The sequence below is a fragment of the Mycoplasma sp. 2261 genome, from assembly GCF_053851575.1.
Genome location: NZ_JBSQAX010000009.1, coordinates 1 through 41,244, shown reverse-complemented (window position 1 = coordinate 41,244; position 41,244 = coordinate 1). Strand labels below are relative to the sequence as shown.

At 28.0% G+C, this 41,244-nt stretch carries 26 protein-coding genes and 6 tRNA genes; 24 read left to right on the top strand and 8 right to left on the bottom strand.

The annotated features are described in order from the left end of the window. Nucleotides 1-585: 585 nt before the first annotated feature. Nucleotides 586-1,134 carry a deoxycytidylate deaminase gene (locus ACWXVM_RS02580; RefSeq protein WP_444705162.1) on the bottom strand — a complete coding sequence of 183 codons (549 nt, stop codon included), beginning with the start codon at nucleotides 1,132-1,134 and terminating at the stop codon, nucleotides 586-588. A gap of 364 nt (nucleotides 1,135-1,498) precedes the next feature. On the opposite strand from ACWXVM_RS02580, the gene ACWXVM_RS02575 reads away from it, so the two are divergent. The 15 genes from ACWXVM_RS02575 (at nucleotide 1,499) to ACWXVM_RS02505 (ending at nucleotide 29,030) form a co-directional block, all read left to right on the top strand. Continuing rightward, the gene (locus tag ACWXVM_RS02575) at nucleotides 1,499-1,651 is read left to right on the top strand and encodes a hypothetical protein (protein WP_438340877.1); all 153 of its coding nucleotides are present in this window, start codon (nucleotides 1,499-1,501) and stop codon (nucleotides 1,649-1,651) included. A 392-nt stretch (nucleotides 1,652-2,043) separates the two neighbouring features. Next, complete coding sequence (locus ACWXVM_RS02570) at nucleotides 2,044-4,848, top strand: OppA family ABC transporter substrate-binding lipoprotein (protein ID WP_455994197.1); 2,805 nt, start codon at nucleotides 2,044-2,046, stop codon at nucleotides 4,846-4,848. A gap of 8 nt (nucleotides 4,849-4,856) precedes the next feature. Continuing rightward, a complete protein-coding gene (locus tag ACWXVM_RS02565; RefSeq protein ID WP_438340875.1) occupies nucleotides 4,857-5,990 on the top strand; it encodes an ABC transporter permease subunit in 1,134 nt (377 codons plus the stop codon). A 25-nt stretch (nucleotides 5,991-6,015) separates the two neighbouring features. Further along, entirely contained in the window at nucleotides 6,016-7,317 is a 1,302-nt protein-coding gene (locus ACWXVM_RS02560) for an ABC transporter permease subunit (protein ID WP_438340874.1), read from the top strand. Nucleotides 7,318-7,319: 2 nt separating this feature from the next. Further along, complete coding sequence (locus tag ACWXVM_RS02555) at nucleotides 7,320-8,450, top strand: oligopeptide/dipeptide ABC transporter ATP-binding protein (RefSeq protein WP_438340873.1); 1,131 nt, start codon at nucleotides 7,320-7,322, stop codon at nucleotides 8,448-8,450. Further along, entirely contained in the window at nucleotides 8,440-10,947 is a 2,508-nt protein-coding gene (locus ACWXVM_RS02550) for an ATP-binding cassette domain-containing protein (RefSeq protein ID WP_455994195.1), read from the top strand. Before ACWXVM_RS02555 ends, ACWXVM_RS02550 begins: the two co-directional genes overlap by 11 nt. A 212-nt stretch (nucleotides 10,948-11,159) precedes the next feature. Continuing rightward, nucleotides 11,160-11,549 (top strand): hypothetical protein, encoded by a 390-nt coding sequence (locus tag ACWXVM_RS02545; RefSeq protein ID WP_455994193.1) that lies wholly within the window; start codon nucleotides 11,160-11,162, stop codon nucleotides 11,547-11,549. Between the two features lie 45 nt (nucleotides 11,550-11,594). After that, nucleotides 11,595-12,323 (top strand): triose-phosphate isomerase, encoded by a 729-nt coding sequence (tpiA, locus tag ACWXVM_RS02540; RefSeq protein WP_438340870.1) that lies wholly within the window; start codon nucleotides 11,595-11,597, stop codon nucleotides 12,321-12,323. A gap of 382 nt (nucleotides 12,324-12,705) precedes the next feature. After that, nucleotides 12,706-13,809: a hypothetical protein gene (locus ACWXVM_RS02535; RefSeq protein ID WP_455994191.1), complete on the top strand. Its 1,104-nt coding sequence runs from the start codon at nucleotides 12,706-12,708 to the stop codon at nucleotides 13,807-13,809. Between the two features lie 137 nt (nucleotides 13,810-13,946). Then, nucleotides 13,947-16,460, top strand: coding sequence for a hypothetical protein (locus ACWXVM_RS02530; RefSeq protein ID WP_455994189.1), 2,514 nt, complete (start codon nucleotides 13,947-13,949; stop codon nucleotides 16,458-16,460). Nucleotides 16,461-16,818: 358 nt separating this feature from the next. After that, entirely contained in the window at nucleotides 16,819-17,748 is a 930-nt protein-coding gene (locus tag ACWXVM_RS02525) for a hypothetical protein (RefSeq protein ID WP_455994187.1), read from the top strand. A gap of 95 nt (nucleotides 17,749-17,843) precedes the next feature. Continuing rightward, nucleotides 17,844-20,429, top strand: coding sequence for a hypothetical protein (locus ACWXVM_RS02520; RefSeq protein ID WP_455994185.1), 2,586 nt, complete (start codon nucleotides 17,844-17,846; stop codon nucleotides 20,427-20,429). A gap of 180 nt (nucleotides 20,430-20,609) precedes the next feature. Further along, nucleotides 20,610-24,308 carry a hypothetical protein gene (locus ACWXVM_RS02515; protein WP_455994183.1) on the top strand — a complete coding sequence of 1,233 codons (3,699 nt, stop codon included), beginning with the start codon at nucleotides 20,610-20,612 and terminating at the stop codon, nucleotides 24,306-24,308. A 455-nt stretch (nucleotides 24,309-24,763) separates the two neighbouring features. Then, the gene (locus ACWXVM_RS02510; protein ID WP_455994181.1) at nucleotides 24,764-26,401 is read left to right on the top strand and encodes a DNA methyltransferase; all 1,638 of its coding nucleotides are present in this window, start codon (nucleotides 24,764-24,766) and stop codon (nucleotides 26,399-26,401) included. Then, complete coding sequence (locus tag ACWXVM_RS02505) at nucleotides 26,394-29,030, top strand: DEAD/DEAH box helicase family protein (protein ID WP_455994179.1); 2,637 nt, start codon at nucleotides 26,394-26,396, stop codon at nucleotides 29,028-29,030. The genes ACWXVM_RS02510 and ACWXVM_RS02505 overlap by 8 nt, the downstream gene beginning before the upstream one ends. Nucleotides 29,031-29,345: 315 nt before the next feature. On the opposite strand, the gene ACWXVM_RS02500 is transcribed toward ACWXVM_RS02505, so the two are convergent. From ACWXVM_RS02500 to truB, 3 genes are read right to left on the bottom strand one after another with little or no spacing between them, the layout of a single operon-like run. After that, nucleotides 29,346-30,194: an FAD synthase gene (locus ACWXVM_RS02500; RefSeq protein ID WP_455994177.1), complete on the bottom strand. Its 849-nt coding sequence runs from the start codon at nucleotides 30,192-30,194 to the stop codon at nucleotides 29,346-29,348. A gap of 53 nt (nucleotides 30,195-30,247) precedes the next feature. Beyond that, on the bottom strand, nucleotides 30,248-31,054 hold the full coding sequence (locus ACWXVM_RS02495) for a YcsE-related riboflavin metabolism phosphatase (RefSeq protein ID WP_455994175.1): 807 nt from the start codon (nucleotides 31,052-31,054) through the stop codon (nucleotides 30,248-30,250). A 9-nt stretch (nucleotides 31,055-31,063) separates the two neighbouring features. After that, nucleotides 31,064-31,915 carry a tRNA pseudouridine(55) synthase TruB gene (gene truB, locus ACWXVM_RS02490; RefSeq protein WP_455994173.1) on the bottom strand — a complete coding sequence of 284 codons (852 nt, stop codon included), beginning with the start codon at nucleotides 31,913-31,915 and terminating at the stop codon, nucleotides 31,064-31,066. 347 nt (nucleotides 31,916-32,262) lie between these two features. Between truB and ACWXVM_RS02485 the strand changes: the two genes are divergently transcribed. The 3 genes from ACWXVM_RS02485 (at nucleotide 32,263) to ACWXVM_RS02475 (ending at nucleotide 32,724) form a co-directional block, all read left to right on the top strand. Then, nucleotides 32,263-32,338, top strand: a tRNA-Thr gene (locus ACWXVM_RS02485). Nucleotides 32,339-32,343: 5 nt separating this feature from the next. Further along, nucleotides 32,344-32,427: transfer RNA gene (locus ACWXVM_RS02480), tRNA-Leu, on the top strand. A gap of 123 nt (nucleotides 32,428-32,550) precedes the next feature. After that, entirely contained in the window at nucleotides 32,551-32,724 is a 174-nt protein-coding gene (locus ACWXVM_RS02475) for a hypothetical protein (protein ID WP_455994171.1), read from the top strand. A gap of 108 nt (nucleotides 32,725-32,832) precedes the next feature. On the opposite strand, the gene ACWXVM_RS02470 is transcribed toward ACWXVM_RS02475, so the two are convergent. The 4 genes from ACWXVM_RS02470 to ACWXVM_RS02455 form a co-directional block, all read right to left on the bottom strand. Further along, nucleotides 32,833-32,908: transfer RNA gene (locus ACWXVM_RS02470), tRNA-Val, on the bottom strand. 3 nt (nucleotides 32,909-32,911) lie between these two features. Further along, nucleotides 32,912-32,987 (bottom strand) — tRNA-Glu (locus tag ACWXVM_RS02465). 4 nt (nucleotides 32,988-32,991) lie between these two features. Beyond that, nucleotides 32,992-33,066, bottom strand: a tRNA-Asn gene (locus ACWXVM_RS02460). A 108-nt stretch (nucleotides 33,067-33,174) separates the two neighbouring features. After that, nucleotides 33,175-33,250, bottom strand: a tRNA-Thr gene (locus tag ACWXVM_RS02455). 171 nt (nucleotides 33,251-33,421) lie between these two features. Here ACWXVM_RS02455 and ACWXVM_RS02450 point away from each other — a divergent pair. The 6 genes from ACWXVM_RS02450 (at nucleotide 33,422) to ACWXVM_RS02425 (ending at nucleotide 40,438) form a co-directional block, all read left to right on the top strand. Then, a complete protein-coding gene (locus ACWXVM_RS02450; RefSeq protein WP_438340860.1) occupies nucleotides 33,422-33,862 on the top strand; it encodes a division/cell wall cluster transcriptional repressor MraZ in 441 nt (146 codons plus the stop codon). Beyond that, nucleotides 33,856-34,770 (top strand): 16S rRNA (cytosine(1402)-N(4))-methyltransferase RsmH, encoded by a 915-nt coding sequence (rsmH, locus tag ACWXVM_RS02445; RefSeq protein ID WP_438340912.1) that lies wholly within the window; start codon nucleotides 33,856-33,858, stop codon nucleotides 34,768-34,770. The genes ACWXVM_RS02450 and rsmH overlap by 7 nt, the downstream gene beginning before the upstream one ends. A gap of 3 nt (nucleotides 34,771-34,773) precedes the next feature. Next, the gene (locus ACWXVM_RS02440; RefSeq protein ID WP_455994169.1) at nucleotides 34,774-35,835 is read left to right on the top strand and encodes a hypothetical protein; all 1,062 of its coding nucleotides are present in this window, start codon (nucleotides 34,774-34,776) and stop codon (nucleotides 35,833-35,835) included. Between the two features lie 67 nt (nucleotides 35,836-35,902). Then, nucleotides 35,903-37,036 carry a cell division protein FtsZ gene (gene ftsZ / locus ACWXVM_RS02435; RefSeq protein ID WP_455966233.1) on the top strand — a complete coding sequence of 378 codons (1,134 nt, stop codon included), beginning with the start codon at nucleotides 35,903-35,905 and terminating at the stop codon, nucleotides 37,034-37,036. Between the two features lie 267 nt (nucleotides 37,037-37,303). Beyond that, complete coding sequence (locus tag ACWXVM_RS02430; RefSeq protein WP_455994167.1) at nucleotides 37,304-37,483, top strand: hypothetical protein; 180 nt, start codon at nucleotides 37,304-37,306, stop codon at nucleotides 37,481-37,483. A 30-nt stretch (nucleotides 37,484-37,513) separates the two neighbouring features. Beyond that, nucleotides 37,514-40,438, top strand: coding sequence for a hypothetical protein (locus ACWXVM_RS02425; protein ID WP_455994165.1), 2,925 nt, complete (start codon nucleotides 37,514-37,516; stop codon nucleotides 40,436-40,438). Nucleotides 40,439-41,244 lie beyond the last annotated feature (806 nt).

Below are 41,244 nucleotides of genomic sequence, written 5' to 3'. Positions count from 1 at the left end.
CTAATAAATTGATTGGTTTAATAGTGATTCTATAGAAGTTATCTAAAACAAAAAAAGTCGATATTCAGTTTTCAGGGAACAAAAAAAGCTTGCTATAAATATAGGCAATTTTTTTTATATTTTTAGTTGTTTAATTTTTCCCCAAAAAGTGGGAATTTTTTTAATTTAATGATGACTTTATTCTTTTTTAACTTAAATTTTAGTGGTTTTTATAACCAAAACAAATTTAAATTGATTTTTTTTATGTTTGATTTAATAAAATATTCATCGATATTTATAAATCTAGCAACTCTTTTTGGCTCCCAATCATGTGGAGAAACTATAACAAAATAATTAAAATTATCAAGACTTGCTTGATAATTTTTCTTATTTATTTCATAAGAAATTATTTTGATTTTAAAGTAGATGAAAAAAATAAAATAATTTCTTATGAAATTCCTAAAATAGAGCTATTTTTTTCTAATTTTTTAATAAAAAATTGTTAATTCTTAGTCAAATTGCAACATTTTATAGTTTAAAAATATTTATCAAACTTGTGATATTAAATTTATTTTTAAGACCTAAAAATTTAAATTAAATAAAAAATTATTTCTTTATTTTAAAATCAATATCAAAATCATTTTTTATTTTTATAAATTCAACACCAAAGGTGCTAAATATTTTTAGGCTAGCTTTAAAATCATCTGCTTCCGGTTTATATTCACTAGCATAATAAACTTTCGATATTTTTGATTGGACAATTAATTTTGCACAGTTATAGCATGGCGAATGTGTAACATAAATTGCTGAACCTGGTTCAATTTTAGAATTAGTTAGATTAGCATTAATTATAGCATTTGCTTCAGCATGAACAACATATGTATATTTTGAATGTAGCACATCATCAGAACAACTTGGTCGATTCCATGGAAAAGCTAGGTCATTATCAACCTCGGTGTTATTAAAACTAGTTGGCATTCCATTGTAACCTAATGAAATGACATAATTATTTGGGCTTACAATACAGGCCCCTACTTTTGTTGTTGGGTCCTTAGATCTAAATGCACTTAATTTGGCTAAGGACATAAAATATATGTCTCATTTAATATTGTCTTTATGTTCGTTAAAAATAATATTTTTTGTCTTTGAATTCATAATAGTAAAATTTTATCACAATTTTAAAAAATCAGACTCCGCAGACCCTGATCTAAATTATTTAGTGAAATAAGCAAAAAAGCTCGGATAAGACATTAACTATGTTAATCCAATTCATTATGCTAAATAATTAGCTATAACAAGTTGAATTAAAAAAATTATATCAAAAATATCTAATATTGCTTTATTTTTTTATTTTATTTTTTATATTAATAAAACTGCTAAAACTAAGTCGATTTTTATAAATAAATTTAAAAAGTATTATATTTTTTTGCAAAAAAATTTTAAATGTTGTTAAAATAATTAATGTTAGGAAAAAATGATGGACATAAAAAAAATAAATGAAAATTATCAAATTTCTAGTATGTTCACAGCTATAATAGCTGCATTTTTTGCTATTGAAATTATTAATTTCAACAAGGGTATTATTAAGATGAATTCTATGAATTCGTGAAATAAAAATATTATTCTTGGAGGAATTTGTAATGCAACTTATACATTTAAATATCATAATTAATAAGATTAAAATTAAAAAGAATAATATAGATTTTTCATATTTCAACATTATTTACCGTCCTAAGATTATGGATTTTAGAGGTACATAATTACTCAATAAACATAAGAATTTTCTTAATAAAAAAGTATCTTTTAGCATTTTCTTAATAAAACCCAGATTTAAATAATTTCAATAAAAAAGTAATAAAAATCAATCAAAAATGTATTAAAAAAGTCACATTGAAAGACAAGAGAAAATGCGCCTCTTTAAGAGCAAAACCTAACAAAAGATTAAAAATAATTTATAATTATTTTGTAATTTTATATAAGTCATTTTATATAACTAGATAATAATTTTTTAAATACAATAACACCTTAATGACTTTTATGGAATTATAAAAAATGGAGATTAAAATGAAAAAAGCAAACAAAATATTATTAGCTTCTTTACCTTTACTTAGTGCTTCAGTACCCCTGCTTTTAGCAAGCTGCAGCAACAACTTACAAAGCGGTAAAGTTCATAAATACGTGTTTGAATATAACTCACCTTATACAGGACAAGCATTTGTATATGATGCTTCAAGATCATATGGTGGATATGTAAGTGTCGCAACGACACAACAAACTTCAGCTGGTTTGGTTCGCATTGAAAATATCGGAGAACCAGTTTTAACTAACAAAGTCAAAAAGGATCAAAGTGGTAAAATAATTGGAACTGCTCAATATATCACAACTCCAACTTGAACAAAAAAGGCATTAGCAATGGCTTCTGCTGTTGTTATAACAGACAAAAACGGTTCTATAACAACATTTGATTCCGATGATGCCGATATCATGACAGAGCCTAATGGCGAAAAAGACGGAGTTAAATATTACACTTCTGCTTCAGTAGAATTAAAATCGAATAATCAAAAATCTATCAACAGTTTTAACTTTGATAATAAATTAAAATCAGCTACTAAAGTTCAATTTATTATTCGAAAAGGCGTTTTTTGAGTTGACGAAACGGGTAAAAAGACGAAATATGAAGTTAATGCAAAAGATTTTTATTACTCGTGATTAAGAACACTTTCTGTCAGCCAATCATTCAGAGATAAAAATGGTGGTTCTGAGGAACTTGATAAAGAGGCTGCCAAAGTTTTATCAGATGCTTCTTCATCAGCCTTTACTGATAAAGAGGAGTATTCAAATGATTATTTATTCAGTCTTTTCGGTATTGATCATAAGAAGTTTTCTGTAGAAAAAGAATTTATACAAAAAGTAGGATTAGATGATGCTGTAACATTTGAAAAAATTTCTAATCATAATGATCCAGAATTTACAGAGTTCTTTAATAAGTTAATATTGAGAGATTATACCTTTCAACCAGCTCCTTCCCAATATATTGATGAAAAGAACCAAACAGAGCAATTGCCAGTATATAACTATAACGGTTTGCAAAATGGTGAAACCAAAAAATTTGAAGATAAGATTAAAAAATTAGATAAAAATTCTATAGTATATAAGGTTGGAGCCTATTGATATGGAGTAAGTTTAAAAAACACTTTATACAATGGCGCATATTATATATCGCCTCAAAAAGGACAGGAGTTAATTCTTAAGAAAAATAAGAATTACTATGATCAAAAATTTGTGAATAGCCCTGATACTATTGAGCAAATAGTGTTTATATATAATCAAAACGTTGCGGCAGAAACATTTGCAGACAGAATTTTTAATAAGTACAAAGAAGGTAGCGTTTCGCAAATTGCATTTAGTCAATTAAATAAAGCACAACAAGATGAAATTTTGAGAGATGGTAAGAAATTTGGATTGCGTTACATTCAAGTTGTAAATACAAATAGACCATTTTATAGAAACGTTGCACAACCATTTGTTAGAGCACTTCCTCAAGGGCAAAAAACTAATTTCTATGAATTCAATGATGCTTTTGCTAAATTAGTTTATGGGGCAACAAGAGACGAGCTATCAAAGGGTTTAAATGATCCAAGTGAATTTATATCTGGTCGTGGATTAATTTTTAGAACTTTAATAAATGCTGCAATTAATTGAGATGAGTTTGCTTCGCAAGCAACCAGTTCTCAGTCATCGGCATGAATAGCAAAAGTTGCAGATGGTTCACCAATTGGCGGTAATGACCAACAATCATCAAAATTCAGAACTCCAAATGATGTCAGAGACAGAATAAACTCTTTATTTGCTCTAAAGGCAGATAAGTCTGGAAAAATTGATTTTGGTACCACAATAGGCAAAGAAATAAGTCCTAGCGAAAATGAAGAAGTGTTATTTAAAAAGAACGGAACGAGATCACAAAAACTTGAATCTGCCGGTTTTGAAAAAATTAAAGAAGAACTAAATAAATTAATTGATAATTTTTATAAAGAATTTCCTGAATATAAAGACCAAGATATTGAGTTTAAATATGCCTTTCCATTTGTAAATATACCTAAGGGATATAAAACAGCATTTGAAAGTATTCAAGAAACATTTTCACAATTACATCCAAAATTAAAATTATCAATATATTACACTGATAATAAAGATGATCCTAGATTTGATAATTTTAGATCAAGAGGATCAAATGGATCAGAAACTGTTTCGTGATCATATGACTACGACTCAATCGGTTCAGGGTATGACGGCCTTTCATTTAGCGCAAACCTAGTTCCAACATTAACTTGAATAGCAGCAAATGATTCGGGTGATAAAAACAAATTAATAAGAGAAAATTATCCAAAAATTTATCAACTTGCAAAGGATATGGTTAAATATGCTAACGAGGATGGACCACATAAGTGAATTGGTTCAGTACCGTTTGCGGATCTTCATTTAGTTGAAAACAAATATAAGGGACAATACCTACCATATACTACCTCTGTTACCTTTGAAAAAAGAACTGAAAACGGGAAAGAACACTATTTTCTAAAAAGAGATAGCAATAATAAAGCAATCCCTTGAACATCACAGGATGGCAAGTATGGAACAGATGCTTATGCATGAACAGCAGCATTTTGATTACAATATATTGCAAAACATACTAATGAACAAGCAATTGAGTTAATGGAACAATTTACATCATTCTTTAATATTGGATTCACATATGCAATTTTTAAACAAAAGAACGAATTTGGTAGAGCATTAGTCGAGAAAAAATTTGTCGTACCTGATTCAACAAATCCTGGTGTCGATCTATATGTAGATTGAAAGATTAAAAACTAATTTATACAATGTTTAGATATATACGTCAAAGAATATTATTTGCACTCCTGACATTGTTTATTATAACTTTTGTTGTATATACACTTGTCAGCGCTTTTGGGCAAAGTCCGGTTAAAGCAATAGTTGAAAAACTATTTCAAAATCCTAAAAATAAGCTCTCAATTGAGCAACTTACATATGACAATGAAATAGCTTTTGGGCTTAGATATGAAGATGGTACGCCCATTCCTATCATCGTAAGATATTTCCGCTATATCGGAAATATCTTTCGTGGTGATTTTGGATTTATTATTAATAAAGAAAATAATCCAAATCCTTCTGAATATACTAACATACAATTATTATTTTTTACCCCATTAAAATATTCGATTAGAATTACTCTTCCTGCATTTATTATTAGCTCAATTAGCGGTATAACTATTGGTGTTTTTGCCGGTTATAAAAGGGGAAAATTATTTGACTCTGGCGCTAATTTATTTGTTCTATTATTTGTAGCAATTCCTTCATTTGTTTTAGCTCCGATATTAATTACCATTTCACTAAAAATTGGTATTCCAACCGTAGTTCCGAGAGACGCTCTTGAACCAACATTTGGTAAATTATTTGTATCATATCTACCGCCTGTGTTGATTATTACCTTAACTTCAATGGCTGTATATGTTAGTTATACAAGAAATCAAGTAATTACTGTATTAACATCTAATTATGTTTTAATAGCGAAAACCAAAGGATTGAAGGCTACTCAAATATTTTTTAAGTATGTATTAAGAAATATTTCGATTCCATTATTTAGCTTATTATTTGGCTCATTCCTTGGGCTATTGTCTGGTTCAATTATTATTGAAAGATACTGAGATGTTCCAGGAACAAGTACTGTTATTGCTAATTCATTTCCAACTGGAGAAATTAATATTATTATGTTTTCAACGATATTCTTTACTGGAATTGGATTAGCTGCTGAGATATTTGTAGATGTAATGTTTGCTGTATTAGATCCAAAAATTACATATTCTGCACAAAATAAGAAAAATTATTGGCTATTTTTTAAAGCATTTTTAGAAAGAAAGAAACTTGAAAAAGATCTATATGCAAAAAGGGCATTGAATCAACAAAACCATAATTCTATGTCTCAAAATCCATAATGAAAGGTAGGTTAGAACGTTAAATATGGAAGATAATTTACAATCTCAGATTAAAGAATTTAACAAAAAATACAAAATAAGTTCTGAACTATCTAGAAAGTTCGGTTTTGTTTCTGAAAGTGATAAGGTTCAAACCTCCTCAATAGCAGGGCGCCCTAAAAAAATGGCTATTGAAATTATAAAAAGATTCTTTTCAAACCCAATTGTTGTTGTTTCGCTAATTGTGTTTTTGTTTATATTACTGGCATCATTATTAATTCCATCAAGTCTAGTCACAAATTATACCCCCAACAAACCAATTAATGGTTATGATTTTATTAACTCGTTGCCGCCGGCATATTCACCTTTTGTAACTAAAGCTATAACACCCGACGATCAGATTTATAAATTCTATAATTATGTTGTTAGTCATGGAAAGGAATTAGGACAAGAAGTTGAATGAAATAATTGATTTGCATTCTTTACAAATTCAACAACCATTGACACTAATGATCAAGGTCAATTATTTATTCACTATAATGCTTATCATTTATTTAAAGCGTGAGTTCTGAATGGTTTAATTAACTCAAGACCTAACGGAGTTTTACTAACTGATGAATATGTAACTAAGGTTTTAATACCGCAAGTTCCTACATTAAAAACCATTTTAGGAACCTCTTCAACTGGTTATGATATATGAGTTACAACGTGATATGCAACATGGAGAGGGATTGAAATTGCTATTATTACCACAATAATTCAAGCTGTGTTTGGCATCACTTTAGGTGCGGTCCTTGGTTTTTATGCAGGTAAATTAATTGATACAATCATTATGAGAATAATTAATATTTTTAATGCTCCACCAACAATTATTTGGATTCTTATATTTGTTGGAATCTTTGGGACAAACCAAATTTCCTTGATTTTAGCTATGTCTATTGCTGGATGGCCATTGTTTGTGGGTTTAACAAGGTTATACATAATAACCGTTAAAAACGAAGAATATATAACAGCCTCAAAAGCAATAGGTGCTTCTGCCTCAAGACAAATATTTGTTCACGCCTTGCCTGCAATTATTGGGAAAATTGCTAACTCATTTGTTAAAAATGTTCCAAGTGTAATTTTATGAGTTGCATCATTGGCATTTCTTGGTTTCTTTAAATCTGGGAATGATACTAACTTAGGTCAGATCTTAATTGAATCGGCTTCAGAAGCTAGTGAAAACGTATGAGTAATCCTACTTCCGACATTAATATTATTATTACTATCATTATCGCTAAACTTTATGGCTCTCGGTATTCATGATGCCCTTGATCCTAGAGTAATAACTAAGGGAAAGAGAAAATAATTATGTCACAAATTAAAAAACAAACTACTCAAAAGCGATCATATTTATATTCTAGATTTCAATCGCAAGAAATAATGGAAGATGATAAATTGTTAGAAGTAAGAAATTTACATGTAAGTTTTCCAGCAGGCAGAAAAAAAACTATTCATATTGTTCGTGGTGTTGACTTGGATGTTAAGCGTGGGCAAATTGTAGGATTAGTTGGTGAATCAGGCTCTGGCAAATCAGTAACATCAAAAACGTTAATTAATGTTAATGAGAATGGAATTATAAGCGCTGATAAAATTCAAATTGGTGATTTGGAACTAAGCAACATTTTTAAAAAAGAAAAATATTGGCAAATTGTTCGAGGTCAAAAAATTGGATATATCCCTCAAGACCCCTTAACATCGCTAAACCCAACTCGCACCATTGGAAAACAATTATTAGATGCACTTAATAATAATACTGAGTGAAGTGCTAAAACATATACTGAAAAAAAATCCTATTTATTAGGTTTATTAAAAACATTTGGTTTAAGGGATGTCGAAAAGATTTTTAGTGCTTATCCTCATACACTGTCAGGTGGTATGAAACAAAGAATTGTTATTACTATGGTAGTTGCTCTTAAACCAGATTTAATTATTGCTGATGAGCCAACTACTGCTCTTGATCCTACTGTTCAGGCTAGTGTTCTCGCTTTATTTGAAGAAATTAGACAAAAAATGGGGATTTCCATTATTTTAATTAGCCATAACATTTCCGTTATTGCGAAATTCTGTGATTATATTTATGTTATGTATGCCGGAAGAATTGTTGAAAAAGGTTCGAAAGAAGAAATTTTTACACAACCCGCCCACCCATACACATGAGCTTTAATATCTGCTATTCCTGAATCAAAAGAGGAAAAATTGTATAACATTAAAGGAACGCCACCAGATATGGCTAACCTTCCTGTTGGTGACCCTTTTGCTCCTCGTAATGATTATGCTCTTGAAATTGATTTTATTAAAGAACCTCCTTTAATCCCAATAACTGAAACACACTCAGCCGCTACTTGATTATTAAGTCCTGAAGCACCGAAGGTTGAACTCACAAAAGATCTACAAAATCGTTTAGAATTATTTAAAAAGGCATTTCAAAATGAAAAATAAAGAAGAAAGAAAAGTTATATTATCAATTGATAATCTTAAAAAATATTTTGTTAGTCAAGGTATCATTAATAAAGCTGTTGATGGTGTATCTTTTGATCTTCATGAAGGAGAAATTGTTGGTCTTATTGGTGAGTCTGGTTCAGGGAAGACAACTGTTGGTAGAACAATATTGAGACTTTATGATGACTATAATGGATTTGTGCGACTAGAAGATAAAATAATTTCAGGTAAGCATATTAGCCTATCGCTTAAAAAATATTTACGTAAAAACGTTCAAATGATTTTTCAAGATCCTCATGCTTCTTTAAATAGTCAACAAAATATTTATACAATCCTAAGAGAACCGTTATTAGTCAACGGTATAATGAAAACTAAAATAAATGATATTTTCAAAGATTGGTTAGAAGTCAAAAAAACATTTAAATATACATTTCAAATTCAAGCCATGAAGCTAGAACTTCAAAATTATCAAGAAATTAATCGCCTTGCTAATCCTTTCTTTTCAAAATGAAAAAAGGCATTCGCTGATTTTAAATTAGATGAGGAATTGAGCCGTGAAGATAACTTTTCGTTGTTTTATGCCTACCTAGAAGAAAAACAAAAAATGGAAAGTTTGATTATTAATAATATGTATTCAAACGCTTCGTCGTTGATAAATTTCTATTATGAAATGCAATCTAAATACCGTCGCGAAGAATTATCTAAGGAAGAATTAGCATATCGAAAAGCACAAGAAGAATTTAAGAAAATTAGTAAATTAAGTTGTTTATCTTGTGAACAATATGATGATGTGAAGGAATTGGAATATCTTCTTACTAAGAAAAAACAACTAATAAAAGAGCATAAACATCAAATTTATATTTCTAAAAATACGTTTAGTAACTTCTGTGTAGAAAATAAAAATGAAAGAGGCTTAGTGAATATTGCACGACTAATGTCTACTGATTTAGATTTCTATTTGTATAATTTAAAAAATGAATATCTATTCAAAGCAAGAGTGATGACCTTAAATTCATTAAAAAAATGTTTAACGTTTTTACATTATGAAGATATAAAACAATTGGTTAAAGAGCTTGAAAGTTATGTTTTGAACTTTTATAATACACATCTAGAAAAAATTGAGTATTCAAAGATAATGTTAGCGCAAATTAAGCAAACATTAAAAGAAAATTTTAAGTTTGATTTTTCTAAATATACCGAAATTTCCAATAGAAATGAGCAAAACTTTCGCGATGAATTAGAACAATTAAATTCACAAATATCTACTTTAAAGCAAAGAATAGCGCTAAAACAAGTTCCACAATATTCACATCAAGAATTGTCACAAGCGCATAAAAAACTTAAAGAGGCCAAAGAACTGTATTTGCAAGGTCGCTCTAACTTCTTAGTAAGTTATAAGAAAATTATTGATGACTTGTATCAACAAATCCAAATTGAAAAGGCAGAGTATCAACGCTTAGTGGCTGATCAAACTATTTGCAATGATTTATACAAAAAACATAAATTTGAATTCATTAAATATGTTAAAAATCTTTATGATACTAAAATTAATTCTCTAACCGAGAAATATAACGTATTAAAAGAATCACTAAAAGCAAAACCTAATGACCTAAATATTTTTAAAACAAATAAAGATATCAAAAGGATTCTTGAAAAAATTCAGGCTATCAAAAAAGATAAAGATACTGTTGTTAAAATGTATAACTCTGATATTGCCTTGAAAGAGGATACATTAAAATCATTTAATATCGAAAGAGATTATTTAAGAAAAGACATTAAGCGTATTTATCTATTGCTTGGCATTGACTATAAATGAGTTGAATTAAATCTTAATAAGAAAAATAGTGAAAATGTTGACGTTCATCATACGAAATGGTCTAAAAGATTTAATCTTTATGATTATAAGTTTTCATTTCCATTTGCTAAATATTTAATTTCAGAATTATTGTATAAAATGATTATTTATCGTTCTCTTGAAGATGTTGGTTTATTAAAACAATTTGCATATCGCTATCCACATGAATTTAGTGGCGGACAATTACAACGTATTGTTATTGCTCGTGCATTGATTACTGAACCAAAAGTTATTGTTGCCGATGAACCAATTGCTTCTCTTGACATTTCTATTCAGGCGCAAGTTGTTAATTTATTAAAAGATTTATGTATTAGAAAAAATATTGGTTTAATATTTATTGCCCATGATTTGAGTATGATTGAATATGTTGCAGATAATGTGCAAATTATGCATTTAGGCAAGATTGTAGAAAGCGGTAAAACGGAAGCTATTTATAATAATCCTTTACACCCATATACAATTAATTTGTTTAAGGCAATTCCCAAAATATCAAATGCTAATGAAAAGTTTCAAAATGTTTCATTTAATATTGATTATATTTATGAGCAACAGTTTCCAAATATGCCAATTAATTATCAAGTTGATAAAGAACATTGAATATACGGAACAAAAGAACAAATTGCAAAATGAGTTAAAAAATAGTTTAACTAAACATTAGACGAATAATATTGTCTAATGTTTTTTATCTGTTTTAATTATAATTAATTAAGTATAATTAGTAATTAAAGAGAACAGATATGAAGAAAAAAAATTATAGAAAAAGTCAATATAGAAAATCTGGAAGTTATTGATCACGAAGCTGAACACTAGGTAATATTATTTATTTTTTTATTTCAATTTTTTTAATGATTTTAATGATATTATTAACAGGTTTTTTAAAAAAGCAGAGTTCTGTAAAAATAACATGGTCTAATGCAATTAGTGTTGGTTGTGTAACTGTTATGGGTATTGGCTTATTGGTCTTAATTTCTCGTAGCGGATTTGGTAAAGGATTGGCATCGCCGATATTAAGCTTTTATCATAATTATCGCATTAACATGCGCGCTAAGGCTAAATATTATTCTGGTATGAATCAATTTGAAAAAGATAAGATTTTAAATAGTGAAAGAAATGCTTATAATATCGAACAAGCAAAAAAAAGCAAGAACAAAAATATTTTAGGATCAACTAACTTGGCTTCATATCTCATTATCGGCATTTCCTCCCTTACACTAGTTATTGGTATGCTAGCAATACATTTATAAGAATTTTAATTAATAATAAATTAAAAAACAAAAGAAGGAATTTTTATGAAATATTTAATCGGAAATTTTAAGATGAATAAAACTTTTTTAGATGTCGAATCTTATATCGATGCTCTTGATTATCTCATAGATGAAAATAAAGCCAAATTAAATAACATTAAGATTGGCATTGCCCCTTCATTTGATAGCACATATATAGCTTATAATAATCCTCAGCGTAGTTATTTATTTGGATTGCAAAATATATTCCATGAATTAAATGGTGCTTATACTGGTGAAGTATCGCTTAATGTGGCAATTGAAGCAAATGTTGATTTTGTAATTATCGGGCATAGTGAAAGAAGATTATTATTTAGCGAAACTGATGAATTAATCAACCAAAAAATATTGCATCTTAAAAAAACTAATATTAAAACTATATTATGTATCGGGGAATCGATAAACGAATTCGAAACTGGCCGTACGTTTGATGTTTTACAAAAGCAAATCCAAAGCGCCCTAAAAGGCATTAGTGATTATAATAATTTAATTATTTCATATGAGCCTGTTTATTGTATTGGTAATGGAATTATTCCAAAGGTCGAACATATCCAAAATGTTGTAAATTTTATTCACAATGAATTAGATAAAAATGTTCCTGTTTTATATGGTGGCTCTGTTTGCTTTAATAGTATAGAAAGATTGGAACAAGTAAAGAATTTGAGCGGATATCTTGTTGGAAAGGGTTCGCTAAATGCAAATGACTTTGTATCGCTAGCATTAAAAATTAAATAAAATAACGACTTTTAGCATATAGATTTTATTTTCTTTTACTTAGAGCCATAAATTATGAAGCAAGACAATTTTAAGAAGCATAACTATTTATAAAATTAAAAAATGAAATTTAAAAAAATTAAAATTCAACTTATTTTAAGTTGTTTTTTAATTTTGTTGATGTATGAATCTCTTATAATATAAAGACATAAACTTATAAAAAATATGTTATTAAAATTGGTTACTATTAAAAATATTTAGGAAATATTATAATTTTTTTCTCGTGCTCTATACAATATAAGTGCATATATAAATTATTGTATTAATATAAAAAACATTGATTTTAGTCATAAAAACATAATGTTATATATGTCTTGATGAAATATTTTATAAAGGAATAATTATGATGAAAAGAAAAAAACTAGTGTTGGCATTGTGTTTAACATTGTCAGCTAGCTTAGTTATTGCTGGAGCAACAGCAATAACTTATACGTCGATTAAAAAAAGCAATCAAATAAGGCTTCAAAGAGATTTATTGATTGCCGAAAAAACAAAACTTGTTAATCAAAAGCAAGCGCAATTAGAATCTGCAAAAGATAAGTTAACAAAAGCGCAAGATAAACAAAAAGAATTGAGTAAGAAAATTAGCGATATTGAAAGAAATATTAAAAATATTCAATCTTCAAATCAAGATATCCAAGATAAGATAGACCAAGCTAGTTTAAATTTAGTTAGCAAGGAAGCAGAACTTAGCACTTCTAATAGTGCTTTAGCGATGGCGAGGACTAAGTTAGAAGATGCTAAACAAGAACAGAAAAAAATTCAATCTGATTTTAATAGCGCCAAAAAACTTTTTGATGAAAAATTAGAAAATTTTAATTTAAAAACAGCGCAATTAGAAGAAGTTAATAAGTTATTAAAAGAAGCAAAAACAAAGAAAGAATTAGCACAGAAGCAATTGGAAGATGCCAAAATTTTAAGTCAACAAAAATCAGGGGAATTAATTCAAAAGGAACAATCCTTACCACAATTAATGCAAGCTATTCAAGATGCTACTGACGAGAAGAAAAATGCTTCGGATAAGGCAAGTAAGGTTTCTACTGAGTATGAATCAAAAAAGAAAGATCTAGATAGCATAACAAGTGAATTAGATCAATTAAAAACGCAGCAAAATCAACTTTCTGATGAATATATGTTGGCTAAGCAAAAATTAGATGGATTATCAGAAGCAGTTACAAATAATGAAAAACGCATTGAAGAAGCTGCTAAAAAAATCCAAGAAACTGACAATACGATTACTCTAAAAACAGAAGAGGTAAATAATTTATCTAATGATATAGAAAAAATTAGAGAACCTCACAACATTGTTTTAATGCAACTAGATGAAGCAAAAAAACACTTGTCGATAAGTAATGAAGATTTAAAACAAAAGATTGAATCATTTAACAATGCTAATCAAGCCTTGATAGAAGCCCAACAAGAATTGCAAAATGCAAACAAGAGATAGTTGATGCAAAACAAAATCTAGATCAAAAAACAATAGAATTAGCCCAAAACGAAGAAGAAAAAAATAGACTTGAAAAAGAAAAAGAAGTTCTTGAAAATAATCAAAGCGATTTACGCCAAAAATTTGATGATCTGCAAATGCAAGAACAAGAGGCACAAGTTAAATTTGAAGAAAAGAAAGATGAGTTAGAACAAGTTTTAAAAGAATATGCACAAGTGGCTCAACAATTTGAACAAGCACAACAAAAAGTTGCCGAAATAGAGCAGCAAAGATTGGAAGCCTTGAAGAAAATAGAAGATGCTACAAATGCACCACAAACTAAACCAGTTGAAATTCAAGAATTAAAAAATAAAATAACCGAAATACAGCGTTCATTAGAAGAAATTAAAAATAAACAAGATCAAGACCAAAAAATATCGGATGATGCAAAGCAAAAATTTCCGCAATTAGATGCTAAATACCAGTCTAAACTGCAAGAAAAAACCGAGATTGAAGAACAATTGGCAGAAAAAAGAAATAATGAGAACGAAGCTAAAAGCGAACTAGATCAAAGAATTTTAGAATTAAGCCAAAAAGAAACTGCTAAGAGTGAAGCAATGCAAGCAAAGCAGGAAGCTGAGCAAAACAAAGATACATTAGCTCAGGAAATTCTAGTTTTAGAAGACGAATTAGTTCAATTAGAAGCTAAAATTACTAGTGCAAATACTGAATATGAAAAAGCCGAAAAAGAAGCCCAAGAGGCTAAAGTGGAATTTAATAAGGTAGAAAAAGAGAAAGATAGACTTTTTGGAATGCTTATTGATCTAAAGGCAAAGTATGATAATAGAAAAGTAAGTTATGAAGAATATCATAAACTCGATGTAGAAGCTCATAATTATCTTAGAAAAACTTTTAATCCCACAAGGACTAAATTAAGCAATAAAGAGCGAGAAAGAAATAATAAAAAGACTAACAAGGATAATTTAGAAAAACAAAAAGTCAAAACACAGGAATCTGTTAACGCTAAAAAACAAGAACTAGAAAATGCTAAAGCACAAATAGCAGAGAAGGACGAATTATTAAGACGTCTAGAAGCTGAATTAGAAAGCTATAACAATGCCAAAAGTGAGGCAAGTGCTAAGTATAATTCTGTTTTAGATACTTTGAAAACTACAGAAGAGAAAGCTAGAGTTACTCTCGCTGAAACAAATACACTTCAAGCGGAGGTTGAGGCTCTATTAAAGGCTCAAAATGATGCTGATACAGCTATTGAACAAGCTAAAAATGAAATTGATGCTAAAAATGAAGAAATAGAGCAAACTAATAAACTAATCGAGCAAGCTGAAAAAGATTTAGCTGATGCAAATGAAAATAAAGCAAAAGCGCAACAAACCTTGGATGAAGCTAATGTTAAGAAAACAGAAGCCGAAGCTGAAAAAGCCAAAATTGAACCAGAATTTAAATCAAAATCAGAAGAAAAGGCTCAAAAAGAGGAAGCATCTAGTGTAGCTGAAGGCGCTTACCAACAAATTAAGCAACAAAAGGATAGCTATTTCGAAAGATTAGAAGAATTAACAACCGAGATTGCTCAAACAAAAAGTAATATAAACCTACAAAAAAATATTATTTCCAAAGCTAAAGAAGCGCTTGAAGCAGCAAAAACTAGAAATGAAGAATCCACAAAAAGAGAAACTAGTGCATTAACTGATTTAACTCAAAAAACAAAGGAATTTGAGGAAAAACAATTAGCTAAAAATGAATCTGAAAAAAATAATCAAGACTTAGTTCAAAAGAAAAATGAAGCCCAGAAAACCTTTGATGAATCTGATCATAATTTCCAACAAAAAACAAGAAACTTGGAGCAAGCAACAAATGATTTAAAAACTGCACAACAAGAAAATGAGGAAGCTAAAAAAGAAAAACAAGCTGCGGAGGCTGATTTAGAAATTGCTAAAACTGATCTTTCTAACAAAAGAATGCAAGCACAAGAAAATGCAAGTAGAGCAAAAATGAAATTAGATGAAAAGACTAAGGAAGTTGATTCAAAAATCGAAGCAGTAAATCAAGTTAAAAGCATTGAATCTAAGGCAAAGGAAGCTAAAGATATTGCTGACCAAAAACATAATGAAGCAATTCAAAAATTTAATGATGCTAATAGCAATTTAAGTAATACAAATAAACAAATAAAAGAAATAAAAGAGGCTATAGCAAAAGCTAGCGAAACAATTGCCAACGCACCTCAAGCAATTGAAAATATAAGTAAAAACATTTCCCAACAAGAAAAAAATATTCAAGAAAAGCAAAACGCTGTAAATGTTGCATTGCAAGAAAAACAAGCCGTTCAATTCCCTAAGGAAATGAAGGAAAAACTGCTAGATGATGCAAATAAAAAAATAGAGAAACAACAAAATGATGTTGAATCTAAAACAAATTTAATAACTGAAATAAATAAAGAATTAGAAGATATTAAAAATCAAAAAGCAGAAGCCGAATCAAAAATCAATAATTTTGGTACTAAAATTCAGCAAGAACTAAAAAATAAAGAATTAGCACAAAAAGAATTAGATAAACTTACTAGTGAAGTTAGTCAAAAAATTCAGGATGTCGCAGAAAAAACCGAGAGTCTAGAAGTTGCTAAACAAGATTTACTAAAAGCCACCCAAACAAGATAAAAAATATTTTTAAGTAAAACAACCAATTTCATTTAGAAGTTTCTTGTTTTACTTTTTTATTTATCTTAAATATATGACATGTTAAAACATGCAAAATAAGAAAAAATACAAAATAAAACAAAAAATAGATAAGGCGATAATTAAATAATTTATTAGCACTAATCCTAAAAAAAGCGCAAGAAAAGCATAAAAAATGAGTATAAAGTACCATTTATTATCTGTTTTTTAGTATATGTCTTACTATATATATATATATATATTGTTTTGATTAAAAACCGATATTAGGCTAGTTTATTTTTATATTAAATAATTTATATATATACATTAAAATAAAGCATTTTTTATAGGTGGTATTGTAATGAGAAAAAAGAAAATTACCTTAGCATTGTGTTTATCATTATCGTCTGCTTTAGTTGTGGCAGCTGGTTCTGTTTTTGTTTATAGTATAAGCAAAAAACAAGATAGCTCTAATTTGCAATCTTTAAATAAAAAGGTTATTGAGCAGAAGGAAAGAGAATTATCTCTTGCTAAAAACATGCTGTTAAAGCTAAAAAATAAGAAAAAAATATTAAACAACAAAATTAATGAAATAAATAAAAATATCGAAAATTTTGAGGCTTTAAATGCGGAATCTCAGGATAAATTAAAGCAAATAGAAAATGAGACTATAAAAAAAGAAAAAGAAGTTTTAGAACATAGTCGAATTTTAGAAGAAATAAAAAAACAACTAGATAATCTAAAATCGCAGCACGAAAAAACCATATCGGATTTTAAAAAAGCAGAACAAGTTTTTGAAGAAAAAGCTAAGAAATTAGCATTAAAAACTAAGGAATTAGAGCAAGCTAAAAAGGACTTAGAGCAAACTAAGAATCAAAACAAGTTACTTCAAGAAGATTTAAACAGATTACAAGCTGATGTCCAAACAAAAATGAATGATTTAGAGTCACAAAAGCGTATAAAAGATAGCGCTAATCAAGTCATACAAACAGTAAAAGAAAATATAAAACAAGTTACTGAAGAACAAGATAAGGCCAATAAAAATCTTTCAGGAAAACAGCAAGAACTAGCAGCTTTAAAAGATGAGCTTGAAAAATTAAAGCAAAAACAAAAAGAAGCTCAATTAAATTATCAAGAAGTAGAAAATAAAATAGAATCTCTAAGCAAACAAATAAGCGATGTTGAAGCACTTATAGAGCAATTAACAAAAGAATTAGAAAAAAAGTCTAGTGAGGCAAGCATTAAACAAGAAGCAGTCGATGTTGCAACAAATGAATTGCAAGCGCATTAGAAAAACAAAAAGAAGCGATACAAAAATTAGAAGAAGCAAAGAAAAATTTACAACAAAGTGCAAATGAATTAGAACAAAAAGCTAAGAATTTAGATATGGCTAAGGAATCATTAGCTAGTGCATTAGAAAATCAACAAAAAGCCAAAGATGAATTTGAAAGTGCAAAAGCAAATGCTAAGTTAAAAGAATCTGATTTGACTCAAAAAAACAAGGAAAAACAAACAATTCAAAAAGAAATACAAGAAGCTAACCAAGAAAAAGATAAGCTGCAAGAGGAGGTTGATAGGCTAGCTGAAGAAGAAAATAAAGCAAGTAATGAATTGGAAAATAAAAAAGATTCTTTAGAAGAAATCAATAAACAACATGCACAATTAAGCGAAAAAATACAGCAAGAAGAATTAAAAAATCAGCAAATTAAGCAACAAGAAGAACAAAACCAGCAGCAATTAACTAAAGCCATTAAAAATATACAAGACAAAGAAGCAGAAAGAAAGACAAACAATTCTGAATTAGCACAAGCTCAAGCAGAACTAGAAAAAGAAAAGCAAAACTTAATGGAAGTTGAAAAAATAAAGAGCAAAACTAAATCAGAATTAGAGCAGGCTTCAAAAAATGTTGATACTATAACAAAAGAAAAATCAATGCTTGAGGCCGAATTACAAAGCACAAAAGAAAAAGCCAAAAATGCCAAAGATGATTTAGATAAGAAAACTGAAGAATTAAAATCGAAACAAAGCACAAAAGAAGAGGCCAATAAAGTTAAGGAAGAAGCTGAATCTAAAAAATCCAATATTGATGAAAAATATCGTCAATCGCTCTATGAACATCAAAGATTAGATTCTGAGATAAACAGTAAAACACATGAACTAAATCAAATAGAAGTTGAAATAAAAGAATTAGAACTAGATATTCAAGATGATGATAATGATGAATATGAAAGAGAACATTTAGAGACCCAACTAGCAGAAAGAAAAAATAGAGCAGCTCACCTTGAAAAGGAATTAGGATGACTCAAAAAGGAAGAAGAAAATGCTAGAAATGCCTTAGATGATAATAAAAAAGCCCAAGAACAAGCAGCCCAAGAACTAGCCCAAAAAGAAGAATTATTTAAAAAAGCAGAAGAAGAGTGGAAGCAAGCTGAATTATCAAAAGAGCAGGCAGATAAAGCTTATAAACAAGCTAATGAAGAAATAAAAACTAAAGAAGCACAAGTTTCGCAAAAAGAATCGCAATTAAGTGAGCTTCAAAAAACTAAAGAAGAATTAACAAATAAAAACAATGAAGTTAATGCTTCATTTAAAAGTGCTACAAGTAAGGTTCAAGATGTTGAATCTAAAATACAAAAATTAAAAACGAATGATCAAAAAATACAGCAAAATATTGAACAAGAAACACAAAAGAAACAAAAAATTGAAGAAGAAATAGAAAGTCTCAATCAGCAAAAAACTAATTCGCAACAAGAACTAGAAAAACTAAAAGAATCACTTGCACAAAAAACGAAGGAAATGGCTGAGGCAGAACGTGCTAAAAATGATGCTCAAACAATATTTGATGATGTAAAAAAACAAAAAGCAAAATTTGATGGTCAATTATCTTCCATTTCAGCAACAATTGCACAAAAAACTAGTGATTTAAATCAAAAATCAAATGAAATTTCTGAAGCAACGCAAGTATTAGAAGCGGCAAAAACTAAAAGTGAACAAGCTAAGAAAAAACATGATGATGCAAATGCAAAAGTGGAACAAAATAAAAGCAATGTGCAAACCAATCAACAAGAAGTAGATGCAGCAGAGCAAAAAAATCAACAAAGCCTTACAACTGAAAGCAATATTCAAAATAAACTAAGTAATTTAGAAGAAGAAATTAAGCAAAAAAGAGAATCATTAGAACAAAAAACCAATGAATTAGATGATGTCAAACAAAAAATGACAGCTGTAGCACAAAAGAAAAAAGATGCAGAAATGCTACTGCAAAAATTACTAGAAGATAAAAAACAAGCTGAAGAACTAAGAAAAGAAAAAAGAGAAAAATTAACTCAAGAAAATGATAAAGTTACCCAAAAAATAAAAGATGCTAAACAAAAAGATGATGAATTTAAGGAAGCTAAAGAAGCAAAGGCTGCTATTGATAATAAATTGCTCGAACTAGAAAATGAACTAATGAATAGAATGAAAGAATTAAAAAAAGCTAATGATGAAATTCCTCTCTTAAATGAGTTAATCAAAAAAGCTAAGGAAGATATTTCAAAAGTTCAACATCAAATTGAAGAGCAAAATAAGAACATTAGTTTACAAAAAAAGAACATTGAAGCTAAAACAAATAATAAAAATCTTCTTTTGCAAGAAACACAAGCATCGCAGTTTTCAAAAGAAATTATTAAAAAGCAATTAGATGAGGAGTCTAAAAATATTGCTAACTATGAAAAAACAACAAAAGGAAAAGAAAATTCCTTATCGATATTAGCACAGAAATTAAAAGACCTTAATAATCAAAAAACAAAGAATGAAAAAAACATAGATCAAATGGTTAATTCGATTAAGCAATTATCAAAAATCAAGGATGAGACACACCAAGAGTTAAATAAAATTAATAAGGAAGTTAATAAGAAAAATCAAGAAATTTTGCAAATAACAAATAAGCTGGATGAATTAAAAAAAGATTTGAATAAATTAAAAAGATAGCAATTTTTTTAAAACACGATAAAAAGAGGCGGCATACAGCCTCTTTTTATCATTATTTCATAATGATACATAAACACTGGTAGCAAGTTTGCAAAAAAAAAAAAAAAATGTTAATATTTTCTTGAAAAATCTTGGGCATTTTACAAAAGCTAATTTTATCAAAGAGAGGTATAAGAAATTATGAATAAAAATGTAGAAGAAAACAAAGTAAAAAGAAAAAAACGTAATGTTATTTTATTAACATCAGCTTTATTGGCAGCATCAATTACAACCGGAGCTATTGCAGCCTTTTATCTTACAAATAAAAATAAGCATGATAAAAAAAGCCTTTTGGCTTTGGAGATAAAAGACCAAAAAATTACTGCAAACTCAGCGATCTTTCATTTAAAAAATATTGATAAAAATGATGACACTAACCGTTCTTTTTCAGTTTTATTTTATGCTAAGAAAACTCCTTATAATGTACAAAGAAAGACTCATGTTATTAATAAAGAAGAAAAATCTATGTCATTTGGGATTAATAATGAAAAACCTTTATATCCAGATACTGATTATGAGTTTCAGATGATTTATAATGGTGAAACAGTTTTAATTCATCACTTTAAAACTTTGAAGCTAGAGGAAAAAGACAAGCAGGCAGAACTTGAAAAAGCAAATAAAGATCTAGAAGAAGCTAAAAAAGCTAGAGAAAAGGCATTACAAGATCTAGAGCAAGCTAAGAAAAACGCTTTATTAAAAAATAATGATGTTATTTCCAAAACCAACGAGCTAAGTGAAGCAAATAAGAAACTAGAAGAAGCCAAAAAATCTAAAGATGAATTGGAAAAACAATTACAAAGTATTAAGGAAAAAATTAAGGAATTTGAAAAAACAAAAAAAGCAGCCGAACAAAATAAACTACTAACAAATAATAATGTAATTTCCACCACTAAAGAAGTTGAGCGTTTAACCAAAGAACTTGAAGAAGCAAAAAAAGCCCTAGAAGAGGCAAAAAATAAAAAAGATAAGGCCAATTCAGATCATGATAGCGTTAATAAAGATGCTATTCTAAAATCTGATGATTTAGCTAAAAAAGCCAAAGAGTTAGATGAAGCAAAAAAAGCATTGCAAGATGCGATAAATGCCCAAAACAGTGCTAATTCTGAATTTGAACAACAAGAGGAAAATATCAATAAAAAAATTAAGGATCTTAATTCAAAAACAGATGAATATAATAGTTCATTAAGGGCTAAAAATGAATCTGAAAAAGAAATAAATCGTATGCAAAATGAAGTTGCAGAGATAAATAGAATTCTTAATACTCTTGATACTGACAAAACCCGAATCAATAATGAGTTAAACAACGCTAAGCAACAATTAGCTTTAGCAAATCAAAAACTTGCAGATATACAAAAAGAAGCAAATGATGCTAGACAAAAAGCCGAAGACCTTACCAACGAAAATATAAGACTAAATAATGAAGTACAACAAGCTAATGAATTGGAAAAAGAGAATATTAATGATATAGCTCGTATTTCTAAAGATTTGCAAGATGCAAATTCTGAATTGTCAAAGGTAAAAGAAACTCAAAACAGTATTGCTGAACAAATAAAAAAATCCAATTTTGATTATGAGCAAAAACAACAAAATTTAAATCAAAAAACCAAGGAATTAGAAGAAGCTAAAAAATCATTAGCACAAGCCACATCTGAAAACCGAGAAATTGAGTCTCAGCTAGAAGAGGCAATAAGAAACACTAAGCAAAAAAATGATGATTTAGTGCAGAAAAACAAAGCAAAAACCGACGCAGAAAATGATAGAAATAAATTTCAAAGGGAGCTAGATAGCGCATCAAAAAATGAGACTGATAAAGACCAATATGCTAATCAATTGAATAATGAGTATGAAATATTAAAGCAAGAACTAAAAAGGCTTCAAGGTCTAAAGGATAGCGCAACAAGCGAAGTCGATAGAAGAAATAGAGATCTTGAAAAAACAATTATAGATTTAGCACAAAAGCAAAAAGATATTGACCAAGCTAATAGGATGAAAGTAGAGCAAGAGGGCATTAAAGAAAATCATAATAAAAAACTTAATGAATTGAATCATGCTTATGAAAATTTAAAAACAATAATTGGTTTTGAAGATGATAAGCGTAACGAAGAAGAAAAAGAACTGGGAAAGATATTAAGAAATAAGAAATCATTGGAAGATAAAAAACAAAAGGCATATCAAGCTTATTTGCAAAAAAAGGCTGACGCAGAGCAAAAGGGAAAAGATTGAAATAATTCAAAAAGAGGTAGGGATGAATATTTTATTAGACAACATAAAGAATCTCTATATAATGAAGCTTTAAGAGAAGAAAAAGAAGCTAAAAGAAAATGGTTGGATGCTGAAGGCGAATATGATAAGCAAGAAAATAATGAAAATGCTATTCATAATAAAATTGCTGAAATTAATAAAAATACAACTATTTTAACTAGTTCTCTCAAGAAATATGAAGACCAGATAAATCAGCAACAACATCTAATTGGTGAAGCTTCGCAAAAAATTTCAGAAATTGAAGCTGATATTACCAAGAAAACAAATGATAAAAGGATGCTAGAAGAATCTAAATCTAACAATGAGCAGCTAAAATCTCAATCTGAACAGAAACAAAATACAGCAATAAAGTCCGTAAAGGATAAGGAAGAAGTAATTAAACAAAAACTTAGTCAATTAGGGGTTGCACGTGTTGGGGCAGAACAAGCACGCCAGGCTAAAAAAGATGCAGAGCATCGATTGCAAGAAGCTAAACAAGAACATGATGATAAAGATAAGCAACATCAGAGCGCTCAAAAATTATTGCAAGAAGCTAAAAACAAAGAGTCTTTCTTACAAGAAAAATTAAATGAATTAAAACAAAAGGTTAATAATGAGACAACTTTAGTATCTCAAAAGCAAGGTGCTGTTGATGATGCTAATAAGCAAGTCCAAAAAACGCTAAAAAGCAAGACGGATTTGGAAAAGAAATTGCAAAGTGCGAATGAAGAAGCTAGCATGAAACAAGAAGATGTCAATAAAAAAACAAAGGCTTTAGATGGTGCAAATGCTAAGCATCAAGAGTCGCAAAAAAATCATCAAGCGTTAATTCAAAAACAAACCGATATTCATAATAAATTGCAAGAGGCACTTAATAATATAACTCTGGCTAATCAAAAGTACCAACAAGAACTTAAAAACACAAATAATAAAAGTAAAGAAGTTGCTGATAAAAATAATGAATTAAAAAATAATGCTAAATTGATTGAACAAGCATCGCAAAATAAGGCGAAAACAGAGCAAGATCTTATAAATTTAAATACTAATTTAGAAGAAAAAAAGAAAGAATTGGAAGATAAAAATAATAGTTTAAGTGAATTAAATCAGGCAATACTTCATGCTAATAATCTTAAGGACAATGCTAAAAATAAGGTTAATTTACCTAATCAAGATGTAAAAAATAAAACTGATTTATTAGCTCAGAAGCAATTAGATTATGAAAATGCTAAGAAATCAAATAATGATTCTTTACTTGAAAAGAACAATATTCAAGGCCAAATAAAAGATGTTGATAAAGACTTTGAAAATAAAACTCATGATTTGCATCAAAAGCAAAAACAACTAGATAAAGCGATTTTAGATAATGAAGAAGCAATCCAAAAAAATAAGGAAGCAGATTCTATGATTAACACAACGAATAATAATCTTCAGAACGCTTTATTAGAGGATTTAAAATTAAATAAGAAGATTTCCCAATCAAATAAGGAAATTAAACAAAAAGAATCTATTTCAAATAGTAAAATCGAAGAACTTGATAGGGCTAAAAAAGAGGCTTCAAAAGCTAATGGATTGCTAGAATCTCTTAATATGAAACATTAATAATCATATATTTTTAGGTAGTATAGGAAATTTTGTGTAAATTTATCTCCTGCTTACTTTTTGAGTAAGAGATTTGAGAATAACAATCACACAAATCTAAATTTATTAGGCAAAAAAACAACCGAACAACATGACAAAATTGGATAAATTTTCTTCCAAATATGTTGTTTGGTTGTTTTAATTATTTAATCTTCTTTTTTAGCAATAATTTGTAATTGATTAAAAGCAGGTCCTCAATTAGGAATAACTGCTGTTGTATTTATGAATAGTAATAAAATACTTGCTAATGTCTATAAAATTTTGTTGTATTTCTTAACAATATCACCTTAACTTAGATAAAATTTTTATATAATTCAAACAAAATTATAGTTTTTTACTTCCCACAGCATAAGTGAACAAGATATGAAATTTAATTATAGTTTTTACAACAAAAAAACTGCAAAGAAAGGACTAATATGGAACCAAAAATCACGTCATTAACTCAATGTTTATTAGATATACTTAAAGATAATAATAAGTATTATTCTTCCGAACAAAATAAGCTTTTATTAGGTAATATTTTTGCTGCAGTTAATAATCATGATAGCGATCTTTTGGAAATTCTTTATTCTAATGAATTAATATGCAAAAATTTCTTTGTTAAGGTTAAAGACATATGAATTTTTAATGACAAAAAATTCATAGATTTTATCAACCTAAAAGACTTTATGCCTGATAGTTTTACTTCTTTTAAAAATCGCATTGGCCTAGTTGATGACAATGGACACTTTCTTGACGAAAGCAACGATGTTGTACTTTCATTCCCCTTCAAAGATTGTGTTTTAGTTGGCAATCAAGACAAAGACGACCAGAAATGTAGTGAAGTTATGCTCAATGAAACTCTTGGGCTTGATGATATTAACAGACTTCTTGATCCTAAAGCCCTAGTTAATGCAAAACGTTATAGCTCACAAGGAGTTGAACAAAACATATTATTTAATAAAAAAGATAATCTTATCATTAAAGGGAATAATCTTATAGCATTAAGCTCTATATTAAAGAGATATGAAGGAAAAGTTAAATGTATCTATATTGATCCGCCTTACAACACTGGCAATGATTCATTTAATTACAATGATAAATTCAACAATTCAACATGACTTGTCTTTATGAAGAACAGATTAGAGCTAGCCAAAAAATTATTAAGGGATGATGGAAGTATTTTTATAAGTATAGATGAAAATATGAAGTCATATTTAGATATTTTGATTAGAAGTTTGGGATTTGATTATTTTAAAGAGTTGATATGAGAAAGCGGAAAACCTTTTGGGTATAAAGCGACTAGCACCATATGGCCTCGCGTTCATGAAACAATCTACCATTTTTGTAAGGTGCGTAGTAAAATTTTTTATAAACCTACCTATACATTTGAATTATCAAGTTCAGGTTCTAAAATAATGACTTCAAGCATTATAAAAGCAAAGGAAAACGGGATTTATTCAATGGATTGGATCGTAGGAGCAAAACAAAGTGTAGGTTTTGGTGCGGGTCAAAAACCTGAAGAATTGATAAAAAAACTCCTTGATGCTACTACAAATGAGGGCGATATTATTCTAGATTTCTTTCTTGGTTCAGGAACAACCGCTGCTGTAGCACACAAAATGAATCGGCAATATATTGGTATTGAGCAAATGGATTATATTGAAGATATCACACTAGCAAGGCTTAAAAAAGTTATTGATGGTGAGCAAGGCGGAATATCTCAGTTAGTAGGCTGACAGGGAGGCGGTTCATTTGTGTACTGCGAATTAGCTCAAAATACACAAAAATGAGTGGATTTGGTAAAAAAAGCAACTAGCAACAATATTGTTTGTGTTAAAGACCAAATACTAAATTCTAATGACATAATTCCTTATTTAAGTAAAGCAGAAATTGAATCTAGCTTAAGTACTTTTGATTCACTTAGTCTTGATGAGAAAAAAGCTCGTCTTATTTCAATAATTAACAAAAACAAATTGTATGTAAATTATTCTCAAATAGATGATGAGTCATATGGAATTAGTGAAGCTGACAAACAATTTAGCAAATCGTTTTATGAGGCAGAGAATGAATAATAATTTAGCTGATAAATTAAAAAATATATTAGATTATTTTCCACCTAAAGACCTTGATACATTTATTGTAAATGGACTAAATCCTAAAATTAAATTGAGAGATTACCAAACTAGAGCAATTCAGTCATTTATTTTGTATTATCTTGATGAAGGTAATACAAAATTACGTACTCAAGATAAAATACACAACCTATTCCAAATGGCAACAGGGAGTGGAAAGACAGTAATAATGGCTGCTTTAATTCTGTTTTTATATCAACAAGGTTATAGAAACTTTATTTTCTTTGTATCACAAACCAATATTCTTGAAAAAACTAAAGAAAACTTTGCAAATCCAGCAAGTTCAAAATATTTATTTGCTTCGCCTTTAAAATGCTTCAATAAAACAATAAAAATCAATATTGTTGATAATTTTCAAGCTTCAAACATTGATAAAGACTCAATTAATATATGTTTTACAACCATTCAAAAATTACACAATGACATTATTAGTCCACGCGAAAATGCTATGAGTGAATATGATTTTAGCAATCAAAAAGTAGTATTCATCAGTGATGAATCTCATCATCTAAATGCAAGCACAAAAGCCAAAAGTAAAGTACCAAAACCCGAGATATTTGAAGAACCTTCTTGGGAAAACACTGTAATTAGTTTATATAATAAACATCCCGAATCGCTTCTACTTGAATTTAGCGCAACTGCAGGTCTTAATGATGAAGATATTAACAAAAAATACATTGATAAGCTAGTTTTTGACTATCCACTTAAAACTTTTAGAGACGAAAAATGAACCAAAAACTTTCAAAACATTAGTTCTGAGACAACATATTGACAAAGATCGCTTATAGCATTAATTATTAGTGAATATCGTCATATGCTTTTTAATGATTTAGGCTTAGAAATAAAACCAGTGGTTTTATTTAAGTCAAAAAGCATTGCAGAAAGTAAAAAATTTTTTGAAGAGTTTAAGCAAAAAATTCAAAAACTAAGCATTGAAGACATATTGGCTCTTGAAACTATTGATATTCCAATTATGAAGCAAAGTCTTAGTTACTTTAAAAAAATAGGACATCAAGACTATCAATTATTAGTTAATCTACTCAAAGAAAGTTTTCGTGAGCAAACACTAGTCATTATTAACTCATCCACTGAAAGTGCAATTGATGCACAAACGCAAGTGTTGCTCAATACGTTGGAAGATAAAGATAATGTCTTGCGAGGTATTTTTGTAGTTGATCAACTAAACGAGGGTTGAGATGTGCTTAACCTTTTTGATATTGTTAGACTGCATGATGAACGTCAAGAAAATACACGCGTAAAAACCAACAAGTATACTATCAAAGAAGCTCAATTAATTGGACGTGGAGCCCGTTATTGTCCTTTTGTGTATAACAATGATGAACAAAATCGAAACAAACGAAAATTCGATGCAGACTTAGGCAATAAATACCGTGTTCTCGAAACTCTTTATTATCACTGTAAAAATGATTCACGCTATATCAATGACCTTCAAAATACACTTAAACAAACTGGTCTTATTGATGATGATAATGGTAAAGTAGTTGAAATTAAACTCAAAGAAGAATTTAAAAATTCAGAATTTTTTCAAAATGCTTTAGTTTGAACTAACAAAAGAGTTCCAAAACAAAATAGTATGCCAAGCGAGCAAGATAAAGTTAATTTTACTAAAACTATTGATTTTAAAGTTAAACAAATTAAGGCTAATGAGGAAAAACTTTTTGATTTAGACACACAATCAGATAATGAAATAGAAGAACTTAAAATTGTTCAACAACTTAATCTTCAAGATGTTGAATATCACATTCTTGAGGGCTGTGCGCTTTATTTTGAAACACTGAAGTTTGATTTTCTAAAATCTAAGTTTTCTAATCTTAAATCACTTCAAGAATTTTTAACTTCATCTGATTATCTAGGTTCAAATGTCAAAATTATCTTTAAGTCTAATGACTCGAAAGCAAAAATAAGTGGAAGAGATATTTTTAGTGCTGTTATGGATGCGTTTAAACAAATTGAAAATTATCTTTATTCGCTCAAAGATGCAAGCGTAGGTGAAAAAGTTTTACGTCCTAAATATCTTAAAGATGTTATTGAAGATAAATTAATATATGTTGCTAATGTTGAGGATGAAGACGGAAATGGTAACCCTCAAAGTAAAGCAAGCGAAAAACTTAGAATGGATCTTAGTTCTAAAAAATGATATGTTTTTAATGAAAATTATGGAACAAGTGAAGAAAAAGAATTTGTCAAATGATTTAGTGATAACTATGCAAAGCGACTCGAAAACAAAAATATTGAATTCTATTTAGTTAGAAATGAACGTTTTAGTGATCTTGCACTTTATGATTTTGATAGTGGTGATCGTTTTGAACCTGATTTTCTTCTTTATTTCAAAACCAATAAAATAAGTTCGCAAGTATTTGTTGAACCTAAAGGTACACATCTAATCGAACATGATAATTGGAAAGCGAATTTATTGAGCTTGATAAACAGCGACATCAATCTTATGCCAAATAATGGTAATTGAAGAGTTATTGGTATGCCTTTTTTCAATAAATTAAAAACCACCGAATTTAGTCAAAAATTTGATGATTTTATTGAAAGTCTATAGCACTCGTGCTTTTAAATGCTATCGTAGATAATTTTGTGTAGAGATCACTAAATAGCAAATATTTAACAGAAGATTTTTACACAAAATTATCTACAGTCCACCAAACAACATATTTGGAAGAAAAATTCTCCAATTTTGTCATGTTGTTTGGTTGTTTTTTGCATAATAAATTTAGATTTTCGTAATTGCTAATCTCAAAAATCTCTTACTATAAAAAGTAAGCCAGAGATAAATTTACACAAAATTTTTTATACTACCTTCAAAATAAGTTTGAGACTGATTTATACAAAATTATCCACAGTATCCAAATTTAATTTATTTAGCAAATCATTTTTTGGCAATTTGTATATCGCTGTCTTGAATTTTATTTTCATGATTAAGACTGATATATCTTATTAATGCTTCAAACTCGACAAATATTTCTTGATACTTGCTTGGAATTATATCAAGATCTAAAAGATAGGCAACATTATCAAAACCTTCATCATTTTTTATGCCAATTTTAACTAAACCGTGATATTCTATATCATTAATTACAACGTTTGTAATATAAATTCCTGATTTAATTTTTTTGATATTTTCAGGATATTTAAAATGAAATTTATCAAAATTGGTAATAAAAGCATATTTTTCAATAAGTAGATTATTTATTGCCGAAATGTTGCCTTCATCAATTAATTCGTTTATTAATGTTGAGGAAATTTTTCTTTTATTAATCTTTCGTTCGTTTGCTGTATAGACTTCAAAATTTTTTTTAAGGTAATTAACATCGCCACTTCTACGAAAGCCAAAATAAAAATCATTACCGCATACAACATATTTAACGTTATTATTTTTTAAATTATTGCAAAAGTCATAATGTGAAACATTCATTGTATCTTCATTAACATCAACCAAAAATACGAAATCGAATCCTAAATTAAATAATGTATATAGTCTTGTTTGGACTTGGAAGGCCTTGTTTTCATGTATTTTCGACTTTTTATATGGTTGGTTAAATAGCATAATTGCTAATTTGTAATTTGCCCCTGAATTTTTTAGGTCCTTTGCAATTTTGATTAATTCATAGTGTCCTAGATGAAGAGTTTCAAAACTGCCTAAAACCATAATTAAGTCATTATTTATTTCAAAAATTTGTTTAAAATTTCATTCAAAAATTTTCATATTAATAATTTTACTTTAATTAATAATTTTAAAAATAAATAAAAATTTTACGATTACTCGTAAAATCCTTTTTCTTTTAGTTTGAAATATGGTCCATCTTCGGTAACAGGTAAACATATTTCATTAGCAACATTTTTAGTGGTATCTTCTCCATTTCCCATAGCTATTCCTAAACCAACTAGTTTTAGCATCTCAATGTCATTTTCAGAATCACCAAATGCAACCATTTCACTTGGCTTAATATCCAGCAGTTTGCCCAATACTTCTAGACCCACGGCCTTGGTAATGCCTTTAGCTGAAAGAAATATTCCCCCAGGTCATGTTGCTAAAACTCACATATTCATATTATGGTGTTCGAATAAAATATTAAGTTGCTTAGATCAATATTCGGGATTATTTGTGCTAACAGTGATTAGATAGTTTTTATCATTTTTTGTTTCGAATTCTTTTTCTGATATAAATTTATCTTTATAAGGTAGATAGAATCAGTGATTTAGATTAAATAAATCATTATAATAGCCCCATTTATATCCTACAAATGAAAATGGTATCTTTCTTTCATTAGCAAATAATCTGAACTTTACAAAATCATTATAATCAATAGTTTGTTCAAATATGTATTCATTAGTTTTTAAATCTAAAATAAATGTTCCATTTGCACCAATAAAATAATCAACATATGGATTATGTATTTGTTTTCCGACTGTAAAAATATCACGTCCTGAACAAAGCACATTAATATAACCTGCATCTTTTAATTTGCGAAACATTTCTTTCATTCTTAGAGAAAGTTCATCTATGCCAAATGGTAGCAATGTACCGTCTATATCAAACACAACCATCTTGTACTTGTTATTCATTTTAACCTCTTAACTAGGCAATGAAAATATACGGTTGAATAAAACCTTGTCGAAGGTTATGAAACCGTTATTTATTTGTCCTCAACCAATTATTTGATTATTAAATGTAAAAAGGCCTTTTCCGTTAAAGTTTTTAAATCTATCGAAAAAAACCGATTTTGACTTTATTAATTTCACTTCAAAATGTGTAAGTGTATATAATTTTACTCTAAAAAGAGAGTTTATGTTATTGATTTGCTCAAAATCGAGACTTTCATTTAATTTAATATTCCCAATTTTCTCTCGCTTTAAAATATTTACAACAGCATCCGTTTCAAGATATGTTCCAATATCATGAATTAATGACCTTATGTAAGTTCCTTTTGATACTTTTGTCCTAATGATGAATGATTGTTTTTGATAGTTAAAATCTATTAACTCCAAGTTGTGTATTTTAATATTACATTCTGCTAATGAAAAATCTATATTTTTTCTAGCTAAATCATAACTTTTTTGTCCATTTATTTTTTTGGCCGAAAAAACTGGAGGAATTTGTTTGGTTTGATTTTTAAAATGTTTTAGCGCATTTTCTAATTGCTCCTTGGTAATCATTTTTTTATTTTTTAAAAAAATAACTTCTTCACCTTCATCATAACTTTTAGAAGAGCAATGAAGTGAAGCTTCAACAAAATACTGTTTTGTATCATTAATAAGTCATGGCAAAACTTTTGTATCATCATCACTAGCAACTATTAAAAGACCTTGGGCTAACGGATCAAGAGTACCGCTATGACCAATCTTTTTAATATTATGTTCCTTTGCAAATTTTTTAATTGCAAAAAAACTTGATTCTCCTCTTTTTTTATTAATCTTAAAAAACATTTTTCCTCAATGTAATTTATTATATCATTTTTAAATTATTTAATCAATTGAAGGGGTTATTGATGAGATAACTGAATATCAAAAGCTTTATCTTCTTAGTTTTAAATTAAGTGTTGGATTTATGTATTAACGAAGATTACCATATTTATCATGAGGCAAGTTTTACTTGATTTGCTAGTTAAAAAATATCTCTTTATTTTATAAAAACACTAATTTACTAATTTATAAAAGTGTATAAAATAAAAATAGGTGTTTTGAATCATATTTCAAAAAATTAAAATATATGCTACTTTTTTTTATTAAATAACAAAAAAATTATATATAATAATATAGCATTAAATAAGTAAGCCGTTTTAGCTCAGTTGGCAGAGCAACTGACTTGTAATCAGTAGGTCGTAGGTTCAAGTCCTATAAACGGCACCATATATGCGCGAGTGGTGAAATTGGCAGACACGTTAGTTTTAGGCACTAATGCTTCCGGCGTGAGGGTTCAAGTCCCTCCTCGCGCACCATATCATTAAATATGTTGTTTAGAAAGGTTATAAATACCTTTCTTTTTTTATTTTAAATTTTATAATGAAAAAATAATTAATATAATTCAAATTGCGCGCTAAACTTAATATGTTATGAGGAAAATGAAATTATTTGAAATGTTTTTAGGCATTGGCAGCCAATATAAAGCCCTTAAAAATTTAGAGCATAAATTGAATTTTAAAGCAGTTAGTTTGGGTGCTTGTGATTTTTATATTGATGCAATTATTTCATATATGATAATTCATTGCGGTAATCGGAATTACTTTTTTTTATAGTTAAAAATCTTATTATGTTGGTTTATTTGTTATGCACCTAAATTAGTGGATAACAAAAAAAGCATAAAAAAAATGCCGTGAAGGCATTTTTTATTGGTGATTTACAAATGGTGGAGAATGAGGGGCTCGAACCCACGACCCTCGCCTTGTAAGGGCGATGCTCTCCCAACTGAGCTAATTCTCCAAATGGTGACCCTAGCGGGACTCGAACCCACGCATGTATGGATGAAAACCATATGTGTTAACCACTTCACCATAGGGCCATACTGGCGCCGACTATTGGGATTGAACCAACGACCAACTGGTTAACAGCCAGCTGCTCTACCGCTGAGCTAAGTCGGCACTCATATAAGTAAATGCTTAATTATTATAACCTAAAAAAATATTTCTTAATAAAAATTTTTAATTTATTTATATAAGCACCATCATATCTCGTATTATCGGCAATTATGGTGCTGGTTAGAGGTATCGAACCCCCGACCCACTGATTACGAATCAGTTGCTCTACCATCTGAGCTAAACCAGCATGTAAATTATTTTAGCAAATTTTAGTAAAAAAGTAATTTTCTAAATTATTAATTATTCATTTGTTAATTTTAAAAAATATAAACTTGTCGCTTTTTATTAAAAAAATACTTTTTTCAAAAAATAGTTTATAAAAATAGTAAAATTTGGTTGATAGTGGGAGGAAGTGGAAATGTATGGTAAATACGAGCGAAGCTTAGATGACAAGTTAAGAGTTGTCATTCCACCTAAAATACTTAATGATTTAGGAAAAGAATTTTTTATCACAATTGGTTTTGACAAACAATTAGTTTTGAGAGATAAGGTTGAGTTTGAAAAACTAAAATCTAAACTTGAGGATAATAATTTGCTTAATAGAGATTTGAGAGAATTAAGTAGATTTATCTTTGCAAATACAGAATTAGTTGTGCCAGATAAGTCAAATCGTATTATTATTCCGAAACATTTAGCTTTTAAAACCACTATCAAAAAGGATGTTGTCTTCATCGGATCAGGAAACACCTGTGAACTTTTTGCAAAAGAAGTTTATGATGCAAAAGAAAGATATTTCGAAGATGAAATTGACATTAATAATCTAGCTCAGAAATTATTTGAACAAGGGGTTAAATTATAGAAAAACATATTCCTGTTTTGCTAAATGAAGTAGTTAACTCATTAGACATTAAGCCAAATGGGATTTATCTTGATTTAACTTTAGGAAGAGCTGGACATAGTGTTGAAATTTTAAAAAAAATAAAAGACCAAGGTAACGGGAGACTTATTTGCTTTGATAAAGATATTGAAGCAATACGTGATTCCGAACAAAAATTAAAATTAGTGAGTGACCTTTTTATATTAGTTAAGAGTGATTTTAGATTCTTGAAAGAAGAATTAGCGAAACTTAATATTGAAAAAGTTGATGGAATCTTAGTTGATCTAGGCGTATCTAGTCCACAACTAGATGATGCTAGAAGAGGTTTTTCATATTCACAGGATACAAAACTGGATATGAGAATGGATTTGGATGCAGAACTTAATGCACATATAATAGTCAATGAGTGAGAAGAAGATAAAATTGCACAAATTTTATACGATTATGGTGATGTAAAGCTAGCAAGAATAGTTGCGAAATCAATTGTTAAAAATAGACCAATTAGTACTTCTTTTGAATTAAATGAAATTATTAAAAAAGCATTACCAGCCAAAATTGTTAGACAAAAGAATCCATCGAAAGCTGTATTTCAAGCTTTAAGGATTGCGGTTAATGATGAATTAAATGCATTAGATGATTTGCTAAATCAGGTTATAGATTTATTAAATGTTAACGGCAAGTTAGCTATTATAACCTTTCATAGCAAGGAAGATGCAAAAGTCAAAAGATTCTTTCAAAATTTAAATTATGTAGATCCTAAATTAAAAAGATTGCCAGTTCAGACTGAATTAAAGTGAAAACAAAAAATTATTTTTCCTTCTCAAAGCGAATTTGAGAATAATAAAAGATCACGTAGCGCAAAAATGAGAGTGATAACAAAAATAGGTTAATTTATGAAGAAAAGTGTTATTATAGCATACAAATTTGAGGTCAGCAGTTTTTCTGTTGAGGTTATAGAGCAAAATTCTTTTGGAAATATTTTGATTTATAAAAGAAGCATTAGTAGCACAATTTTTAACCTATTTGAGTTAGATTCATTTATTTGCAAAACTAAAAAAGAAATTGAAGCAACCATATCTTTGACAATAAAAAATGTTGTTGTAATTATTCAAGATTCACCTTTTTTGAAAATTAATAAGAAAATAATTTCTAATAAAAGTAATCAAAAGCTAACTAATTATGAATTAGCTAAGAAACTATACTACTTAGAAAAATCAAATAGTAATTACTTATTTGATTACTCATATCTAAATAATGATAATAACAATCAATTAATAAGTCTTAATCTTTTAGAATGAAATGTTGCTAAAAACATTTTTAATCTATTTAAGAAAAATAACCTAAATATTTTAAAAATTTATGACTATGAATTTCTTAAAAATATTTATTTTAATCAACAAAGAGATTCTGGAATAGCTACCCAAATTTATTTAGATGATTACAGCTTGAAATTAAATGTTTTAAAAAATGATGTAGTTATAATTAAAAAAAATGTTAATTTAGGAATAGATTATTTAATTGAATTCATTGCTAAACAATTGAAAACTACCAAAAAAATAGCTTATACTAAATTTAATTTATGGCAATGTAATTTAAATTCTGGCAATAATTTATTATTTAAAAAAGTTCTTGGATATTATTTAAAAAAAATTAATGATTATGTTGAATCTTTTTTAAAAAATATAAAAGATATTAATATAAAAGTTAATTTTAATGTAAGTAATAGCAAATTCCTAGAAACCATAAAAACGTTTAAAAACTTTAAAATTTTAAATTATTTATCAGACAAAGCTTATTGCGCAATTGATGTTATTAGTTATGAAATGATGGGAATTATTAATCTTGTTAACAAAAGACAAAATACTATTAAAGAAATGACTATAACCTCTGAATTATTTATTTTAGACGTAAATAAACGAGAGGAAAAAGGATATTCTTTTAATTACAAAAAATAAACTCAATTTTATTTATATAATTTAGTTAAATTAAAGATAAAGTAGAAAAAAAGTAAGGAGTACTGCCATGCCAGAATTTGAAAATTTCAATTCCGTTGCTAATATTAAGGTTATCGGTGTTGGTGGTGGTGGAAATAATAGTATTCAAAGTCTTCTTGATACAAAAATTGATGGATTAGAATTTGTTGTTGCAAACACAGATAGACAAATTCTAGATAAATTTGATAAATCACTAACACTACAATTAGGTGATAAAAAAGGTATCGGGGCTGGTGCTAATCCAGAAATTGGAAGACAAGCTGCCGAGCATTCAACACATGAAATAAAGGAAAAGATAAAAAATGCTAGCCTAGTAGTTATTACTGCTGGGATGGGTGGCGGCACCGGTACTGGAGCAGCCCCTGTGATTGCCAAATTAGCTAAAGAACAAAATTCTTTGGTAATAGCAATTGTAACTACACCCTTTTCATTTGAAGGAAAAAAGCGAAGTCAGATTGCACTCCAAGGGATTGAAGAATTAAAGAAAAATGTAGATTCTTATATTATTATTTCAAATGATAAATTGAAAGAATCTTTTGGCGAAATTTCTTTTAAGGATGCTTTTAAGGTTGCAGATAATATTGTTAAGCAATTTATTAGAACTGTTGTCGATATTATAGCTGTACCTGGTTTGATTAATTTAGACTTAGCCGACCTAGAAACGTTAATTAAAAACAGTGGTGAAACCATTGTAGGAATCGGACAATCAACTGGTGAAAATGCGGCGCAGAAAGCAATGCATAATGCGATAAGCAGTCCTATTTTAGAAAGTAATATAAAAGGTATCACTAAAGCAATAGTTTATTTTTCGTCATCAAGAAATAGTACTATCAATGATTTTGAAGCCGCAATTGATGTTTTAAAGAATGTTGCTGGCGAAAATATTGATGTTATATTTGGCGTTGGTTCTCCTGCTAATGAAGAAGCAGAAAAACTTGGTGAAATTTATGTATCTGTAATTGCTACAGGAATAAATAGAACCAACAATAAAGAAGAAAATGATTTTAAACTCACAAATAGTGAAATCGAAAATCATACAGATGATGATACACAAGAATATTTGACAATTTCAGGTTTTGATTCATCTAAATCTAAATCCCATTTGAATAATAAATATTCAAATGATGATGAAAGCAATGAAATTATTTACAATAAATTTTAAAATAAGAAGATGTAAGAATTCCTGTTTTAAAAGTAAATTATTTCAGAGAGAGGCAGTTGCCTCTTTTTTATTACCCAGGGTTAGAAAGCATGAATATATTGGATAAATAAGCTAAAACATATACAAATTTTATCATTATTATAAATAATGATAGCCTTACAAAATAAGCAACTTTGCGAAAAAAAAAAAAAAAAATGTAACATATAACCTATAAAAATTGAAAAATATTTGAAAATGATAGCTTAAAAAAAGAAAGAGTATAAATTTATGGAAAATACTAGCGAAAACAAACAAAAAAAGAAAAGACGTGGCAACATTATTTTAGCTTTATCCCTTTCACTATCAATTGTTGCAACAGGCGCTTTGGTTGCTTATTATTTCTTAAATGCCAATAAAAATGGAGTTAATAGTGCAAATGATATTAAAGGTTTAAAAATAAAGGACTAGAAAATTGCTTCAAACTCAGCAGTGTTTAATTTGAAAAATATTGATGAAAATGATAATATGGATAGAACATTTTTAGTTTTATTTTATGCCAAAAAAACACCATATGAAATAGTTAGAAAGTCTCACACAGTCGGAAAAAATAGCGAAAATATGCATTTTGGGATAAATAATGAGAAACCGTTATCTCCTAATACTGATTATGAATTCCAGATGGTTTACAATAATAAAATTGTTTTTATTCATCAATTTAAAACCTTAAAGGCTGAGCAAAAATATTCACAAGATGAATTAGATAAAACAAACAGCGAACTAGAGAAAGCAAAGCAAAATGATTTATTAAAAAATAGGGATGTAATTTCTAAGACAGAAGAATTAAACAAAGCTAATGAAAAGCTAAATAAAACCAGGGAAAATAAGGAAGCTTTGGAAAAACAACTTCAACTTATTAAAGAAAAAATAAAAACGCTTGAAAAATCAAAAAAAGATGCGGAGCAAAATAAACAAGAATTAGAAAATAGCGTTATTTATGCGAATAATGAGTTAGATAAACTAACCAAAGAATTAAATGAAGCAAATAGGAAACTAGAAAAAGCTAAAAATAAGGTTAAAAATGCTCAAGAAAGCGTTGAATCTTCAACTTCTAACGCTATTGATATAGATAATGATTTAGCAAAGAAAACTAAGGAATTAGAAGAAGCTAAAAAAGAATCAGAAAAAGCTAATAATACTATAATTGCTCTTAATAGTGATAAAAATAGAATAAATAATGAATTAAATAATGCTCAAAAACAACTAGATCAAGCAAATAAACAACTTAATGATGCAAAGCAGGAAGTAAGTGAGACAACTCAAAAACTGAATAGTCTTATTTCTACAAATATTGAACTAAACAATCAAGTTCAAGAAGCAAGTAGACTTGAAGAAGAAATTTCCATTGACGCAGGTCGTATTTTTAAAGAATTAGAGAAAGCAAATAATAATCTAGTAAAAGCAAAGGACATTCAAAAAAACATCTTAAAACAAATTGAAAATTCTAAACGCGAATATCAAGAAAAAGAGCAAAATTTTAATCAAATAAATAATGAATTGGAAGAATCAAAAAGATTATTGAAACAAGCTCAAGATACACAAAATAACTTACAAACACAATTAGATGAAATTAAAAAAAATAAAAAGCAAAAAAATGAAGAGATTAATAAACTAGGCAATGAAATAAAATTAGTTGATGGAGCCATTAAGAAAATAGAAAAATTGATTGCTGATATTAAAAATGATGAAATCGATAAAGATCGTTATGCTAATCAGTTAAACATTGAATATGAAATTTTGAAACAAAATTTAAAACTCGCAAATGATCTTAAAGATGGTGCTGCTGAAAGTTCTATAAATATCGAAAAAAGAATTAAGCAAAATTTAGAAGAAATAAAACAAAAAAAATTAGATATAGCTGAATTTACTAATCAAAAAAAATTATTAGAAAATAACCTAGTTGAACTAGGAAATAATCGTACATCTATGAGAATCAAGATCGGAGAATTATCTGAATTGGTTGAAAAAAATAAGAAACTAATTGATTCATATAATAAAAATATAAGTGATTATCATGAAACATTAGATAGAATTGCTGAGGCCAATGGATCTGATACTGGTATTGGTGATGGAGGAGTTGCGGCGGAGGATAGAATTTGAGAGATAATTGATCGACTTCAATCCGAAAAGAGTAGTATTGAGAAAGATTATGAAAGGGCACAAAAAGAATTGGCAGAATGGGAAGAAAAAAAGAAAAAACTCGAAAAGGAAATTGTGCCAGTAGTAAAGGAATATCGAGATTTTGATGGAAAAATATTACAAGCAGAGAAAAGACTGTTGGAGTTAACTAAAGAAAAAGACGAAAATATTGAAAGAAAAGCCCAATCTGAAAAGAAACTAAAAGAAGCTGATGCTAATGTAGCAATCAAAGAGAAGCAAAAGAATGATAAGTTTGAATTATTACAATTGGCAAGAGCAGAAGCCACTGAAGCTAAAAAACGCAGAAAAGATGCAGAAAACAATTTAAGATTAACTAAGGAAAAATGAATAACAAAAAATCAAGAGATTCAAGATGCTAATAATGCATTAAATAGTTCTAATGATATTTTAGCTGCATTGGAACAAAGCCTAAGAGACGCAAAAAAAATTGTGGATGAAAAGCAAAAAGAAGTAGCTAAAAATGAGAAAAGTAAAAGTAATGTTGAAGTGCAAAAGCAAAATTCTTTTATGAATAATAAGAGATTAATGAAGGCGCTTGAAAGTATTAACAATGATATTTCTTTAAAAACTGATGTGTTAAATCAAAAAAGTAACGAATTAAGTGATTTAAATAAAAGACATGAACTGCTAGCTGCTAATAAAAATGAATCTGTTCAAAAAGCTAACAAGAATAATATAGAATTGCAAAAAGTTCAGCACGAATTAAATAGTGCTAATCATAAAGTTCAAAGTTTATTTGAAAATGTAGGCCAAAAAACTAAGGAAGTAGAGCAAATAATAAAAAAACTGCAAGATATTGAAAAAGCTATCAATAAAACAAATAATAATAATAATAATAATAATTTAACAAATAAAAAACAAAAAGAATATGAAAATGCTAAGCAAAAAAATGATGCTGCTTTACTGAAACTAAATAATGAAAAATATAAACTCAAAGAAGCACAAAAGGAATTAGAAAAAATAGCTATTGAAATTAATCTAAAACAGCAAACATTAGAGAAAGCAAAAAATAATTTTAATGATATTTATAGTCTTAATCAAGAAATAATTAAAACAATAAACGATGCTGATTTAAGTATTAAAAATATTCTTAGCGAAAGTGATAATATAAAAAAACAAATTCTAAAAAATGAAAAAGAATTAGAATTAGAAGAAGAGAATGTATCTGTTAAAGAAAAAGAACTTCAAAAAATAAAGAAGCAATAAAATAATGCATAAACATTTCATGAATTCACTAAGGGAATGCTGAAATGCTATTTAGATTAATAAATTTTTCAGAAGTTAAGAAGTATCGTTTAGCTTAAAAAATAAATAAACTTTAACTTAAAGCTTGATTTTTTAAAAAAAATAAAAAAGGTAGCATAAGTAATCTTGCTTTCCTATCCCCTCCATTTAAGTCTAAAAATAAGGAACATAATTTAAATCTTTTTAATAAGGATGTGTAAGAATTTTTTGTGTAAATTAATTTCTAGCCTACTTTTTATTAAGAGATTTGAGAATGGTAATTACGCAAATTTAAATTTATTATATAAAAATAACCAAACAACAAAATAATTGAAAAAATTTTTGTATCTGATGTTTGGTTATTTTTTTGTTATTTATCATTTGTGTCTGCTGAGAAACTGAGTCTGATTAAAGAGATGCCTTAAATTGGAAACAACATTATCTCATTTTTAAGTTAATTTTAATTGTAAAATTCTCATAAATATAAATTATTTGACGAATAAGCTAATGATAATGATACCTTTATTTTTGCATATGTTTTTGATAATAGCAAATTCGTAGTAAAGCTAAAATAATAATATGTTATGGCATACAAAAAAACAAATTTTTGCTATTTTGCTATCAAATTTTGCAAAAAAAAAAAAAAAAACTATAATTTTGTTTTGTATATAAAAATTTTATCTAAGGAGATATCATGAAGAAATCTAACAAAATTTTATTAACATTAGCAAGTATTTCAATACCTTTTATAACAGCTGCAACTGTTATTTCTTGCAGTTCAAATAATG